The organism is Aeromonas sp. Lyrl_2, assembly GCF_051948815.1.
GTDB classification, from domain to species: domain Bacteria; phylum Pseudomonadota; class Gammaproteobacteria; order Enterobacterales; family Aeromonadaceae; genus Aeromonas; species Aeromonas veronii.
The window spans coordinates 57672-115342 of record NZ_JAYJLJ010000013.1 but is presented as its reverse complement, the minus strand read 5'-3'; the positions used below and the strand labels follow the sequence as shown (position 1 = coordinate 115342).

Genomic DNA, 57671 nt, shown 5'->3' with positions numbered 1-57671 from the left:
ATTGAGCCCAGAAAGAGGAGCAATCCAGCCTCTGATCTGTTTATAGAGGCGGTGATCCCGCGTCACACTGCCGGCCACAAACATCACCTGCAACAGGGTATTGCCATGCATCAGGGTAAAGGGCGCTTTTTTCCCCAACGCAAGCTGGGTCTGGAGACCCGCAAGGGCGGGGAGCGAAAGCAAGGACTCCTTCTGCTCTTCGGCGATCAGCAGCAGTTGCAACGGCAGCCCTTGGGCAAGGGCTTCGGCCACCGTGGCATCCCGGCTTTCAATAGCAGGAGGAAGATAGGTGAAGGGAGTGATCACAGGCGCGTGCCTCATCCATGAAGAGATACCTGATGATACCCAACAAATGGTTGATACGACCAGTTTTGGTCTTGAAAAAGCGTCAGAAATAGCAGCAATCACCAGATGGTGACGAGCATCAAGACGGATTGTTCAATGGTTGGCAATACAGGAAGGGAACTTTCAGAAAGTTGGTTGCGGGGGCCGGATTTGAACCGACGACCTTCGGGTTATGAGCCCGACGAGCTACCGAGCTGCTCCACCCCGCGTCCGAATTGTCACCCTCAAGCCGAGCAGTAGCTTGGTGGCGTTTGTCTGCTTTCGACTGTTTACACAATCGCAGGCTGACGAAAAGTTGGTTGCGGGGGCCGGATTTGAACCGACGACCTTCGGGTTATGAGCCCGACGAGCTACCGAGCTGCTCCACCCCGCGTCCGAATTGTCACCCCCGAGCCGAGCAGTAGCTTGGTGGCGTTTGTCTGCCTTCGACTGTTTACACAATCGCAGGCTGACGAAAATTTGGTTGCGGGGGCCGGATTTGAACCGACGACCTTCGGGTTATGAGCCCGACGAGCTACCGAGCTGCTCCACCCCGCGTCCGAATTGTCTCGAAGTGGCTGAGCAGTAGCCAGTTCGATTTATCCTTTACCATCAACCGGTTACACCGGTTTGACTGGTCAGGATATCAGATGGTTGCGGGGGCCAGATTTGAACTGACGACCTTCGGGTTATGAGCCCGACGAGCTACCGGGCTGCTCCACCCCGCGTCTGAGGTCGCCAATAATAGGCGCCAGCGCACAGATTGCAAGTAAATATCTCAAAAAAAGTTTATTCGTAGATTAATCGGACAAATAGTGCGGTCATTAGCAGCATCATGCTGTTTTTTCAGGCAATCGAGTCCTTGCCAGGCATCCGGCACTACACTCAATAAGGTGAACACTCCTCATTTTGGGTAGGTAGAATATGCGCATCTCCGCCGGTCACTGCCGTCAGTTGGGGGCCACACCCGACAGTAACGGCGTCAACTTCGCGATCTGGGCACGCCTCGCCAGCCGGGTCGAACTACTGCTCTTCGCAAGCGCAGACGATGCGACCCCCGAGGTGATCCCCCTCTCCCCGCGCCTAAACCGCACCGCCTACTACTGGCATATCCATGTGGAGGGGATCTCGGTCGGGCAGCGTTACGCCTATCGCATTCAGGGCCCATGGCGCCCATATGGCGGCACCCGCTTCGATGCCGAGAAGGTGTTGCTCGACCCTTACGGCCGCAGCATCGAGCTTGGCGCCAATTACGATCGATGGGCGGCGGCCCGTCCAGGCAGCAATCTGGCTTGTTGCGCCAAGAACAAGGTGGTCGATACTCGCCACTACGACTGGGAAGGAGACAAACTGCCCGCTCACTCCCTCTCCCGCTCGGTGATCTACGAATTGCATCTGGGGGGCTTTACCAAGTCCCCGAGCTCCGGAGTCGATCCGGCGCTGCGTGGCACCTATCTCGGATTGATTGAGAAGATCCCCTACCTGCAATCTCTCGGTGTCACCGCCGTCGAGCTGCTGCCGGTGTTCCAGTTCGATCCTCAGGATGCGCCCAAAGGACTCTCCAACTACTGGGGTTATAGCCCCATGTCCTTTTTCGCCCCCCACGCCCAATACGCCTGCGGCGATGATCCGCTGACCGAATTTCGCGACATGGTCAAGGCGTTGCACAAGGCCAATATCGAGGTGATCCTGGACGTGGTTTACAACCACACCGCCGAAGGGGGTGATGATGGCCCCACCTTCTCGTTTCGCGGCATCGACAACGAGGCCTACTACATCCTCGACAACAACCAGAAGGACACCAACTATTCGGGCTGCGGCAACACCTTCAACGGCGCTCATCCGGTGGTGCTGCGGATGATCATGGACAGCCTCCACTTCTGGCGTCAGGAGATGCACGTCGATGGCTTCCGCTTCGATTTGGCCGCCATTCTGTCGCGGGATGAATCGGGTCAGCCGCAGGCCAATGCCCCCACTCTACGCACCATAGATACCGACCCCAACATCGCCGACATCAAGCTGATTGCCGAAGCCTGGGACGCGGGGGGGCTCTATCAGGTGGGGTCACTGGCCGGCGCCCGCTGGCGTGAGTGGAACGGCCAGTTCCGGGATGATGTGCGCCGCTTTCTGCGCGGGGATGACAACAGCGTCACCGCCTTTGTCGAGCGGCTCTGCGGCAGTCCCGACATCTACCACTATCACCACGCCGATCCCGAGAAAAGCATCAACTTCGTTACCTGCCACGACGGTTTTACCCTGTGGGACTGGGCCAGTTACAACAGCAAGCACAACGAGGCCAACGGGGAGGAGAATCGTGATGGCTGCGATCACAACTTCAGCTGGAACCACGGCCATGAAGGGGTAACGGAAGATCCCCAGATCAACGCCCTGCGGATGCGTCAGGCCAAAAACATGATGGTGGCGACCCTGCTCTCGGTGGGCTCCCCCATGCTGCTGATGGGGGATGAGCTGCTGCGCACCCAGCGGGGTAACAACAACGGCTACTGTCAGGACAATGCCACCTGCTGGATGAACTGGCTGCCCAATGCCCGAAGTCAGGAGATGTTCCGCTTTATGAAGGAGCTGATCCAGTACCGCAAACACCTGTTCCAGCGCCCGGAGCAGGAGAGCATGCCGCTGTCGCTCACCGAGATCCTGCGCCACAGCGAGATCTGCTGGCACGGAGTCAACGCCGGGCAACCGGATTTCAGCCCCCACTCCCACGCCATCGCCATGTCGGCGCTGTCGAGCGAGACCAAGCTGGCGCTCTATGTGCTGTTCAACGCCTACTGGGAGCCCCTCACCTTCAACCTGCCGAGCCCGCCCAAGGGGGTCGGCGGCTACTGGCGGCGGATCCTCGATACCGCCCTCCCCTCGCCGCAAGATATCTGCACCTTCGGCATGCCGCTGGAGGGATTGACCCGCGAATATCTGGCCCAGCCGCGCAGCAGTTGCCTCTTTATCTGCGGGGCCGACGATTTCTATTGATCGATTGCTGTGAATTGATAGCAGCGATACCTGCAAGCCAGATATGCAAAAGCCCCGAGTGTTGGCTCGGGGCTTTCTCTTTTCAGCGTCAGATCAGCTGGTGCAACACACTGGTAGCGGCGATCTGGGCGATCAGCAGGCCACACAGGGAGGTGGAGACCACCACTGGCGCGGTATCACGCTGCAAGTAGAGCGGGCTGAACCAGAGCAGCAGAGAGGCCACCAGCAGCGCTGCCTGGGTCACCACCGCCGGGATCAGGGCATCGAGATTGGCCTCCCCCCCTTGCCAGCCCACCAGCACTGCCAGCCAGACAAGGCTGGCCATCGCCCCCACCAGACCGGCCAGTGGCAACAGGGTGTTGAATGCCTTGAGACGATGACGGGCCCGCAGCAGCATCAGGTGGGCAAAGGCCGCCCCCAGCATCGCCATCTGCAGCAGACCGCTCACCCAGCCCTGCAGTTGCAGCAGCCCGATGCCATAGAGAGCGAGCGGCAACGCCGGTAGCCAGAGCAGTGTCGAGGGGACTGAACGCTTGCCCTCCAGCCGTGACTGGGCCAACGACAAGCCGACTCCGAGCACCAGTGCTACACCACCACTCCAGATGAGCCAACTGGCCGCCTTGGCCTCGACCGCCAGCATCAGGGAGAGCGCGGTAATAACCCAGATGGAGAAGAGCTGCTGACTGATGCGCGAGCGCTGGCCAGGGCAGATATCACCGCGCCACAGCACGATACCGAGGGCGATCAGGGCGCCAAGCGCCATCAATCCGGTGAGGGGAAAGAGCCAAAAAGGGAGTTGGACGAACACGACGCCTCCAGCAGTAAAGATTCGAGGTGCGCCACCGGGGCGCCAGAGAGGGCCGAGTATACCCAAACCGGCGGATATCCCCAATCGCGACAAACAATCGTGGGCAAACAATCCGGGGCAATTTGCTGCCAGCAGAGCCCACCTTGAGGGGCGCCCTGCTGGCAGCCATGCCCATAGTGACGGGATGTAGCGCTGGCTTTAGCCCTGACCGCGGGCCAGCGCCACCACCCGGGCAAACATCTGGCGGATCACCGGCGGAATATGTTCGGCGCCGAGCCGCTCCGCCTCTTCCACCACCGCCAGCGCCATTCCCGGCTTGCTGCGGTGATGAATAGCCTTGTTGATGATGTGACTGGCGCTCCACATGGCGCGCCCGCCCACCCCAGCCTCGCGACGAAACACAGCTTCGAAACCGTTGTGATAGAGGTAGTGCTCGATGTCGGCGGCAGGGAGCTGGGTCAGTCGGTCCCGCTCCCGCTCTCCCTTGAGCTGGCCACGGGCCGAGGTGGCATACTTGAGCCCCGCCTCGTCACCATCGGTCAGCAGGTGCCACTCGATGCCAAAATCCCGCGCCACCTTGATGAGCGGCGACTGGCCGCACTGGGCAAACTCGATGATCCGCACCCCCTCGGCCCGCAGACTGTAACCGCAGATCTGCGCCAGCTCGGAGAGCAGCCAGATCTCGGTCTCCCCCTCCACCAGCAGCCAGCAACGGGCAAACAGCGACATGGGGCGGTTGATCCGCACATGGAAGGCGATCTTGCGCAGATCGTCGCTGCTGTAGCGCTCGCCCCCCAGCTGGTGACAGAGGATATCCTGCTGACGGCGCACCAGCCGCCGCACCTGATTGAGCGGCAGGGAGGAAAGCAAGTCTCCCGAGTTGGTGGTGAGCAGCTTCTGGCCCGGTAGTTGTTCCAGCAGCCCCCACGCCAGCGCCAGCATGGTCGGGTGCAGCCGGCTCTCCGGGTCCTCCAGGATCATGATGGGACGGGCCCCCTCCTCCAACTCGCGGTTGCCCCGCGCCTGCAACAAGGTAGCCGCCATCCCCGCCATCGCCAGCTGCAGCGCGCGGTTATCGGCGCGGCGCAGCAGGGTATGCAGGTTGCCAGGATTGCGCAATGTCATGGGGCGATTGATGATGTCGCGCTGACTGCGCGGCTTGTTCTTGATGGGGGCCAGAGCGTTGAAGTAGTGATCCATCAGCTGGCGCACCGCCTGCAATGCCTCTTTGAGCTCCGGCTCGCCGATCCGCTGGGGTTCGTCGATCAGCTTGTCCGCCAGCTCGCTCAGGCGATGCTCGGAGAGATCTCCCCACTGCAATGTCTCCACCCCGTTGCGAGCGGTACGGGCGTCCCGCAGCCGGAACACCGGGTTCATGGTGATGAGCATGCAGACCAGCTCGTGGGTGTTGGCGATGGGCAGGCTCTTGCCTACCCCGTCGAGAAAGTCGTGAATGGTGAGCACTGAGCCATCCGCCTGCTGCTCGGCGCTGGCGCGATAGTGAATGCGGTGGAATTTGTCCTTGTGCAGCACCCAGGAGGGGCAAAGACGGGCCAGCCGACGGGAGTGCTGACACATCTGGGGTCTGTGCTCACTGAAGGTGAGCACCAGTTGCAGGTGGCGCGCCGGGGCCAATTCGGGATCTTCCGGTTGGTGAAAATCCTCGGCGGTGAACTGATAGGGCTCGGCATCCTGCCCCAGCAGACACCAGAGGGCGCGCAGCAGGCTCGATTTACCCCAGGTATTCTCACCGATCAGTACTGTGGTGTGATCCAGCCCGAGCGACAGGCGATTTATACCGCGAAAACCTTTGACTTCAATACGTTCCAGAAACATCCAGCCATGTCCACATCATTGTGATGGGGCAATAGTGGCAAAGTTACCGGAAAAATCCTATCGCAGGCGGGGCTTTTTCAACGTGAACTGTGAGGCACTGCAGGTTCGGGAGGGGTAACAACAGCGGTGCGATCTTGCGGGGCATTCCAGTGGCTGAACCAGAGATGACGGGTACGGATTTGACGTTTGCGATAATTCAATGGGCATTCCTTTCAATGGATAAGTGGTAGAGAGTACACCTCTTTTGCCCAAAGTCTCAGGGTTATCTGTGACGAGAAGATGACAATTGTGCCCGCCACTGCCCCGGCGTCAAACCAAACGCCTCGCGAAAACGATTGCTGAAATGGGCCTGGGAAGAGAAGCCACACTGACTGGCGATACTGGCCAGCGGCTCAGGGCCGGCCAACAGCTGCTTGGCCCGTTTGAGACGCAGCCCCAGCAGATAGCGGTGGGGCGGGCAGCCGAGACTCTGGCCGAACATGCGGGCAAAGTGATACTCGCTCAGCCCCGCCTGCTGGGCCAGCTCTGCCAGCGTGACCGAATCGGCCAGATGGGCCTGCAAATACTCCTGCACCCGCTTGATCACCACGGGCGCCAGCCCGCCGCGCAGAGGCGGCAGACCGGGAGCCTCCTCGGTGTGGTGGCGATAGGCGTGGAGGATCAACATCCAGGCGCCGTGGGAAAGCGCCAGCCGATCGACCCCGTGCTGCCACTGCAGTTGCATCAACTGGCGCTGCACCAGTCCGGCCGCCTGCGGATCGTCGATAAAGGTCTTGTCCACCAGTTGCAGGTGGCGCCCCTCCTTGTCACACACCTCCTCGGCGATACGGGTGAGGTGAGCCGGGGTGAAGTAGAGATGAAAGAAGCGGAACTCTTCGCGCACCAGCCACTCGGATCTGTGGTGATCCGGCATGATGCACACCTTGCCGGTGCCGCCGTGGCCACCCGGCCCATCGAGTCGCTCGGTCTGCTCGCCTCCTTGCAGATAGACGCTCAGGGTGTGGTGGCCCGGCTTGTGATAGCGGGTCTGGTCATAGCAATTGCGCCAACTGGCGACGCCAAGCCCGGGTTCGAGCCAGCAAGCGTCCTCCAGCCGGGCGCCGGTGCTGACTAGTGCATCAAATACCCCTGCTGTTTTCATTCGCCCCTGCCGCCTGTTCCGGTGTACATGTTATGCCGCTGCCATCCATCTTACCGACCGCGCCCGCAGATGACAGCGCAGGGAGATGAAAAACCGCAAGATGGTGCAATCCAGCCATCAGGGCTCGCCCCATAGTGGGTCATCTCTCCCTGACTCACCGGAACTGTGATGAACCTGATGCTCTATCTTGCCACCGTGCTTATCTGGGGCAGCACCTGGATTGCCATCGCCTGGCAACTTGGCCCCATCCCCATCGAGGTATCGGTGCTCTACCGTTTCCTGCTGGCAGCGGTGGCACTGTTTGCCCTGCTCACCGCCAGCGGCCGCTTTCCACGCCTCCCCTGGCACGGCCAGCGTTACGCCGCACTGCTCGGTGCCCTGCTCTTTTCCACCAACTTTCTCTGCTTCTACCACGCCACCCGCTATATCCCGAGCGGCATGTCGGCGGTGATCTTTGCCAGTGCCAGCATCTTCAACGGCCTCAACCTCTGGCTGTTCGAGCGCAAGCGCCCCACCCTGCGCTGGTTGCAAGGCTCCTTGCTGGGACTCTTTGGCACCCTGTTACTGTTCTGGCCGGTGCTGGCAGATGCGCAATTGGGTGCAAACGGCTGGAAGGGGCTGCTGCTCGCCTGCGGCGGCACCCTCTGCTTTTCGCTGGGCAATCTGGTCTCGGCACGGGGCCAACGCCACGGCTACCACGTACTGCAACTGGTGCCCTGGGGCATGGTTTACGGCGTGGTGCTGTTGCTGGGCTGGGTCACATTGCTCGGGCAGCAACTGATGGTGCCAACCGATGGCCACTATCTGGCGGCCATGGTCTACCTCGCCCTGTTTGGCTCGGTCATCGCCTTTACCGCATACCTGACCCTGGTGGGGCGCATCGGTGCCAGCAAGGCCTCCTACGCCACCGTGCTCTTTCCGTTGGTGGCGCTTACCCTCTCCACCTTCTATGAAGGCTTTGTCTGGCAGCCGGTCTCGGTGGTCGGGGTGGTGGTAAGCCTCATCGGCAATCTGGTGATCTTCGCGCCGCCCTTAAGCGAGTGGCGCATTCGACCGGCAAAGGCAGCAAACGACCCTTGCTCCTGAACCAGTCAGCCCCTAAGGTAGCGCTGATCAATCTGTGACGATCCTGATGGCGATAAACAAGGGGGCGAGATGTTACTGGAAGGGCTGGAGACGCTGAGCCTGCTGGCAAGTGAAGGAACCATGGCCAAGGTGGCCAGTCGCCTCTATATCAGCCAGTCGGCAGTGAGCAAGCGAATTGCCCAGCTGGAGCAGCGCCTTGGCAAGAAGCTGATTGAGCCGGAGGGGCGCCAGATCCGCCTAACCCCGCAGGCAAAGGAGCTGCTTGAGCGAGTGGCCCCGAGTCTGGCAGAGATGAAAGGAGTACTGGCCGATAGCCAGGATCTGGCGGATCAGAGTCCCCTCCCCATCGCCAGCTCCGAAACCCTGCTGGCGGGTTATCTCGCCCACTTTATGCGCGACTATCTGGAGCGCGATCCCCACCTTGCCCTCTCCACCCACCACACGCCGGTCATTCTGGCGCGGGTGCGCAGCGGTGATGCCCTGCTCGGCATCTGCGCCGGTCGGCTCCCGCCCGGCCATGGCCTCGACGCAGACCTGCTACTGGAAGAGCCCTTCTATCTGGTGGGCGAGGCGCAGCAGAGCCTGCCGCCAGCCAGCGCAGAAAGCAGGCGCAAGATCCTCACCATGGATCTGGAGAACCCCTCCAACCGCTACCTGCGCGAACCGCTGGCAGATTTGGGGCTGGAGCCCGCCATGGAGCTCGACTCCTATCTGGCGCTCATCGAACTCGCCAAGGCAGGTATTGGCCCTGTGCTGCTCCCCGCTGGCCTGCTGGGGCTGGTGGGCGAACAGGGGGAGATGGCGCGCCCACTGCCCGGACTGGGCCGCCCCCTACATCTGGTCTACCGGCCAAACAGCCTAAAGCGAGAGCGGATCGCCAGGCTGGTGAGCGCCCTGCACCAACACTTTCGCCACTGCAGCGACACGCCGCACTAGCCGTGTAAAACACCAGATATGACAACGGGGCCCAAGGGCCCCGTTAACAATTGCGATGCGGCAAGCAAGGCGCACATCAGATCCAGGCAAACAGCTCCGGATACTGGCTCCACACCAGCTTGGCAGACATCAGCAAGGAGACGGTCACCAGCAGCGGCTTGATCAGCTTCACCCCTTTTTTCAGCACCATTTTGGAGCCAAAACGGGCGCCGATAAACTGCCCCAGCGCCATGCAAAAACCAACACTCCACACCACCTTGCCACCGAGCGCAAAGAACAGCAGGGAGGCGATATTCGAGGTGAAGTTGAGCAGCTTGGTATGGGCGGTGGCGCGCGCCATGCCAAAGCCCGCCAGCGCCACGAAACCGATGGCAAAAAACGAACCTGTGCCCGGCCCGAAGAAGCCGTCATAAAAGCCGACACCGCCCCCCACCAGCAGCGCAAACAGCATGGGAGTCAGACGGCGGGAGCTCTCGGCATCGCTTACCCGCGGCGAGAAGTAGAAGTAGCAGGCAAAGGCCATCAGCAGGAAAGGGAGCAGGCGCTCGAGAATGGCGGCGTCTATGGTCTGCACCGCCAGCGTGCCGATAGCCGCACCGATAAAAGTGCAGATCACCGCAGGCCAGATCATGGCCCACTCCAGCAGCCCCTTGCGGGCATAGAACCAGGTGGCGGAGAAGGAGCCAAAACTGCTCTGCAGCTTGTTGGTGCCAAGCACCAGCGCGGGGGGCATGCCGGTGGCCAGCAGAGCAGGTACCGTCAGCAGACCGCCGCCGCCAGCGATGGCATCGATAAAGCCGGCGATGAGCGCCACACCGAACAGGGCAAACAGGGTAACCAGTTCCAATTCCATCCATAGACCTCACGAGAGTGGGTTGCCCGAAGGGGTCAGGCAACCGGAGAACACCAAAACGACGTTGTGCGGGGGGCACAGGCTGTTCGCTATCCTAGCGGGCCACTGACCATGAATCTAACGAAACAGTGGCAGCCAATTGATTCCTGATTTTCATTGATTTGAGCTGTCAGGCCCTGCCCCCTCAGAGGGCTCCGTTAGCAAGCCGGTGAAGTGACGTTCGCTTCCTTGATCGCCGCCAGCGCCTCACAGAGATGATCCTCATCGGCACCGGGGAAACGGCTGACCCGACCGGCCATGTAGCGGCTGCTGAACAAGTTGAACCAGTGCTGCAGTGCCTGCCCCGCCTTGAGCTCCCCCGCCACTTCCAGCACGCAGGCCGCCACTTCGGCGGTGCAGAGGTGCTCCTCGCTGTTGGCGACCCGCATGCCGTAAGTGGAGAGCGCATCCGGTTTGATGGCCAGCACCGGAAAACCGTCCAGGTAGGGGCTCTTGTTGAACATCTTGCGCGCCTCCGGCCAGGTGCCGTCGAGCAGGATAAATAGCGGTTTTTTACCCGGTGCCAGCGTCACCTCGCCGGTCAGGCGGGCAGGCTCCTTCTCGCAAGCGGGAAAGACCACATAGGGCTGCCAGGCGGGATCGGCCAGCAGGGCCAGCAACTCGGGATGGGGCTGGGTACGTGACCAGAGAAACGCCCAGGTGGAATCCGGCAACACATCGGCGATGAGGCGACCGGTGTTGGAGGGCTTCATCGGCTCGCTGTCATACATCAGCAGGCAGAAACCGGCCTCCGCTTTGAGCTCGGGGCGCCACTCGCAGGCACACCAATCCTCGCGCAGCTGACAGGCCGGACAGCGGGCCAGGGTGCCGCCACGGGCAAGAAACGGTCGGGTAGAGATACTCTTGCGCCAGGCCCGCAGGCGGTTGACGGCGTGATCAGGAACAGGCTTCATCTAGGTTCACAACTGGAGTCAAAACAGGAACGGCAGCGGCACCAACATGTCATGGCGCCACAGGGCGCGATAACAGGGGGACTGCCGGAAAAGCGCAAGATTGTACCGAGTTACACGCTGGCGGAACAGCAATCCCTGCCCCTTTCGCCAGACACAGTGCCAACTCCTCTTGCCTTACGACTCCTGACAGCTACGCAGCAGCTCCAGCAACAGGCTGCCATCGCGCAGTGCCTTGTGCACCTGCACCGAAGTGGGCTTGGTGGGATCTTCGTAGAAGTGGGTGGATTCAATCTGCAGCCGCACCAGATATTCGGCTGGCAACTGGCTGGCCAGCGACTGGTGCAACATGGGGAACAGCAGCCGATCGGCACGGGTGATCTCGCCCCCCAGCAGCAGCTTGCCCGGATTGAGCAGGCAGATGAGATTGGAAAGCACCTTGGATAGGCGACCCGCCGCCTGATGGAGAATATCCTGACAAAGGCCGTTGCCTGCCAGTGCCAGCTCGCACAGCTCGCGAATAGTGACGCTCTCGGGCAAGTCGTGCTCCTGCATCCGCTCGCGCAAATCCCGGTATTGCGCCTCCAACGCCTGATTGGTCACCAGGGTGCAGGCACAGCCAAAGCCGCCGCAGTAGCAGCGCTGGCCATAGGGTTCGAGCTGCAGGTGGCTGAGATCTCCGAGCAGCGCATTTTCGCTCTCGATAAGCTGGCCATTGACCACCATGCCGACCCCGATGTCGTTGTGGACAAACACCAGCACCGCATCGGCGCAATTTTTGGCGGCCCCCCACTCCCGCTCGGCCTGGATCCAGGTGCGCACATCACCGCTCACCAGCACAGGTACCGAGAACGCCTGTTGCAGAGTCGGGCCAAGGGGCCAGTTGCGCAGATCGTAGAAGGGGAAGTGCTTGACCATGCCGGAGTGACGCTCTACCTGACCCGGCAGGCAGAGGGCGATACAGGCCAGACTGAGGGACTTTCTCGGCAAAAACACCTTGATGGCGTGTACCAGACTGCCCAGCAGATCGGCGCGCTCCTCCTCGGTAAAGAGGTGGCGCTGGCGGGCCAGCGAGCGACCGGAGAAGTCAAACAGCGCCATATCCACGTAGCCACGGCCAAGACGCATGGAGAGAAACTGGAAGCGGCGCTCGTTAATGCGCAGCAAGGTCTGACGACGGCCGCGCCCCACCGAACTTTCACCACAGGTGACCACCAGCCCCCCATCGAGCAGCTCCCGGGTGATCTTGGTGATACTGGCTGGCGAGAGACCGGTCAGGCGGGAGAGATCGGTGCGCGACAGCTCCTTGTGCTCTTCCAGGCTGGCATAGACCAGGCCGTAGTTGAGCTGCCGGATCAAATCGATACTACCTTTCACGATCTCATTCATAGGGTATGGGGCAAAGGCTGAAAAAAAGAGGCTGGCAATTTTCACACATTATTGGTCAATCCCCAAATAAAGTGCGGCCTGAACCGGGGGTCAGGCCGCATCTTGTGGTTGCCGTCACGGACCATTGCAAGATCAATAACGGAATTGCGACACCAGTTTGCGCAATTTGTCGCCGGTACTGGCCAGATCGCGGGTGGTGCTGTTGGATTCCACCGCCGCGCTGGTCAGCTCGCTGACAATCTGCTGAATGGCCACCAGGTTCTTGTTGATCTCCTCGGAGACCGCGTGTTGCTCCTCTGCGGCGGTGGCGATCTGGATGTTCATGTCGTTGATGGTACTGACCGCCATCACCATGCTGTCGAGGGAGCTGGCGATATGGCTCGCCTCCTGCACCGTCTCCTGGCTGCGATCCTCGCTCGCCTGCATCACCTCCACCGCCTGCTTCACCCCGCCCTGCAGACGTTGCAGCATCTCATTGATCTCCTTGGTACTCTGTTGGGTACGACCGGCCAGCGAACGCACTTCGTCTGCTACCACCGCAAAGCCGCGTCCCTGCTCACCGGCACGGGCCGCCTCGATGGCGGCGTTCAGCGCCAGCAGGTTGGTCTGCTCGGCAATGCCGCGAATGACCTCCACCACCGAGCCAATCTTGGCGGTCTCTTGCGCCAATTGCTCGATAACGCCGGAGGCAGTATGCACCTCCCCCACCAGCCGGTTGATACTGTTGATGGCCCCGCTCACCACACCCCGGGCGGCGTCCGACTCACGGGCCGCATCGCTGGTTGCTGTCGCGGCATTGGAGGCACTGGCCGCCACCTCCTGAGCGGTGGAGCTCATTTCGGTCACCGCGGTGACCACCTGATCGGTCTCGCGACTGTGACCCTGCATCTGATGGTCATAGTGCTCGCTCAGATGGTGCAACTTGTCGACCGCGCTAAAGAGGTGGTTGCTGGTCTCGCCCACCTGACTCACCACCGACTGGATCCGCTCGACAAAGCGGTTGAAAGCGCTGGCCAGCTGGCCAATCTCGTCCTGACTCTGCACCTTGAGCCGCTGGGTCAGATCCCCGTCGCCGTTGGCGATATCGTTCAATGCCAGCACCGCATCCGCCAGCGGCTTGGTGACCCGGTTGCCCACAATGACGGTCGCCGCCAGAGTGATACCCAGGATCAACAGGATCACCAGCACACTGCTCTGCAACGAGGCATGCATGTTGCTCTCGCGCTCTGCCCGCAAGGCCGCCAGCTCGTTGTCAATATCATCGATATAAAAACCGGTGCCAATGGCCCACTGGTATTTGTCCAGCACCAGAGTAAAGGCCAGTTTGGGAGCATCGCGCCCGATGGAGGGCTTGGCCGTCCAGTATTCGGTAAAACCATCCCCCTGACGGGCCGACTTGAGGATCTCCTGGATCAGCAATTTGCCCTTTGCATCCTTGTCGTTCCAGCGGTTTTTCCCCTCCAGCTCGGTACGCACCGGCAGCAGTATGGTGTTGCCCTCGAAGTCATAGACAAAGAAGTAGCCATCACTGCTGTAACGCAGCGGCCTGAGCAACTCTTTGACCTTTTGACGATTTTCCGGAGAATCCGGCAGGGAATACACGGCATCGACGGCGGTTTTGGCCATCATGATGTAACTGCTGAGCAGCGCTTTACGCTCCTTGATGGCATTTTCCCTCGCCACCACCAGATCAGACTCCAGATCACTCTTGGAGACCATGTAGTTACTGAGATTGACCACCAGGGCCATCAACAGTACGGGGACTGCACCCAGTAACAGGATTTTCTGCTTTAGCGTCATCTTTCACATCCTTGCAGCTGTTTTTATTGGAATTCCTTGCTTACTCATCAGTATAGGTGCTGGCAGGGCGAGCCCAGCTTTCGTTACAATTCCCTTAAACAAATCGGCCAGAACGTGAAAATCATGAATCTTTGTCCTTGCGGCTCAACCCTTTCTCTCGAATTGTGCTGTGGCTCACGTCACAGTGGCGCAGTGGCTGACACCCCGGAGCAGCTGATGCGCTCGCGCTACAGCGCTTTTGTGCTCGGTCTGGGAGAGTATCTGGTTCATAGCTGGCACCCGGCCCACCTTGGCGGTCTCACCGCCGAAGAGCTTTCACGCATCGACACCCGCTGGGATGGTCTCGAGATCATCGCCAGCCAGGGCGGCCCGGAGGATGAAACCGGGATGGTGGAGTTCAAAGCCTGGTTTCTGGAGGGGTATGAGCGTCACTGCCTCCATGAGCGTTCTCGCTTCGTGCGTTATCAGGGGCGCTGGGTCTACACCGAGGGAGAGCAGGATCCAGCCCCCCTCAAGGCAGGACGCAACGATCCCTGCCCCTGTGGCAGCGGCAAAAAGCACAAGAAGTGCTGCGGCTGACCCATAACACACCCACCAGACTCGTCAAACAGTGACAAGGGGCATCCGATGCCCCTTTTTTGTGCCTGTTAATCGCCACCAGCCCACAAACCGATGCGATAACAAGCGTGACAAATGTCACATAATGCTCATTAACGCGCGAGCAAATGAGCGTTTTCGAGCGCAAATTTGGCCCATATCAAACATTTCCACTCAGAAGTAGGCCACACTGGCCTCATCTGGAAGAGATGAGACGGGCAACAATGAAAAGAATAACTACACAAGTCGTCATCATAGGCGGCGGTGCCACAGGGGCCGGCATCATGCGCGATTGCGCACTGCGCGGCATCGACTGCATCCTGCTCGAGCGCGATGATATCGCCGCTGGCACCACCGGCCGCAACCACGGCCTGCTCCACTCCGGTGCCCGCTACGCGGTGACGGATCAGGAGTCCGCCCGCGAATGCATCCAGGAAAACCGCATCCTCAAGCGGATTGCCAGCCACTGTGTCGAGGACACGGGCGGCCTCTTCCTCACTCTGCCGGAAGATGACATCAATTTCCAAACCACCTTTATGGATGCCTGCGCCCTGGCCGGTATCGAAACCCGCCAGCTCGATCCAGGTGAAGCCCTGCGCATGGAGCCCAACGCCAACCCGGCGATGATCGGCGCCATCCATGTGCCGGACGGCACGGTCGACCCGTTCCGCCTCGCCGCCGCCAACGTGCTGGACGCCAAAGAGCATGGCGCGCGCATCTTCACCCACAGCAAGGTGCTGGGACTCTTGCGCACTCAGGATCGGGTACACGGCGTCAAGGCGATCAACACTCGCACCGGCGAAGCGTTCGAGGTGGAGTGTCAGGAGGTGATCAACGCCGCAGGCATCTGGGGCCAGCAAATTTGCGAATACGCCGATCTCGGCATCCGCATGTTCCCGGCCAAAGGCTCCCTGCTCATCATGGATTACCGCATCAACCAGTTGGTGCTCAACCGCGCCCGCAAACCGGCGGATGCGGACATTCTGGTGCCGGGCGATACCATCTCCCTCATCGGCACCACCTCCAGTCGCATCGATTACAACAAGATTGACCAGCTCACCGTCGAACCGGAAGAGGTGGAGGTGCTACTGCGCGAAGGGATCAAGCTCGCCCCCATCATGGCCCGCACCCGTCTGCTGCGCGCCTACGCCGGGGTACGCCCGCTGGTGGCGGTGGACGGTGACGACACCGGCCGCAACATCAGCCGCGGTATCGTGCTGCTGGATCACGCCGAGCGTGACGGCCTCAAGGGGTTCAACACCATCACCGGCGGCAAGCTGATGACCTACCGCCTGATGGCGGAGTGGGCCACCGATCTGCTGGCCAAGAAGCTCGGTAACAGCAAACCCTGCCAGACCGCCGAGCTGAGCCTGCCCGGCTCGCGGGATCCGGAAAAGGTCTCCGCCCCCGGTCTCTCGGTGCCGGTCGAAGGCTCAGCCCAATACCGCCACGGCGAGCGGGTCATCGCCTTCTTCCGTGACAATCCCAAGGCCAACGCCCTGATCTGCGAGTGCGAAATGGTCACCGCGGGCGAAATCGAATACGCCTTGCGCGAGCTGGATGTGGACAACCTCATCGACCTGCGCCGTCGTACCCGCCTTGGCATGGGCCCCTGTCAGGGCGAGCTCTGCGCCTACCGCGCCGCCGGCCTGATGCAGGAGTACGGCAAAGCGGACGGCCGTCAGGCCTGCGTCATGCTGCGCCAGTTCCTCGAGGAGCGTTACAAGGGCACCCGCCCGGTGCTGTGGGGCGATGCCCTGCGCGAGGCCGAGTTCACCTACTGGATCTACGAAGGGCTGTTTGGCCTGGGGGAATGGACGGCGCCGCAGCTGGTTGCCGATACGCCTCGCAGCCCAACCAGCGAGACCACTCACAAGGAGAGCCGTCATGAAGTTTGACAATATCGTTATCGGCGGTGGCATGGCGGGACTCTCGGCCGCCCTGCGGCTAGTAGAGGCGGGCCAGAAGACCCTGCTGATGGCCTCCGGCCAGAGTGCGCTGCACTTCTCCTCCGGCTCGGTCGATCTGCTGGAGAGCGAGGGGGATCCCCGCGCCGCCCTGCCCGCCTTTATGGCTGCCCATCCGGATCACCCCTACAGCAAAGTAGGAATGCAAAATATCGAAGCGAGTCTGGCCGATCTGCAGCGCCACTGCGCCGAGCAGGGATTGCCGCTGGTTCGCCACGACACCAATCACCAGCGCCTGACTCCCATCGGTACCCTCAAGCGCACCTGGCTCTCCCCCGATACCTGTGCCTGCGTCACCGATGCGCCGATCCCGGACGTACTGCTGCTGGCCACCCTCGAGGGCTTTCGCGACTTTCATCCGGCACTGGCGGCCGCCAATCTGGCGACCCATCCGCGTTTTGCCCACTGCCGCATTCTGACCGGCGAAATCCGCCTGCCCCAGCTGGCCGAATTCAGCCGCAATCCCCACGAGTTTCGCTCAGCCGACATCGCGCGCCTGTGTGACAAACACCATCTGGTAGCGGACCTGGCCCGCGAGATCAGCCGCATGGTGCAGGAGAGCGGCGTACCCGGCTGCCGCCATATCGTGCTGCCCGCCTGCCTGTCGCTCGGGCTGGTTGGCCCGCGTCTGGCGGAGCTGGAGCAGCGTACCGGCTGCACCATCAAGGAGGTGGCCACCATGCCGCCATCACTGATCGGGATGCGGATGCAGGAAGCCCTCAAACGCCGCTTCATCGCCCTTGGCGGCACCTTCCTCACCAGCGAGCGGGTGCTGGGCGCCCGCTACGAAGGTGACCGGGTGGTCGGCGTACATACCCAGAATGGCGATGATCAGCTGTTCGAGGCGGACAACTTCGTGCTCGCCTCCGGCAGCTTCTTCAGCCGTGGGCTGGAATCCCGTCTGCGTGGCATTCGCGAGCCCATCTTCGATGCCGATGTACTGAGTCTGGAGGAGCGTGACGCCTGGGCCGGTCGCCGCCTGTTCGATCACCACCCTTTCATGGGCTTCGGGGTCAAGACCGACGACAAACTCAGAGTGCTGCGCGGCGGCAAACCGCTGGTCAACCTCTATGGCGCGGGCAGTGTCTTGGCCCATTACGACCCAATTCGTGAAGGTTCCGGCTCCGGCGTTGCCGTTGCCACCGGCTGGCAGGCTGCCGGCCATATTCTGGGCGCGGCCCAATGATTACTACGTCCCATATCCCGTGTCTTCATCATCGCCGGGAGGAGAACTGACATGCTACTGGATCACGCCAACCAAACTTTCGATCAGTGCATCAAATGCACCGTCTGTACCGCCTACTGTCCGGTGGCCAAGGCCAACCCTGCCTACCCCGGCCCGAAACAGGCGGGCCCGGATGGGGAGCGGCTTCGCATCAAGAGCCCCGAGCTGTTCGATAGCGCTCTCAAGCACTGCACCAACTGCAAACGCTGCGAAGTAGCCTGCCCGAGCGGAGTGCGCATCGGCGACATCATCGCCAAGGCCAAGCATCAGTACAGCGGTTTCAAACCGGGGATCCGCGAGTTCGTGCTCTCTCACACCGATCTGATGGGCAGCATGTCTACCCTGATGGCCCCGGTGGTCAACTTCACCACCGGTCTCAAGCCGATGAAACTGGTGCTGGACAAGGCGCTGGGGGTCTCATCTCACCGCGATCTGCCCAAATACTCCCAGGGCACCTTCCGCGGCTGGTACAAGAAGCAAAAAGAATCTCAGGCCCGCTTTGCGCGGCAGATCGCCTACTTCCACGGCTGCTACGTCAACTACAACCACCCGCAGCTTGGCAAGGAGCTGGTACAGGTGCTCAACGCCATGAACATCGGTGTGCAGTTGCTGGAGCGGGAGAAGTGCTGCGGCGTGCCGCTGATTGCCAACGGCTTCATGGACAAGGCCAAGCAACAGGCGGCCTTCAATATCAAGCAGATGGAGAACTCCCTGCTGGGCAACGAGATGCCGCTGCTGGCCACCTCCTCCACCTGTGGCTTTACCCTGCGCGATGAATATCCCCACCTGCTGGAGCAGGACAACCACAAGGTGCGGGATCGCATCTCGCTGGTGACCCGCTTCCTGTGGAACGAGTTCTACAAGGGCAACAAACCGGCGATGAAACCGCTCAATCTGCACATCGCCTACCACACCCCCTGCCACATGGAGAAGATGGGGGGCGTCATCTACACCCTCGAATTGCTGCGCGCCATTCCCGGGGTCACGGTGACGGTACTGGAGTCCCAGTGCTGCGGCATCGCCGGCACCTACGGCTTCAAGTCGGAGAACTACCAGACCAGCCAGACCATCGGCGAGGGGCTGTTTGATCAAATCAACCGCCTGGCCCCCGATCTGGTGATCACCGATTGCGAAACCTGCAAATGGCAGATCGAGATGAGCACCAGCTTCCGCTGTGAACATCCGATCCACCTGCTGGCCCAGGCGCTGGCCTGAATCCCCCCGGCCCTTGCGGTCGCATAAAAACAATCCACGCAGAGATAAACAAAGAGCCGGCAATTGCCGGCTCTTCTTTTTTACGCTTCACGCACGCTATCAGGGGTGCTGGATGATCAGGCTATGTTGATCTTCCAGCATGCTCTGCAGGATATCGTGGGACGAGGTGCTGGTGAGATTCCAACTGGTCAGGTCCACATCCTTCAGGGTGATCTGTTGGGTTATCTGACCATCACCCGCGGGGGAAACCGAGAGATTCACATCGCTCAGGCCATTGCTCCCTGTGGTCACCGAGGCGGAGAGATGCTTGAGCAGATCATCGACACCATTGCCAGTGACCCCTTGCAGCATATCAGCCAGATCGATCTTGTCCCCCTGTTCCGGATGGAAGTCGGTGATGGTATCGATGGCGGGCTGTCCCTGACTCCCCTCGTCCCCGTGCTGCCAGACGAAGAGATCGCTGCCAGCCCCGCCGGTGAGGATGTCATTGCCATGCCCCCCCAATAGACGGTCATCGCCGGAGGAACCAAACAGCCAATCCCCCTGATCGGAACCGACCAGCTCATGACCACTCTGGCCGTGCACCGTAATGGTCTCAAGGGGCGTGCTGACGGTTGAGCCGCCGACACTCGACTCGGCACTGATCCCCAGCACATGGTCACCGTCGCCAAAACCGCTGAAGTAGAGCGGAACCGAGTGATCGGCCGGGATCAGCCAGTCGCCATTGCCATCGGCATGACCGACGCTCTGACCATGCTCATCCTGCACCTGCGCCCCATTCAGGCCGCTGATGCGGATAGAGAGTTCACCGGTTGCCGGGTTGACCACGCTGGCGTTGATGCCAAAAGGGATAACGGCCCCCTGCAAGGCATGGAACGCATGCTGATCCACCGTCAGACCCGGCATATCCGGCTCGGGAGTGACCGTGATGGTCACCTGATCGGTGTCGCTCAGCGGGCCACCCGCACCGCTGTTGCCCTGATCGGAGGTAGTGACGGTAAGGGTATCCTCTCCCCAGAAATCTTTGGCCGGTTCATAGTGCAGGCTGCTTGCCAGCAACTGGTTGAGATCGGCCAGCGACCCCACCAGAGTGATCTCGCTGGTACCCGCCCCCTGCACCATCACGGCGCCGGTTGCGCCCAACAGAGTCAGCACACCATGCTCGACCCGCAGCACCATGGAGACAGGTGCGCTGCCGGCATCCACATCCTTCACGCTGATACCGGATAGCGACAGAGAGCCATCCTCTTTGACCGTCATGCTGCCCGGCAGCTGATTGACCGGCGCATCATTGACCGGCAGAACCTCGATGGGTACCACATCGGTGTCGCTGAGGGCCCCACCGCTACCGGTATTGCCAAGATCATTGGTCACCATGGTGAGCTGATCCTGGCCATTGAAGTCCTGTGCCCCCTGATAGGTCACCCCGCCCGCCAGCAGCGCATTGATGGCGGCAAGCGAGCCGCTCAGCACCAGCGAGCCCGTGCCACTGCCGGTCACGGTTACGCCGCTGCCGGCCGCCAGAGTCAAGGTGCCGTGGCCAACCGAGAGGCGCACCTCGATGGGACTGTTGCCCGCATCCACATCTTTGACCTGCAGGCCATCAATGCGGTAAGGCATATCCTCTTCGGCTACCAGCGGCGCTGTAGGCAGCTGATTGATCGGCGCATCGTTGACCGCCTCTATGGTGACATCGATGCTGCCCTTCACCTCGGGCCCCAACGCGCCGTTGTCCAGACTCTGGGCGATCACCTCCAGTTTCAGGGTACCGTTAACGTCGTTGGTCACCAGCACCAGATCCGCCAGGTTGCCACCCACAGTGGTCACCTGCCAATCACCGTTTGGCAATCTGACTACTTGACCGGCCACTCCGTCCGGCAGCTCAATGGATGCGCCATCCGGTACGTTGCGGATAGTTACCCGCACCTGCTCGGCGCCATTTTCATGCACGTTGCTAGCGCTCCCGCCGGTGGCGTGGGTATCGCGGGTCTCCAGCCCCAGATTGAGCAGGATCCTGTCGCCCTCTACCCCGCTGGCATTGGGCACCAGATCGCTGATGAGGGCATCCCCCACCGGATTGACGGTCACGGTGAAGCTGCCGCTGGTTTCAAGGGGAATGGTGAGCCCCTTGTCGAGGGTAAAGGCACTGAGTGACAGATCCACGCTGCCGCTGAAATCGGCCGGCGGGATCAGGGTCAGCTTGGCAAAATCGGTACCTACGGGTACTTGCCAGATACCACCACCGTTATTCACGGCAGGGGCCGAGAGGGTGAAACCATCCGGTACCCCCTTGATCTGCAACGCCACTATCTTCTCTGAACCGTCGTTATCGATGAGGGCGGCACCAAAACCAGCCAGGCTGATGGCACCATCTTCGTTGCCCGATACATCGTGCAGCGTCAGCGCTGCCGGATCGTTGACCGGTCTCACCTCAAAGCCGACCTGCCCGCTCCAGCTGCCGCTGTCGGTCACCAGCTGGCCGCCGACCAGTGCGGTATCGACGATATCGACCTTGATGCCGAGCGGTACCTGACCGCTGAAGTGCTCTTTGGGCACAAACACCAAGTCCTTGAGGGCAGCCACATCGCTGACCACCAGGGTGTTGACCGGCTTGCCACTGCCATCGAGGAAGTAGCCATATTTTGCATCCACCGTGATGGTGACCCGTTCCACGGTTTCAAGGCCACCATTGGCGATGGAGGGGTTGATATCGGCCAGTTTCACCGAGAGATCGAGGTGGATCTCGCTATCTTCCAGATTGTCCGGCTGTCCGTCATGGTTGGTATCCAGCACGCTCAAAGTCAGTTCCGGATGCTCGCCACGGCCACCATTCACATCGACCACGGGGGCCACATCGACCCGTACCGTGCTGCTGTCGACCTTGATATCGCCACTGGCGGTATCCGTGTTGACCACCTTAACCTCGATATTGAGCGAGCCGGCAAAGTCTTGCGGCAAGCCGAGGGTCAACCCTTCCAGGCCAGCCAGTGACGGCGGCACCTTGATGACATACTCACCGGTCGAGATGTTGTATTCGGCGCCGCTGATAGTGACGCCCGCCGGCAACCCCTTGAGGACTATGGTCACCTCATCGCTGGCCTGATCGCCTTTACCGATATGGATCACGCCTTTGAGCTGCTGACCAAAATCAACCCGAATATCCTCCTTGCCCAGCAGCACCGCGTTGTCGTCGATATCGACGGTCGCTGCAGCTTCCTTGTTGGTCGTCGGCGTCGCCTCGAAGGTCGCTTCCGTGGTGAGGCTCACCTTGACATGGGCACTGGCATCGCCATCGTCACCCCGGTCGATCACCATGGCATCGATGCGGATCGGTTGAACCTTGCCGACAAACCCATCCGGCGCATGCAGCTTGAAGCTGCCGAGGTTGCCCGCCGGCACGATCCAGCTGCCGTTACCGTTGTTGATACCGCCAACCACCACGAACTGATCCCCTGCACCACCGTTCAACACCGGCAGGTTGATCACCAGATAGTCGATCTCCTCCACGCTCGAGGGATCGAGGTCGGTAAAGACAAAGCGTCCAGTCAGGTCTATATCAGCACCACTCTGCCCCACGAGAGCTCCACCGCTCTGGGTCAGCACGCCATCGGGCTCCACCACGGCCTGGATATCGACATGCAGATTGCCATCGATCACCTTCTCGGCCACCGCGCCCGAATCCACATCATGCTGGGTCACGGTAACATGGCTCTGGATAGTGGTATCCCGATCGCTATCCTCCGGCGCCTTCACCAGCAGTTGCCCCCCGTTGAGCAGGCTGTCGAGCTGGGCAGCTGTCAGGGTGACCTTGCCACTGACCACGGTCAGCTGGCTCTCGACACCGCCGACTCGCAGCCAGATCTGGTAGCCATCCTCCACCCCGGAGAGACTCAGCGCCGTGACTTTCTCGGCGCCGTCAGTAAGGGTCGGATGCCAGTCCAGCACGGTGAACTGATCTTCCAGGCCATGACTGGTCTTGCTGTAGTCGGTGGCGTCAATCTCCGGTTCCACCTTGATATGCAGCGGCACATCGAAGCTCTTGTGATCGCCATCGTTCTCGGTCACCACCACCTTGGCGATCAGGTTCAAATCCGCCGTGCTGTTATGGGGCGGCTGAATAAGCAGGTTGCCAAGATCCGATACATTGACCTGATAGGTCGGTTTGCCGCTGGCATCGAGCCCGGCAAAGGTAAGGGTCAGCTCCTTGCCATTGGCATCAAAGACCCGAGCCCCTTCCGGTAGCCCTTGCAGCACCACGTTGAGGCTCTCGGAAGTATCGTGCGGGGTATCGACCCACTCGCCCGAGGTGAGGGTAAAGTTCAGCGGCGCCCGCCCATCCTCGCCCACTGTGGTGGCATAGCCTGTCCCTTCGGCCTCCCAGCCGGTATTGCCAAGCTCGAAATGGGGCTGATCCACCACCCCCACCAGATCCACATGAAGGGTCTGGGAGCCCGTCTCTTTTTCGTTCACCACGGTATGGGTCTGGCCGTTGGCATCGGTCAAGGTCGCCGTGTCTTTCACCACCCCCTTGATGGTCAGGTCGAAATCGACGTTGCTGTTTTTCGGCGGTTGCAGCTTGAGTTCGCCAATCCGATCAAAAGGAACCTCATAGTAACCGGCTATGTTCTGTGCAACGGCGGAACCACCCAGCAACAAGGTTGCACCGTCAGGCAAGCCACTGATGCGGACAAACATCTGCTCGGAGCCATCGAGTTTGTCACCCAGATGAGCAAGGGCAATCTTGCTGCCCAGATCGAGCAGGGTGTCTTCCTTGCCCTGAATGTCACGCACGGTGAGCTTGGCGTCATCGGCCACCGGATTGACGTTGATCACCAGATCAATCTTGTCTCCCTGCGCCGTACCCTGACCCTGAGCGATCGGGTTCTTCTCAGTGCTGATCGGCGTCACCGACAGCTTGATGTCACCACTGAAATCCTTGCCCGGAACAACAGTCACCTTGTTGATGTCGCCGGCCAAAACGGTGTAGATGCCACTGTTATTTGGCTTGAGCTCAGCACCGTCGAGCATCAGGGTTCCCTTGCCCGCTTCCAGCTTGATCTGATAGGTCAACGTCTCGGATCTGTCGGTATCAGTCAGGCTCGCCTTGACGTCCAGCTTGATACCTGTGCTGTCTTCATCGGTGTCATAGTGGCGAGTGGTGTTGGCTGTGTCCCACATCGGCTTGTCGGCCACGCCGCGCACCGTCACAGCCAGATCGCCCGTTACAGCCGCAGGTGCCGCCCCTTCGGTGACACCGACCTGCAGTTGCACCTGGAAGTGCAGCGGCTGACCGCCATTGCTCCAGCTCGACCAGTTGCTTGAAGGCATAAAGGTCACCCCCTGAGTGGTGTAGTGAACATTATCACTGGTCACCATGGCCGCTGGCGGCACGATAAACCACTTGCCATCAGCCGTGGTGGTGAGGGCAACGCCGTTGTAATAGAAGGTGCCATGGGCATTGGCAGGCGCCTGGATAAGCAACTGATCCACATGCTCACCGCGATCGAAATCGCCAATATCGAGCTGCATGTTGATAGGGATACCCAGCCTCGGGTCTTGCGACCCCTGATCTTCGTTACCAATGGCTGCGCTAACGGTAAAGCGCACTGCTTCATCCTGCAGATTGAGGGTCAGTGTGCTGTCCGCACGATCGTCATCGCCATCGACCAGATGGGCTGTCACCACCTGACTGAGCTGACTTGCGTCGTGATTGAAACCGGCCGCAGGCTTGAAGGAGTAGGAGCCATCGGCAGAGATGGTCAGGGTTCCCATCACCTGCTTGCCATCGGGGCTCATCACATCTTGTATCAAAGAGCCATTGATGGCGTACGTCTGGCCATTGATGGTGATCGACTCGACACGGGCACCATCCGCACCTTCATTGGCGGTAGGCAGCAGATCGCCGGTCACGGTACTGCTCCCCTCGCTCAGGGTATGAGCAAGCACAGTGCCGATAGGCATGTCATCCTGCACCGTCACGGTCACGCTGACGTTCGGACTGCGATCGCCATCATGATCGGTGACAAACAGCGGCACTTCGATGGTCAACTCATCCTTGCCCTGTGCACCGTGATCAAGCTGGCCTACCAGATGGACGCTGTAACTGCCGTTAACATCGAGGTGGACCCAGAAAACGGGTTTGCCCCCCTCGGCCGTAGCCAGATACCAGCCGGTGCTGTGTGCCGCCAGCGTAACCGCTTTGCCACCCGACGTGAGATGATTGGCCTGATTGAATGCAGCCACATCCAGCTCAAGGGAGGCAACCCGATCCGAACCGGCAGTGATGGTCACCTTGCCACTATCGGTTTCTCCACTCTCTGCTGGTGTGGTCCCCGGATGCTGACCGTTCACTGCATCGAGATCAGACTCCTCGACCCGAACCGGTTCAATGGCGGATATGATCGGGTTGATGCCATCAGTCACCGTGACAGTGGCGGTGCCCTGATTTTTGCTGCCGTCGCTGTCGGTGACTTCGACCGGCAGATTCAGCTCCAGCTTGTTGTCTGCCCCGTGATCCAGGTTGGTATGCACCGTTACCTGATAACCTATCTCTGCGCTGGTGTGAGCGGCGATGGTGGCGGGCACTGTGGGGATGGAGACCGTCATCACTACCAGACCACCACTGGTCACCGCCTGGAAGGTGTGACCATCCGTGCCAACCGCTTTCCAGGTCAGGGTTTCGCCGTTATGGGTGATGGGCTTGCCGCTGGCATCCATAACCTGACCGGAGAGGGTCAGTCGCACATCGGTCACCGGATCCGAGTCAGCCTTGATGGTGATCTTGCCGCTCGCCTGCTGGTCATCCACCGCCGAGTTGGCGCCATCGAAGCGCCCTTCGCTGAGGGTTACACCTGTCAGAGTGAGGGTCGGTTTATCTCCTTCCCCAATCTGGATATTGAGGGTGCCACTGGTGCTGTCGTTGTTGCCGCCCGCCTTGTCGTAGTCGTTGACGATCACCTTGATGGGCAGCTCGGTCACGGCGTTGGCGCCCTGATGGATCCCCTGATAGAGGGTCACCTGATAGTCAAACCCGTTCTTGCCCGCCTGCTCGAGGCTGCCAATCAGCTTGACGTCGAACACCTCGACCCGCTGGCCATCCACCATCACATACCCCTTGAGCAGCTGGCTGCCCGGGATCAGCGGGTCACCATCAACCAGCTCGTACTGCACCGGTTTACCCAAGGCGGTCAGCGCAGGTTGTTCGCTGGCATCGGCAAAGGCCACCTCCACCACCCGATCCGACCCGGCTTGCACATCGAAGTGACCGGTTTGGCTCAGGCTGTTGCTGCCGGTGAGGTCCCCCTCATCCAGGGACACGCCTTTGCCCGGGATAAAGCTCGGCGCCTTGCCATCCGCAATGGTGAGCGGCAACGTGGTACCGATGCGATCGCCATCCTTGTCGGCCAGGGTGATGGCCAGCGGCAGGTTGAGGGATTCACTTCCCTTGTGATCCAGCTCGCCGCTCAGGGTGACCTTGGCGGTGACGCTCCAGTTGCCGTTGTTATCGACCAGGCTCAACTCGGCGCGCAGCACCACCAGCCCACCGGCGGTTCCGACCAGCTGGCCGGTTGCGGGATCGACGGTGAAAGTAACCGGGTTGCCGTGGCTGGTGAGTCCGTTCAGGGTGCTCTGGATAGCGGCGATATCAAAACCAAGAGAGTTGGGGTCAAGGGCATCGCTGCCGTGCGCGACCGAGAAACTCATGGTGCTGACGGCAGCCGTCTCCCCTTGCGCCATCTCGGTGATGGTGGTGCCGGTCACGGCGGAGATGGTCGGATTGGCACCATCCTCCACCGCCACAGTAATGGTGGAGAAGACCTTGTCACCATCGCTGTCGAGCAGGGTAAAGCCCGCCTTGAGCAGGCTGTCAGCACTGCCCTGATCCAGCGGTTGATGGAGGGTGAAACTGTATTTGCCATCGTTACCGAGGGTCAGCTCAAACACCAGCTTGCCATCTGGGGTACGTCCCTCGATACGATGATCGGCCACCGCGATCGTCACGGCCTGCTTGCCCGAGGTGAACCCTTGCAGCCCCGGCTGATTGGCATCGAAAGTGATGCTGGCCAGCGGATCACTGCCCGCAGTGATAGTCAGATCGCCGTTAAGGGTCTGGCCCTGCTGCCAGTTGCTATCTTCGGTGAGCGTGAGGGAGACAGGATTAACCTGCGGCAAGGCGCCATCGGTAATGGTGATATTGAGGGTGCCGAGGTTGCTCTTGTCGCCGTCAAAATCTGAGCCCTGTACCTTCAGGCCAAGGTTGAGGCTATTGGTCGCTTCCGGCTCGTCAAACACCCCGGTCAGGGAGACATTGTATTTGCCATCCAGACCAATGGTAACGGTGAGGATTGCCTTGCCCTGCCAATCCTTGACGAGCAGCTGGTTGTCCTTAACCTCGTAACTCGTCGCCTTGCCCTGGCTGGTGAGCCCAGCCAGCGCCGGTTGGCTCGCCTCAAAGTTGAGGGAGACCAGACGATCGCTCCCCACCGTCACCGGCAGCTGACCATCGATGCTCTGGTTGCCACCTTCTTGCAGGGCGACCCCCTTGTCGATGCCCAATGCGGGATCACTGCCATCATTGACAGTCAACGTCAGGTTGGCGCTGGTTCTGTCCCCATCTATCTCGTTGGCGCTCACCTGCAAATCGAGGGAAAGCGTGTCGCTCCCCTGATGATCGAGCGGGCCGGTGAGGGTGACCACCACCCGCCCAGCCAGATCGCTGCCCTGCTGCTGCGCATTCAATTCGGCACGCAGCACCTCCACCCGTTGACCACTGCCATCCAGGTAGTAACCCACCAAGGTGCGATCATCGGCAAATTCAAAGGTCAGCGGATGACCATCGCTGGCAAGACCCGATCCGTTGAGGGTAGTCAGGGTGTTGCTCTGATTGCTGAACACCAACGAATCCACCAGCAGAGGATCGGCGGTGTGTTTGACCACAAAGCTGCTCTCGCCCACCACGGCGGCGCCGTTGGTAAAGGCATCTTCGGTCAGGGGAATGGCCGGGATCTCGAAACTGGGCGGATTGCTGTCCACCAGATTGATCACCAGCGGCGCCTTCACCAGATCGCCGTCACTGTCGCGATATTCGAGGTTGAATGGCAGGCGCAACGCGTCCTGACCGTGATCCAGGCTTTGACTCCAGACGATGCGGTAACTGCCGTCATTGTTGAGGGTCAGGGTGAAGACAGTCGCCCCACCAGCACTGGCGGTCAGGGTCTGACCGTTGATGGTGTAGCCAAGAGGCGCGCCATGGCTGACGAGCCCCAACCCTTCCAAGGCACTCTGATCAGCGGCAAACTGGACTTGCAGATTGCCATCTTGGCCGGCACCGGTATTTAGACTACCGGTCGCGGTGATCGGGCCACCGGCCAATCCGGCTTCGGAGAGCGTCAGGGTCTCGCTCTGACCGATCAGCGGCGCCCCATCGCTGGCGCTGTTGCCCGCCAGATCGGTGACACTGGCACGTACTTCAAAGGATTGATTGATACCGGAGAGATCAAGACCTGATACCTGCCAGCGGCCATCGGCCCCGACCTGTGCCGAGGTGGTCAACAGCAGTTGGCCATTGCTGTCGACCAGAGTGATGATGACACTCTGACCCGCCTCCACATTGCTGGTGGAGCCGCTCAGGGTGGCGCTGCTGTTGCCAAACAGGGCAGTGGTATCGAGATTATCGATATCGATGAAGGCCCGGGTATCGACATTGATAACGAGGGTATCGCTGGCGCGGTTGCCGGCAATATCCACGGAATTGACCTGAAACTGGTACTGGCCATCGGCCAGGGTCTGCGGCAGCTGATATTGCCAGTTACCGGCGGCATCCACCGTCAGGACGGTGAGCACGCTACCGCCAAGGCTCAGGGTCACGGTAGCACCGGGCTCACCCTTGCCCTGCAGCAGCGGGGTATTGTCGCGGGTCAGATCATCGGTCTGGCTGGCGCCGGTGTCGCTCTCATCGGCGAGATCGAGGGTAATGGTGGTGATGGTATCGAGCAGAGTCTGTCCGGTATCGCTGGCGTTGTTGCCCGCCTGATCCTGGGTATTGGCCACAATCTGCAACGGGCCATCCACCAGCTTGCCGGTCACATCTCCAAAATTGGCTTCCCACACCAGGCCGGGCAGTACCACAGTCGTCACCGTCAGTGAATTGCCCGCCTGATCGATAAGGGTGACGGTGACTGGCTGGCCTACCTCCACATCATCCACCACACCACGAATGATGACGCCAGCCGCTTCATCGGCGTTGATAATGTTGTCGCTGGTTTGGGGTTCGGTGATGGTGATGGCGGCAAAGAAATCGCGCTCTTCGGAAAACAGCAGCTCATCGCCAACAGGTTGCACCGCATGGTCGGTATCAAAACCGGCCTCGGCCAGGGTGGCATCGTTGGTACGATCGACCACCACAAATCCACCCGAGCTGGAACCTGCTACACCACCGATATTACCGGCGGCGGCTGCGTTACCGGCGGCGGTCTCCTGGAACAATTCGGTCGGGTCAATACCCTGACGGATCGCCTCTTGCAACGAGGCCAGTTCCGGATCGGCCGGTTGCCCATCAGCAGCAGGTGTGGCGGGCTCAGGTTTGGCGGCCATATCTTGCTCACCAGCAGGATCACTGCCCGGCTTGGCTAGTTGAAAGTGGCCACCTTGGGCAGCTTGCAGGCGATCCCCCGGCTGCAATGCCATCCCCACTTTTGCTCGTATGACAGATCCATCTGCACTGATGACAAACACGGAGCCCTCGAGTTGGGAGATCACCGTGGACTTTTCAATTTGCAACTCAGCCATACAACCTCCAGCAAAACCTTAACCACCAACATCAGTACCTACAGGGTACTTGTCTGTTCAATAATCATACCGCACCAGACTAAGTGGGTCTTTTCGCTATTTTCGACAATGATTGCCATAAAATGGCCATAACTTACAAGATTGTGCATCTAACAGGCCCTTTTTAATAAAATGAGATTTGGATGAACCCAATTCCATCACCTTTATTAATAGGTCTATCAGACTTCATGTGACCATTTCTGTCGTTTGACGATAAATCCACTGCAGCCTCAATAAATGGATCATAATCCGAAGGTCAAAAGCTCACACCACAACACCGCAAATTTGCATATTCAGTCAATTGTTAGCATAAGACATTGCCAGAATATGTGAACAATACGGCAGCAATCAGGATCAGCAGCAAAAAGTGCCAGTACGTAGCTGTACCGTTCAAACTCCTGCCATCGAATGCTCGGCAGTTAACAAGAAGTTGAGTTTCCATAAAATTTAATCCAGATCTCATTTCAGCGATCAATCCTGTGCACCAATTGATCTGGCACAACTCTCCCTCCGATAAATCATCATTAAATTTACCTATTTGTTAGGGTAACCCTCGAGCAATCATATATTGCGCGGTTTTATTCACCCGCAAGCGAATGTCTGCCCACCCCGCCCGACGGGGGGAAGATCCACACCAAGATGGAACGGGTCAGACGAGACCAAAACATTTATCTGGGAGTGATAAACGTGGGTTCACAACACAGGCATATCAAACTGGGCCTCGCCACCCTGCTGCTGACTACCAGCCTTGGCACCAGCGGCTGGGCACTGGCTGATGACGCAACCACCAATGGCAAGATAGAGGCGCGCAGCGAGCTGTTCGCCAAGGATCACGCCGATCAGTTCACCAGCTGGCAAGCCACCAGCGAAAGCAAGGAGCGCACCGACGCGCTGGCGGAAGATCCCAACATGGTGGTGCTGTGGGGCGGTTACCCCTTCGCCAAGGATTACAACAAGCCCCGCGGTCACTTCTATGCGCTGACCGACGTGCGGGAAACCCTGCGTACTGGCGCCCCCAAGACCGCCGAAGATGGCCCCCTGCCGATGGCCTGCTGGAGCTGCAAAGGCCCGGATGTGGCCCGCATCATCGACGAGAAGGGTGAGGATGGCTACTTCAAGGGGATGTGGGCAAAAGGCGGGCCGGAAGTAGTCAACACCATCGGCTGCGCCGACTGCCACGACACCGTCTCGAAGGAGTTCAAGGAGGGTAAACCTGCCCTACACCTCTCCCGTCCCTATGCCGATCGGGCCATGACCGCCATCGGCAAGCCGTTCAAGGATCAGGGGCGCTTTGATCAGCAGTCCCAGGTGTGCGGTCAGTGCCACGTGGAGTACTACTTCAGCGGTCCCACCAAGGCGGTCAAATTCCCCTGGGACAAGGGCACCACTGTGGAGCAGATGGAGGCCTATTACGATGAAATCGGCTTTGCCGACTGGACGCACGCCCTCTCCAAAACCCCCATGCTGAAAGCCCAGCACCCCGAGTACGAAACCTGGCGCGCCGGCATTCACGGCCAGAACAACGTCGCCTGTGTCGATTGCCACATGCCCAAGGTGCAGAACGAGCAGGGCAAGGTCTACACGGATCACAAGGTGGGCAACCCCTTCGATCGTTTCGAGCAGACCTGCCGCAACTGCCACACCCAGAGCAAGGAGATGCTGCAAGGGATTGTCAAGCAGCGCAAAGAGGCGGTGATCGAGACCAAGCTGAAGGTCGAGAAGCAGCTGGTACACGCCCACTTTGAAGCCAAGGCGGCCTGGGATGCCGGCGCCACCGAGGCAGAGATGAAGGATATTCTGCAGGACATCCGTCACGCCCAGTGGCGCTGGGACTACGCCATCGCCTCCCACGGGGTGCAGATGCACGCCCCCGAAGTGGCCCTCAAGGTACTTGGCAGCGCGCTGGATAAAGCCGCTGACGCCCGCACCAAGCTGGCGCGCCTGTTGGCCAGCAAGGGGATCAGCCACGAAATCGCCATCCCCGACATCTCCACCAAGGAGAAAGCGCAGGCCGCCCTTGGCATGGATATGAAGCAGTTCAACAGCGACAAGGCCCAGTTCCTCAAGACCACGGTCCCCGCTTGGGATGCCGAGGCCAAAGCGGCCGGACGGCTGGCACAGTAACGGCGCCTGCGGGCCCGGCCAGACCAGGCCCGCAATGGATGGAGGCTTCCTATGGGTGATTTAACGATGGATTTCTTACGACTGATGCTGATGGCAGCCATGTTGCTCACCAGCCTGCAGGGTCAGGCGGCCGAGCCGGCAGCAGCCCCTGTACCAGCTACACATGAGGTGGAATTTTTACGCAATCCCGACAAGGCCTGTACCGACTGTCACAAAGAGCAGAGCGAGGGGATGCACGGCAAGCATGGTCAGGCGACCAATCCCAACAACCTCAAACCGGTGACCTGCACCAACTGCCACGGCCAGCCCTCCCCCCAGCACCGGGAAGGGGTCAAGGATGTGATGCGCTTCAGCCACAGCCTGAAGGATAAAGAGAGCATCAAGCTTTATCCCATCAGCGAGCAGAATGGAGTCTGCATGAGCTGCCACGAGCCCAAACCACTGCGCGAGGCGCTCTGGGCCCACGACGTGCACGCCACCAAGCTCACCTGCACCAGCTGTCACCAGTTGCATCCGGCCAAGGAGCCCATGGTGGGGATCCCGGAAAAATCCCGCATCAAGCTCTGCGTCGACTGCCACAGCAAGCAGCATGAGGCCAGCAAGGCCCGGCAGGAGCAGTCCAAACCGGCTACCGGCAAGGAGGCATCATGAGCTGCTCTCGCCGTGACTTTATGGCGGGCATGGGCGCGGGGGCCCTTATCATGATGACGGGGCCGACTCGCTCCCTTGCTACCCCCCTTGCCCACAGCCAGACCATCGACGGGATACGCTATGGCATGATCCACGATGAGACGGCCTGCATCGGCTGCACCGCCTGCATGGATGCCTGCCGGGAGGTGAATCAGGTGCCACAAGGGGTCTCGCGCCTCGAGATCATCCGCTCAGGCCCGGTCGGTGAATTTCCCGACGCCGAGTACCGCTTCTTTCGCAAGTCCTGCCAGCACTGCGACAACGCCCCCTGCGTACACGTCTGCCCGACCGGTGCCTCCCATATCCGCAAGGAGGATGGCATCGTCGATGTCGACGCGGATCTCTGCGTCGGTTGCATGTATTGCCTGGCCGCCTGCCCCTATCAGGTGCGCTTTATCAACCCGGTCACCCGAGTGGCGGACAAGTGCGACTTTTGCCGCAAGACCAACCTGGCGGCGGGCAAGGAGCCGGCCTGCGTGGAATCCTGCCCCACCAAGGCGCTGGTGTTCGGCAATCTGGATGATCCGGACAGCCCCATCGCCCAACGGCTGGTGAAGGAGACCACCTATCGCTACAAGCAGGCGCTCGGCACCTCGCCCAAGATGTACCGCGTGCCCAAAGGGGAGATAACGTCATGACCATGCAAGCGGCATTTTATTTTCCCTCCCTTGTCTGGGGATTTGTCCGATCGCCATCTACCGCAGTAACAGAGGGAGGAATGGATCATGTTGCATGACGCATTTCACTTCCCTTCCCTTGTCTGGGACTGGCCCATCGCTATCTATCTGTTCCTGCTCGGCATCTCCGCCGGGGCCACCACCCTCTCGGTGCTGCTGCGCCGCAATGGGGCAGGCAGCGAGAGCGGCATCATCAAGGCGACTGCCATTCTGGCGCCAGCGAGCGTGATATTGGGGCTGCTGATCCTTATCTTCCATCTGGCCCGCCCCTGGACCTTCTGGAAGCTGATGTTCCACTACCAGTTCGACTCCGTGATGTCGATGGGGGTCATGCTGTTTCAGCTCTATATGGCGGTGCTGTTCGCCTGGCTGGCGGTGGTGTTTCGCACCGAGATCGAGACCATGCGCCACCGGTTGCTGAAAGAGAAGTTCGCTTTTGTGGATGGGCTGATTGGCTGGCTCGCCCGCATCGAGCGGCTGCTGGCACCGCTGTTGCTGCTACTCGCCGTGCTGCTGGGGGCCTACACCGGCTTTCTGCTGTCGGCGCTCAAGACCTATCCGCTGTTGAACAACCCGGTGCTGCCGGTGCTGTTCCTCATCTCCGGCGTCAGCTCCGGCATCGCCTCCACCATCTTGCTGGCGGTCACCCTGTTCAAGGAGAACCATCACAGCCAGGGGGTGAGCTTTGTCCACCGCTTCGAGCGGCCGGTGCTGGCGGTGGAGGTGCTGCTGCTGGTCTGCTTCTTTACCGGCCTCTACTTCGGTGGCGGCCAGAAGGAGGCTGCCATGTGGGCCGCCATCGGCAGCGGCTTCTGGGCTCAGGTGTTCTGGCTCGGGGTGGTGGGCATCGGCATGCTGCTGCCCCAGTTGCTGGCCCTGCTGGCCCCCGCACCGCTGCGGGCCAGAAACAGCTATCTGGTGCTGGTCTGCAGCCTGACCCTGGTGGGGATCCTGCTGCTGCGCTACTTTGTGCTCTATGCCGGCCAGATGACAGTCGTATAACGGTATGATCACCAGCGCCAGCCACCCTCGGGTGACTGGCGCTTATTTGTTGCGATGAGTTGTTGCCAAGAATGTGGATGTTATCCCCCAGCGCCGGTACGGTGCAGACGCTGCGGCATAACATAGACGAATGATTGACTGGAGGTTGTGTGCTGGCGGAGCTTGGCTATCTCTCACTGCTACTGGCGGCGGCACTCTCCTTGCTGCAGGGCACCCTGCCCTGGCTGGGATTGCGGCACGCCGCCCCGGCCCTGCTGCGCTGCGCCAAGCCGCTGGCGCTGATCAATGCCGTCCTGCTATTGGCCTCCCTGCTGCTGCTCGCCAGCTGCTTTGGCCAGGATGATTTCACCGTCAGCTATGTGGCCCAGCACGCCAACAGTGCCCTGCCGCTGGGCTTCAAGCTGGCGGCGGTGTGGGGCGGCCATGAAGGCTCCATGCTCTTTTTCGTCTTTGCGCTGGGGCTGTGGGGCGCTCTGGTGACCCTTTGCTCCAGGCGGGTCGATCAGCTGATCACAGCCCGGGTGCTGGCCATCATGGGGCTGATTGTCGGGCTGTTCGGCCTCTATACCCTGATATTCTCCAGCCCGTTTGACCGCCAATTCCCGGGGCCGCTGGAGGGGCGCGATCTCAACCCCATGCTGCAGGATATCGGTCTTATCATCCACCCGCCCCTGCTCTACCTCGGTTACGTCGGCTTTGCGGTCAACTTCGCCTTCGCCATGGCAGCGCTCCATTCGGGCAGACTGGATGGCGCCGTGGCTCACTGGAGTCGCCCCTGGGCGCTCGGCTCCTGGGTCTTTCTCACCGCTGGCATCGTGCTGGGCTCCTGGTGGGCCTACTACGAACTGGGCTGGGGCGGCTGGTGGTTCTGGGATCCGGTAGAAAATGCCTCCCTCTTACCCTGGCTGCTCGGCACCGCTCTGCTGCACGCCCTGATTGTCTGCGAGAAGCGCGGCGCCTATGGTCATGCCGTGCTGCTGCTCTCCATCTTTACCTTTGCCTTGAGCCTGCTCGGCACCTTTGTGGTGCGCTCCGGGGTGCTCACCTCGGTGCACGCCTTTGCGGTGGACCCCAGCCGCGGCCTCACCCTGTTGCTGCTGCTCGGGCTGCTGTTAACCTGCGCCCTCACCCTGTTTGCCCTGCGGGCGGACATTCGCGCCCCCTACGCCCGCTTTGGCTTGCTGTCAAAGGAGGGGCTGCTCGGCGCCGCCATCCTGCTGCTCTGCGTGGCCTGCGCCAGCGTGCTGCTCGGCACCTTCTACCCCATGGTGTTCCAGTCGCTCCATCTGGGCTCGCTCTCGGTGGGTGCCCCCTATTTCAATACCATCTTCGTGCCGCTGGCCCTCTGCCTGATGACGCTGATGACCCAACTGCCGCGCCTGCGCTGGCAGCAGCTTGCGCCACATTCCCGACTCAACGCTCTGTTGCCGCCGCTGTTTGGGCTGCTTGGCGGCGGACTGCTTAGCCTTGCCTATCTGGAACAGGGATCGTTTTCCGGTAGCTGGATTGGCCTTCTCGCCAATATGGTGAGCCTCTGGCTGATGGCCAGTCTGTTGCTCCCGCTCTTGCAACCGACGTCGCTGCGCGAGTTCATCCTCAATCGGTTCGGCAGCCTGCTGGCCCACCTCGGGGTGGCGGTGTGTGCCCTCGGCATCGCGCAGGTGAGTCACCACAGTCAGGAGGGAGGCACTGTGCTAAGTGCCAACCAGCCCTACCCGCTCGGTGCCTTCGAGTTTCGTTATGCGGGGCGCGAGCCGGTGATCGGCCCCAACTATACCGCCGAGCGCATCACGCTTAGCGTGCATAAGCACGGTAAAGAGGTGGCGCGGCTGACGCCGGAGCGGCGCCACTACAGCGTGCGCACCATGAACATGAATGAACCCGGCATCGCGTGGGGACTGTTTGGCGATCTCTACGTGGTGCTGGGTGAGAAGATGGGACCAGATGCCTATGCCATGCGGCTGCACTACAAGCCGCTGGTGCGCTGGATCTGGCTCGGCGGCCTGTTGATGATGGCGGGCGGCACCCTGCGTCTGCTCGCCCGTCGCCCCTTGCTAGCCTCTCGTTTCGTTGCGGGTGGCACCTCCCATCCCCGGCTCGAACAGGAGGCGTTATGAGATCCCGCCTGCGCCTCTTTCTTCCACTGCTGCTGACCCTGAGCCTCGGCATCCTGCTCTGGCTCGGCCTTGGCAACAATCCCTACAGCCAGGATGAGGCAACGCTCGGACGTACCCTGCCTACGTGGCAGAGCGACAATCTGCTGGATGGGAGTCGGATCCAGACCGCCAGCCTCAAAGGTGAGCCCTTTGTGCTTAACGTCTGGGCCAGCTGGTGCGTCAACTGCCGCGCCGAGCATCCGTTGCTCAGCGAGCTCGCGGCAACAGTGCCCCTCTACGGTCTCAACTACCGGGACATGGGGGATGCGGCCCGCGCTTGGCTTATCCAGGCGGGCAACCCCTATCGCGCGATACTGGCCGACCCCGACGGCAAACTGGCCCTTGAGCTCGGCGTCTACGGCACGCCGGAAACCTATCTCTTTGATGCCGATGGTGCCCTGCTCGCCCGCCATACCGGCGAGCTTACCAAAGGGATCTGGCAACGTCAGTTTGCCCCCCTGCTCGACCAGGCGCGAACGGACGCACAGATAAAGGCCGCCACTACTGCACCAGCTATTGCAATATCAGCTCGGGAGACACAGCCATGATGCGCCGTTCTCTTGCCTGCACCCTGCTGGCCCTCGGCATGCTGCTGAGTACAACTGCATATTCCAGCGGGGTCGATACCTATCAGTTTCGCCACCCCGAGCTGCAAAATCGGGCGCAAGAGCTGGCCCGCGCCCTGCGCTGCCCCCAGTGCCAGAACCAGAATCTGGTGGAGTCCAATTCCCCCATCGCCCGGGATCTGCGGCTAGAGGTCTACCGCTGGGTGGACGAGGGGCAGTCTGATGAGCAGGTGATCGCCCGCATGACGGAGCGCTTCGGCGATTTCGTCCGCTACGATCCCCCCTTAAAGGCCAGCACGGTGCTGCTGTGGGGCGGTCCCCTGCTGCTGTTGGGGCTGGCGCTGTTGACCCTGTTTCGCCGCCTCACACGCACAAAGGCGCAACCCATCCCTGTCGTTAAGGCTTTCGTTGAGGCCACCCCTCAACCCGCCGCCGACCCGCGCAGCGAATTGAATTTGCTGATCATGCACGGGGAGCAGGCAGGCCTCTCCCCCGACCAACCACTCTACAGGGAGCTGAGCGCCACCCGCCTGGCCAGCGCTATCCCGGCGGCTGAGCTGGCCCTGCGCGTGCAACTGGCCAACCAGCATAACAATCGCGGTCGCAATAACCGGCACGGGCGGGCCTTGTTGCTGCTTGGCCTCTTGGTCATCGCGGCTGTTGCCGCTGTGTATTTCAGCAGCGGCCGCTATCAGGCATGGCAGGATTATGCATCCCGTCCCGATCCGCTGGCGGGGTTGAGCCCGCGGGATCTGCAGGACAAGGAGCTGGGGAGTCTGCATCAGAAACTTCAGCGCAACCCCGCCGATCTCGACAGCTGGGCGGCGCTCGGCCAGCTCTATCTCTATCGGGGCGAATATGACAACGCCCTGCTCGCTTATCAGCGCCTCGCGCTGCTGGAGGGGCGCGCCAGCGCAGCGACCCAGGCCGCGCAGGCCACCGTGCTCTACTATCAGGCGGGCCAGCAGCTGACTCCTGAGGCAACCCGTCTGCTGGAGAGCGCCCTCAAGCAGGACGCGGGGGAAGTGAGTGCCCTGATGCTGCTCGCCTCCGATCACTTTCTGCATGGCCGCTACAGTCAGGCCATTGCGCTGTGGCAGCAACTGCTCGATGGCGAGCGCCCTCGCATCAACCGGGCCGCGCTGATCGAGGCGATCCAGACGGCAAGCATAATGGGCGGGTAACCCCTTGATTGAAGGAGGGTAATCGTGGTGATATGGCGCCGCGACCACGCAAGTGGCTCAGCACTCTCTTTCAATAGACAAGGATGTCTGGATGCAACTCACCCTGTTAAACGACTCGGGCAAATTCGATGGGCTCGATGACACCATTAGGCATGTCTTTGCCGAGACGGCGCACAAATTGAATGCCTTGTTCGATCTCTCCCAACTGGATGTCACCTTCAGCCCTTTTGCCGAGGGGGATGCGCCCGACTCGGGTATCGGTGGCTGGGCCATCAACATGTATCGGATAGAACTCCAGCTTGATCTGGAACGGCCTGATATCAAAGAGGTGATCATCACCGAATTGCCTGCCGTGCTGGCCCACGAAGTCCACCATATTGTGCAAAAGAAGAACAAGGTGGAAGCAGAAACACTGGCCGAAAACCTGATTTTTGAAGGGCTGGCCTGCTACTTTGAGCAGAGGTTCAATGGCGGCACACTCCCCTCGCTGTTCAAGGAGTCTTATCATCATGACTGGCAATCGCTCCTGGCAGAGATGACGCCCCATCTATCCAGCAAGCAGTTCAACTTTTTAGACTTTTTCTACTGCCGTGATAACCGGCCATTTCCCAAATATGCCGGTTACTGGGTGGGGTTCAATCTGGTGGCCAACTATCTGGCCAAAAGCGGCCTCAATGAAATAGAGGTCATGGGCCTGCCCGCCGAGGCATATTTCAATTAACACGCCTTCACACTGTTCGTGGCGATTACAGAGCCCAAATCTGGAGAGAAGATCATGATCCCCATTCGCTGCAAGGCCGTCTCTGGCGTTGCCCTTACCACTGTCGATGGCGAAACCAGATTGCTGGTGATGAAACGGGTCAAGGGGGGCTTCTGGTGTCATGTGGCGGGTACGGTGGAGGCGGGTGAAACCGGGTGGCAGACCATTATTCGGGAGTTTGGCGAAGAGACAGGTATCCGGGTCACCGAGCTCTACAACGGCCAGTATCTGGAGCAGTTTTACGATGCCGCCTTGAATACGGTGGAGGTGGTGCCGGTCTTTGTGGTCTATTGCCCGCCCAATCAGGCGGTGACCCTCAACAATGAGCACACAGACTATCGCTGGTGTTCCCTGGCCGAGGCCAAGGCGCTGGTGAGTTTCCCGGGCCAGAAGGCGCTCTACGACCATATCTGGCACCACTTTGTCGACAACGCCCCCTCTCCCCTGATGCGGATCGATATCCGCTGACCGCGCACGGCTTCCCCCTGTAGATGCAACACGCCCCCGGATGGGGGCGTGTTATATCTAAAGCCAGCCAAGCGCTTTTGTTAGACCAAGCAGATGGCCTACGGCCGCTCGCCAGCGGCCAGACGGCGGTTGATATCAGCGATAACCGGGGCGATGTCGGCCAGGGTATCAATCACATAGTGCGCCCCCGCCGCCCGCAGTTTGGCCTCGGCCGGTGCACGCCGGGCGGCGATCTCCGCCTCGCTCATGGCGGCAAACTCTTCCCAGGTGGCACCAAACTCGTTGCCGGAGACAGACAGCCCCACCGTCCACATGCCCGCGTTCAGCCCTTCGCTGATGCCGGGTACGGCGTCATCCACCTTGATACAGCGATGCACCGCGCTCACCCCGAGCTCAATCACGTTGGCCAGCGCCATCCAGGGGCCGGGGCGACCACCAGCTTTGAGGTCATCGGTAGCGACCCAGTGATCCGGGCGATAGCCGTGATCGGCCGCCGCAGGCACCAGCGCCTCCATCACAGGACGGGGATAACCGGAGCAGGAGCCGATTTTCATCCCCTGCACCCGCAGAGCGTCCAACACCGGCAGCACACCGGGGATGGGGGTGGCAAAGCGGGTCACGGCGGCAATCTGCAGCGGCATAAAGGTGTGATAAATGTGGTCCACCTCGGCATGGCTCATGGGGTGGCCGAAGCGAGCCAGCCAACGCGCATCCACCGAGGGCAGACGGCCCAGCGCGGCGATATGATCCCACTTGCCAAGGCCCATGGGCTGGCGTGCTTCGTCCAGGGTCACGGTGAAGTCATAGGCGCGGGCTAAGGCCTCGACGAAGATGGAGGTGGGGGCGAAGGAGCCGAAATCGACGACGGTGCCGGCCCAGTCGAGGATCAGCGCCTCCACGTCGGTGGTCGGGTCGATGGCAGTCTGCAAGTCAGTCATGGTGATGTTCCTGTTTCGGTGAAAGTGCGATCTCGCCCAATGCGCGATCGAGAGTGGAAATGGCGCGCACCAGATCGGCGCGGGCGATATTGAGCGGTGGCGAGAGCTGGATAACGTTGCCCTGGGAGACCTTGAAGCTGAGCCCCAGCTCCAGACAGCGGTAGAGCAGCCGTTCGGCAGCCTGGCTATTGCGGGCACGACTCTGGTGATCGACCACCAGATCGAGCGCCCAAAGCATACCGATACCGCGCACCTGCCCGATCAGCGGGTGACGTTCGGCCAACTTGCCGAGCTCGGCCGCCATAAAACGGCCATCCTCCTGCGCTTTTGCCAGCAACCCCTCTTCGCGGATGGTACTGATGGTAGCGAGCGCAGCCGCGCAGCCGATAGGGCTCTTCTCGTGGGTGTAGTGACCGAGTGAAATAGCTGCTGCCTGATTGAACCGGTCGCGGGTGATGAGAGCTGCAAACGGCACTACCCCGCCCCCCAGCCCCTTGCCCAGACAGATGATGTCGGGCTCGATGCCGAACTCTTCAAAGCTGAACCAGTGGCCGGTGCGCCCCAGGGCATTGGGGATCTCGTCGACGATCAGCAGCACCTTGTGGCGATCGCAGATCTCCCGCACCCGCTGCCAGTAGGCCTTCGAGGGCACCTGCACATCGGTGTTGCGGATAGGTTCGGCGATAAAGGCGCCTATTCCTCCCTCCTTCTCGATGACGTACTCCAGATAATCGGCATAGTGCACATCATCCCCCTCCCCGCGATACCAGACGCCGCGATAACGGGTGGGCGGCGGGATGCGCTCCACTCCGGCCATCAGCGGGCCCATACCGGCGCGAAAACAGGCCTCGCCGCCGACCGAGATGGCATCGAGGGAGGCGCCGTGAAAGGCATCCCACAGGGACACCACCTTGCTGTTGCCGGTGATGAAACGGGCAAGCTTCAGGGCAATCCCCACCACCTCGCTGCCGCCGGGGGCGAACAGTACCCGGTTAAGATCGCCGGGGGCCAGCTCGGCCAGGGAGCGGGCGCAGTCGATGGCAACCTGATGGGTGTAGCGGCGGGGCGCGAACGGCAGATCGGCGAGTTGCTGCTGCACCGCAGCCACCACCCTGGGGTGACCGTGACCCAGCTGATGAACGTTGTTGCCGTGAAAATCGAGGTAGCGCTTGCCCGATACACTGGTCAACCAGCTCCCCTGCGCCCCCTCAAGCAGATCCAGACAGGGGGTGGAGAGGGCCTGATGGAGGAAGTAGCGGCTATCCTCCGCCAATCCGGCCCGTACATCTTCGCTCTGGCCCGCCCACCAACGCGCCCGCCCCTCGCCGAGGTTGATATCCCCTTCGCTGTCGGCACGGCCGCTGCCGTGTAGCTTATGGTCATGCAAATCGCGGCCACGCAGATCACGACCCTGAGCCAGCATGCTGGTCATCGCGCGCCCCCTTGCCAGTAGCAGGCGCTGGCCATGGCGGCGAGCAAGCTGCGCACCCGCTCAGGGGTCACGTCGCCGATATTGCCGATACGGAAGCAATCGGCCTGGGAGACCTTGCCCGGATAGATGACAAAGCCCTGCGCCTTGAGCCGCTGGTAGAAATCGGCGAAGCGGTAGTCAGGGTGGGCCGGAGAGTAGAAGGCGGTGATGATGGGAGATTGCCACTGTTCTGGCAGCAGTGGCGCAAATCCGAGGGCAGCCATCCCCGCCACCAGCGTGCGCTGATTCTCGCTGTAGCGCTGATGGCGGGCTTCAATGCCCCCCTCTTCGTCCAGCTCGCGCAGGGCCTGGGCAAAGGCAAGCACGGTATGGGTGGGCGAGGTAAAGCGCCACTTGCCCCCCTGCTGCTCCATGGTCTGCCACTGGGCATGCAGGTCGAGGGAGACAGAGCGGGCGCGCCCGGCACAGGCCGCCAACGCGGCACGGCGAGCGATAACAAAACCAAAACCCGGTACCCCCTGAATGCACTTGTTGGCCGAACTGATAAGAAACTCGATGCCAAGGCGCTCCATGTCGATGGGGATACCGCCAAAGCTGCTCATGGCATCGACGATCAGGCGAATGCCGCGGCGCTGGCAGAGCTCAGCTACCTCCTCAAGGGGGTTGAGCATGCCGGTGGTGGTCTCGCAGTGCACCATGGCCAGATGGGTGATCTCGGGGTGGCGCGCCAGCATCGCCTCGATGGCGGCGGGCTCCGGGCGGGTCGTCTCGCCGCAATCCAGCTCGTGGTGCCGCAGGCCAAGGCAGCGGGCCATCTCCCCCATGCGGGCACCGTAGGCGCCGTTGTTGATGATCAGCAGACACTCATCGACGCCTATCGCCGAGCCCAGTACGCTCTCCACCACATAGCTGCCGCTCCCCTGCAGCAAGACGGCGCTGTAGTCACTTTCATATTCAGGGCCGGTGGCGAGGCGCACCAGCTCGCGGCGGATGGGCTCCACCACGCCCTGGTTGTAGTCCGCATCCCAGGTGCAGCTGTCTTGCAGCATGGCGGCACGCACCGTGGCGGTGGTCGAGAGGGGGCCCGGGGTCAGCAGCAGGTAATCAACGGCGGCGGGAGCCGCAGGGATATGGGTCATGACTTCGCTCCTTTTGGTATATACCAGAATGAGCGCATTGTGGGTAACTGCCCAGCCAAGGTCAAAGGGGTGGCGCTACGTGCAACAAAAAATTCATTTTCAGCGCCGGGATCGCGATAATCTAGGAAGCCTGAACAACAGGGGCGATGCTGGTATCTACCAACGCATGTTGATGTTGCCCTTTAACGACCGGGCAGATGACCTGCCCTGTGCCCAGCCCATTGCCCAACTCATTGCACAACTTATTGCAAAACCAGGGATTTTCATGAGCAAACCGCAATATCTGCAGATCAAGGATGCCCTCGCAAACCAGATCCTGGCGGGGGGGCTGGCTTCCAATGACAAGCTCCCCTCCGAGCGACTGCTGGGGGAACTCTATGGCACCACCCGGGTTACCATCCGCGAGGCACTGGTGCAGCTGGAGGCGAACGGCCTTATCTATCGGGAGGATCGCCGCGGCTGGTTCGTCACCCCGCCGCGCTTTCGCTTGAACCCCAGACGCACCTCCAACTTTCACCAGATAGTGCGGGAGCAAGGGGGTGAGCCGCGCACCGAGCTGCTGGAGAAAAGCCGCCAGGCAGTGCCGCCCGCGTTGATGGCGCAGTTGCAGCTCAAGCCGTTCGACAGCCTGTTTCTGCTCAAACGGCTGCGCTACGCCAACGGGCGTGCCATCTGCTACTGCGAGAACCACTGCCTGCCTGAGCGGGTGCCCGGCCTGCTGGAGCTGGATCTCAACGGCAGCCTGACCGAGATCTACCAGGCCCATTACGATCTTCACTACGCCCGCATGCAGGTGCGCTTCTTCCCCACCGCCCTGCCGGATGAGGTGGCCAAGGCGCTGGGGGCCACCGCCGGTCTGCCCGCCCTGCGCCTCGAGCGACTCAACTTCGATCAGCACGGTCGGGTGCTCGACTTCGATCTGGAGTACTGGCGCCACGACAGTCTGGAGATCGAGGTGGATACCCAGGATTAATCGCGGACACATCAGGAACAGCAAAACGTCACGGGGCCGTCACGGTCACGTCATAAAGATCCCCTAGCCTCTCTCTCAACCAATCTGGTTTATACCAAGCCAACTTATATGGAGAAGAGGATGAAACAGGGAACCCATCTGCTGGCCGCCACCGTGCTGGCTACCATGACAGCCCCGGCACTGGCCGCAACCGACCTCACCGTCTATACCGCCTTCGAACCGGAGCAGCTCAGCGAGCTGAAAACCGCGTTCGAGCGCCAGCATCCGGACATCAATATCAAGTGGGTGCGTGACTCCACCGGCGTGGTCACCGCCCGCTTGCTGGCAGAAAAAGCCCAGCCCAAAGCGGATGTGGTATGGGGACTGGCGGCGACCAGCCTGATGCAGCTCGATCAGCAGCAGATGCTCAATGCCTATGCACCGAAAGGGCTGGATAAGCTCGACAGCCGCTTTCGCGACAGCAAGGCCGAGCCGCACTGGATCGGTCTGGATGCCTTCTTCAGCGCCATCTGCTTCAACAAGGTAGAGGCGGAGAAACAGGGGATCCCGGCGCCCACCAGCTGGGCCGACCTCACCAAGCCCATCTACAAGGGCAAGGTGATCATGCCCAACCCCAGCTCATCCGGCACCGGTTACCTGAGCGTTGCGGGCTGGCTGCAGACCATGGGCGAGCAGCAGGGCTGGCAATTTATGAACGGCCTGCACCAGAACATCGACCGTTACACCCACTCGGGCTCCGCCCCCTGCAAGCTGGCCGCCAGCGGCGAGACGGTGATCGGGATCTCCTTCGACTTCCCGGCCACCAGCCTCAAGGCCAAGGGTGCCCCCATCGAGGTGGTATTCCCGAAAGAGGGTTCGGGCTGGGACATGGAAGCTGCCGCCATCATCAAGGGCACCCCCAAGCTGGATGCCGCCAAACAGCTGCTCGACTTTGCCGCCACCGAGCAGGCCAACGCCCTCTACAACAAGTCGTTCGCAGTGGTCGCCATTCCGGATGTGGCCAAGCCCAGAGCCGGCTATCCTGCCAACATCAAGGGCCAGATGATCGACAACGACTTTGGCTGGGCAGCCCGCGAGCGCAACACCATCCTCGCCCAGTGGAGCGCCAGCTTCGACGGCAAGACCGAAGCCAAGCAGTAAGCGTGAAGGGCAGCGGTTTGTTCACGCCAGACACACCCCTGCCAATAAACTGCCAGTCGAAGGCCAACAGCTGTTGGCCTTCGCTTTTTGGTTTTAACTTCCCGAGTGTGTATTGCCTTCAATTAGCGACGCTTCGCCCATCCACACAGGGCCCAACCACTTGCTGGCGACCCGATCTCATTTGACTGTCATTAAGCTGTCATCCCCCGATCACCTGACCGTCACACTTCACCCGCAAACTGGTATATACCAAATCAGTAGCGAGTCGAACCATGACCCAGCCCTATCTGGATATTCAACATCTCAACAAGCAGTTCGGTGCTTTTCAGGCCCTCAAGGGGATCTCTCTGACCATTGAGCCGGGGGAGTTTATCTGCTTTCTCGGCCCCTCCGGCTGCGGCAAAACCACCCTGCTCAGAGCCATCGCCGGGCTGGATCTACCGGACAACGGCGAGATCTGGCAAGGGGGGCGCAATATCTCCCGCCTGCCGCCCCAGGAGCGCGATTTTGGCATCGTGTTTCAGTCCTATGCCCTCTTCCCCAACTTGACGGTGGCCCAGAACATCGCCTTCGGCCTTGAGAATCAGGGGCTGGCGCGGGATCTCATCAAGGAGCGGGTCGATCACTGGCTGGGGCTGGTGGATCTCACTGCCCAGTCCCACAAATACCCGAGCCAGATCTCAGGCGGCCAGCAGCAGCGGGTGGCGCTGGCTCGGGCCTTGGCCCTCTCCCCCGGCCTGCTGCTGCTGGACGAACCGCTCAGCGCGCTGGATGCGCTGGTGCGCACCCATCTTCGCAGCGAGATCCGTGCTCTGCAGCAGCGCCTTGGCATCACCACCATCATGGTGACCCACGATCAGGAAGAGGCGCTGACCATGGCCGATCGCATCGTGGTGATGGAGGGCGGCCGCATCGTACAGGTGGGCACCCCGCAGGAGATCTACCACCAGCCTGCCAGCCGCTTCGTGGCAAGCTTCGTCGGCACCATGAACTTCCTCGAGACCCTGGTGCTGAGCCCCACTCAGGTGCGCCTCAACGAACAACCGCTGCAACTCGCCAATCAGGCCGCAGCCGGCAGCAAATTGCAGGTGGCGATCCGCCCCGAGGCAATCACCCTGAGTGCGCCGAGCGAGCCGTATCTTGGCCAACATGGCGTTGAAGCAACCATCGATCAGGTGGAGTTTCTCGGCGCCGCCCAGCGTCTTATCTGCACCGCCGACACCTATCTGGGCCCACAGCAAATTCTGGTGGAGCGCCCGACCCACGAGCTACCCCGCCACGAACAGGGTGGCTGGCGCAGCGGCATGCGCTGCTCGCTGCACTGGCCCGCCGGAGCGATGCAGCTGTTTGAAGGAGAGCGCCCATGACAGCCCCCCTTGCGACCTCCTCCCTGTTGCCGCCAGCGACAGCCCGCCAAGACTCTCGCTGGCAGCGGCTCTGTCGCGGCTGGAGCCGGGATCATCTGCTGCAACTGATCCTGCTGGTGCTCGGCATTGCCCTGCTCACCGGCGGTCTGCTGCTGCCGCTGCTCACCATGCTGCAAAAGAGCCTGCAGGATGAGAACGGCCTCTGGGTGGGCCTTGCCAACTTCAGCGCCTACTTCGACTCCCCTCATCTGGGGCGCACCATCGGCAACACCCTCTGGCTCGGGGTGCTGATCACCGCGCTGGTGGTGACCATCGCCTTTGGCTACGCCTACGCCCTCACCCGTACCTGTATGCCGGGCAAGCCCCTGTTTCGCCTCATCGGTTTGATCCCGCTGTTGATGCCCTCCCTGTTGCCCGCCATCAGTCTGGTCTACTGGTTTGGCAATCAGGGGATCGCCAAGGGGCTGCTCGGCGGCGAGAGCATCTACGGCCCCATCGGCATCGTCATTGGCCTTGGCTTCTGGTGCTTCCCCCACGCCCTGATGATCCTTATCACGGCGTTCGGTCAGAGCGATGCCCGCCTCTATGAAGCCTCCCGGGTGCTGGGCAGCAGCGGCTGGCGCACCTTTGTCACCGTCACCCTGCCTACCGCCCGTTATGGCCTGCTCAGCGCCGCCATCGCCGTCTTCACCCTCACCATCTGCGACTTCGGGGTTGCCAAGGTGATTGGCGGCCAGTACAGCGTGCTGGCTACCGATATCTACCGGCAGGTGATCGGGATGCAGAACTTCTCCCTCGGCGCCGTTGCCAGCGTCACCCTGCTGCTGCCGGCACTGTTGAGCTTTGCCCTGGAGCACAGGGTACGCAGCAAGATGCAGGAGCAGAGCAGCACCAAGGCGGTGCCCTATCAGCCCAAACCCCATCGGCTGCGTGACCTGCTGGCGCTCGGCTGGTGCACGCTCTGGGCCCTGCTGTTTCTGGCGCTGGTGGGGATGGCCGTTTACGGCTCCCTGGTGCAGTTCTGGCCCTACAACCTCGAGCTGACGCTGGATCACTACGCCTTTGACAGCAACAGCGTCTACGGTTGGCAGCCCTTTACCAACACCTTGCAACTTGGCCTCTATACCGCGCTTATCGGTACCGTGCTGGTGATGGTGCTGGCCTGGGCGCAGGAGAAGGGGCGCCACTTTGCGCCGCTTCGCCAGCTGTTGCATCTGCTTGCCATGCTGTCGCTGGCGGTGCCCGGCATGGTGCTGGGGCTGGGTTACATCTTCTTTTTCAACGGCAATCCGCTCTTTGGCGGCCTATACGGCACCCTGCCGTTGATGGTGCTCTCCTGCGTCATCCACTACTACACCGTGGGTCATATGACGGCGCTGACCAGCCTGAAACAACTGCCCAAGGAGCTGGAGCTGGTGGCCATTTCTCTGCGCATTCCGCTCTGGAAGGCGTTCTGGCGAGTCACCCTGCCCGCCTCCCTGCCCGCACTGCTGGAGATCTTCATCTATCTGTTCGTCAACGCCATGACCACCACCTCGGCGGTGATCTTCCTCTATTCGAGCGACAGCGTGCTCGCCTCCATCGCCGTGCTCAATATGGAGGATTCCGGCGATACCGCCGCGGCCGCCGCCATGGCCACCCTGATCCTGCTGGCCGCCGCCACCGTCAAGCTGCTCCAGCTCTTTTTAAGTCGCGCCCTGCTGGATAGCACCCAGCGCTGGCGCCACCAATAACCTTATCGAGGAGTCATCATGTCCACTCTCCCCTTCTGGCTGGCCGAAGCGCTCGCCGCCGAACAACCCGCACCGCCCACGCCCCTAGTCGGCAACCACGAGGCCGATGTCTGCATCGTCGGTGGCGGCTTTACCGGGCTGTGGAGCGCCATCGCCCTTAAACAGACCGAGCCCCACCTGCACGTCATAGTGCTGGAAAAAGATCGCTGCGGCAGCGGCGCCTCCGGACGCAACGGCGGCTGTTTGCTCACCTGGTCGGCCAAATACCTGACCTTAAAACGCCTCTTTGGCGAGCAGCAGGCTGCCTGGCTGGTACAAAAATCCGAGCAGGCGGTACACGAGATCGCCCGCTTCTGCGAAACGCACAACATAGAGGCAGAGCTGAGGGTCGAGGGCACCTGCTACACTGCCACCAGCGAGGCACAGCGCGGCCTGATGGAGCCGGTATTGCGGGAACTCAAGCGCGCCGACCTTAACCAGTGGCAGGCGATTGAAGAGGGTGAACTGGCGAGCCAGAGCGGCTCCCACGTTCATCTGGAGGGGCTCTACAGCCCCCACGCGGGCTCGGTGCAACCGGCGCTCTTGGTGCGCGGCCTGCTGCGGGTAGCTCGGGAACTGGGGGTCGAGGTCTATGAGCACTCCCCCATGCAGCGCCTTGAGGCGGGCCAGCCTGCACGGGTACAGACACCGCAGGGTGAGGTGCGTGCCCGCAAGGTGGTGCTGGCCCTCAACAGCGCCATGGTGCAGCACTTTCGCGAGTTTCGCCGCAGCATAGTGCTGGTCTCCTCCGATATGGTGATAACCGACCCCGCGCCGGATGCACTGGCTGCCCAGCAGCTTGCGCACGGCCGCTCCGTGGTGGATGGCCGCACCTTTGTCCACTACTACCGCTCGACCCCGCAAGGGCGGCTGATGCTGGGCAAGGGGGGCAACACCTTCGCCTTTGCCAACCGCCATCTGGCCGAGTTCGATGCGCCGAGCCGTTATCTTGCCCCTCTCACCCGCACCCTGCGCCGCTTCTTTCCGGCGCTCAAAGAGGTGCCCATCGCCGCCAGCTGGTGCGGCGCCTCCGACCGCTCGGTAGATGGCCTCCCCTTCTTCGGCCACTGGCGAGGGCAGCCCAATATCGTCTATGGCCTCGGCTATTCCGGCAACGGGGTGGCGCAGAGCTGGATCGGCGGCCAGATCCTGGCAGCCTTGGTGCGCGATGAAGTGCGGGAATCAGACAAGCCGTGGCGCGACTGCGCCCTGGTCAGCGGCCCGCGCGGCTATTTTCCGCCCGAGCCGTTTCGCTGGCTGGGCGCCATGGCGGTGCGCAACGCCATCAGGCGCAAGGAGCGTGCGGAAGATGAGAACCGTCCGGTGGCCTGGTATGACAAACAGCTGGCCAAACTTGCCGATGCCGCTGGCAAGGCAGACAAGTAAGCGCGGTAATGCCAGTCCCGCACGCTTCTACCCCGTCTGACTGCAACAAGCAAAGCGCCGACCCAAGGGTTGGCGCTTTGCTATTTGCGCCGTCGGCCATCAGCGCACCTGCTGATCCCGAGCGGCGCAAACCTGCGATCAGCTCCGCATTGCCCGGATCGGAGGGCATCGGACGGCATAGACAAGGCGCGGCACACACGGTGCCCAACCAGCCGCCAATAGCACTGTTTCACCAGCGAAACATCATCAAAAACATAATCTCACTTGCGCAACAATCAGGCTGACACGGCGCCGCCTTGCTGGGGTATCGCGCCAGAGAGAACCACGCCGAAGAGCCCCGCCGATCAGGGCAAAGAGTGCCAACCCGTTACGCTTGCACGCGGTTTATCGCCGCCACTTGTCGGCCGCCGGAACTTCCGTGCCCAGCAACAGCGCCGGCCTTGCCTGCCACACCCGCTCGGGGTCGGGCTCGGCAATGGCGGCGGCGATCAGCTGCTCGCTCCAGTGGCGGTGCAGCAGCCACATCTGCTGGCCGTGATCCCCATCACTCCGGGTGCACTGCTTGGTGACATCGGCGGTGCGATAGAAGTAGCGCACCAGCGTCGTGAGCTCAGGCTCCGGCCAGCGGCAGCCAAAGTCACGCAGCAGGGATGACCAGAAGTCAATCTGGCCCCGCTCGTGCTGCTGCTCCAGCGCATGCAGCTCGGGGATGAGATCCATCGCATGCCAGAGGGCGCCATAGCCGACAAAGCGGCGCTCCAGCGCCTCCAGTGCCTCGTCAAGCAGCACCAGCGCCTGCGGCCAGCTGGTCGCCTGAATGCGGATCTGCTCCTGCGCCTCGCAGACCGCCGCCAGCCACCCCATGGCGAGGCGACCGATGATCGCCTCCTTGTTGGGATAGAGGTGGTAGAGCGACTTGATCCCCACCCCCGCCCGATCGGCGATGGCATTGGTGTTGAGGGCCGCAAAACCCTGCTCCTGCAACAGGCTCAGGGTCGCCTCCTCGATGCGGCTGGCCACCGCCTGACTGCGCTGCTGTTTGGGTTGGCGGCGCATGGCAACCCCTTGGGGTAACGGTCCCTCGGTCACTGACTCCTCTGACATCACTCCTCCCTGTTGTTGGCCCATCGGCAGGCGCTCTGGTGGTAGATCTTGCTACCTCAGCCAAGCGGGGACTGCGCCCCGCTCGCCACCGATCGATGTGACATGGTAAACAAAACGTTAAATATTTGCAGCAATTGCTGGCATTTTTTGACCAAGCAGCCATAAAGAGATCTCGAAATATGCAGTAAACACTGCACAAAACCCGACCCTCAAGGAGATCACCGCATGGATTGCAAGGCACCACACCCCGCCCGTTCCCGCACTTTTTTGCTGCTCGCCCCGCTGCTGGCCGCCACGCTGGCGGGTTGCCAGCAGGGGCAACCGCCCACCGCCGCGCGCACCCTTTATCTCAACGGCAAGATCCACACTCAGGATGGTCAGCGCCAGGTGGCAGAAGCCATGGTGGTGAGCGGCGGCCAGTTTCTCTATGTGGGCAACCGGCAGGGGGCCGAGGCGCTCAGCACCCCCGACACCCAGGTGGTCGACTTGCAGGGCAAGATGGTGCTGCCGGGGCTGCACGACAACCATATCCACCTGCTGGGCACAGTGGCGCTCGATATGTGCGATCTCGACGGCAAGCCGGTCGATCTCGGCGAGCTGGCGGCCAAGGTGAAAAGCTGCCTGCCCCGCTACGCCCCCAAGGCTGGCGACTGGCTGGTGATCAACCAGTGGTCTCCCTACGAGGGCAACGCCCCCACCGCCACCTATAAAACCGTGCTGGCGGCCCTTGATGCCGCCGCTCCCGACAACCCGGTGGTGCTGGCCGGGGTCGATGGCCACGCCAGCGCCTACAACTCGCGGGCACTGGCGCTGGCGACCGATAAAAGCGGCAAACAGGTTGGCTTCAGCGCCGCCACCCTGGCGCCGGGCGGCCTCTTTGCCCCCTTCAAACCCTATGTGGATCTCGATAGTGGCGTCATTCGCGAAGGGGCCCGCAGCGCCATCCCCTCCCCCGACAGCGGCCTGCTGAGCGCCCATGACGAGCAGGCGGCGAACCAGTATCGCCAGATCCTGCCCGCCGTCTCGACCCTGATGGCCTCGCGCGGCATCACCAGCATTCAGGATGCCTGCGCCACCGACTTTATCCGCGATCGCCTGCGGGAGATGGAAGAGAAGGGGCTGCTCAATATGCGGGTCACCGCCGCCACCTGTTTTCACGAGGATGACTACAGCGGCAAGCTCGATATCGGCGGCCATCTGGCCAAAGCCAACCGGGTGCGCGACCAGTTCGCCGGCGATCCGCTGATCAAGGCAGATGCGGTCAAGATCTTCCTCGACGGGGTACTGGAGGGTGATCCCTTCAGCACGCCCCCCTTCCTGCCCAACGCCGGCATGCTGACCAACTACCAGACCCCCCACCTCGCCGCAGATCAGGGTGGCGAGCAGGTCACCATCACCGCCAACAGCGAGGATGCCGGCAGCAAGGGGCTGGTCAACTACCGCGCCGCCGATCTGAACCGCTACGTGGGGGCGCTCGACAAGGAGGGCTTTAGCATCCATATGCACAGCATCGGCGATCGCACCACCCGCATGGCCCTCGATGCGCTGGAGGCGGCTCGCGCCAGCAAAGGCGATCACGGCATTCCCCACACCCTCGCCCATCTGCAGGTGGTTCATCCGGACGATCAGCAGCGGCTCGGCCAGCTTGGCCTCTACCTCACCTTCACCTACGCCTGGACCAACCCCCAGCCCGAATATGACATGCTGGTCACCCCCTTTATCCAGCCGACCCGCAAGGGGCAATCCCTGCACGAGGCGATGTACGATCCCAAGGGGTATCTCAAGCAGGCGCTCTATCCGGTAGCCAGCTCGCGCAAGGCGGGGGCCATTCTGGTCGCCGGCAGCGATGCACCGGTCGACAGCCGCGATCCGCGCCCCTTCGCCAATATGGCTGCCGGGGTCAACCATGCTCCCCAGAGCGGCGATGACTTTCGGGCGAGCCAGCGCATCACCCTCGACCAGATGCTGGATGCCTACACCATCAACGGCGCCCGCGCGGTGCGCCAGCAGGCTATCAGCGGCTCCATCGAAGCGGGCAAATCGGCCGACTTTATCGTGCTGGATCGGGATCTCTACCAGCTGGTCGCCGCCGGCAAACCGGAGCAGATCGCCGATACCAAAGTCACCCGCACCGTCTTTCGCGGGCAGACGGTCTTTAGCCAGTAAGTTCAGCCGAAATGGCGAGGGTGAGCATCTGATCAGCGGCGATCTGAGCATATGCAGCCAGACCAGCCCCCCTTAAAAGCAACATGCCGACCTTTGGGTCGGCATTTTTAGTTCGGGGAGTGATAGCAAGCCCTGATGGCAAGGCGCGCGGTGCAAGGGTCAATCAACGGGAGCTAACCCGAGTTCGGCTTGGCCCTTTGCCTCAAATCGGAGGGGCATTGGCAACCAGCATGGCCAGCGGGCTGCCCCAAGCGGAGGCAAGATTGATTCACCAGCGAAACAGCATCAGCCAACTTGGTTGCAACAGCGTAACAGTCTTGGCCTGTTGGATTCTGGCCGCAGGCGAAGGCTGTGGCATACTAACCCCCCGATCGTCTGCATACGCCTCGTTATTCGAAATCGAGGAGTGGCGTTCAATAACAATGTGGCTGGATGGGTTGAGTGATGAAAACAGTGTTGATAACCGGAGCGAGCAGAGGATTGGGGTTAGCGCTGGTTCAGACATTTTACGAGCGCGGATATCAGGTTTACGCCGTGGTCAGAACCACCAGCGCTTGTGACATGCTCACTACTCTCTACCCTGCCGTCTCTGTGCTGATAACCGATGTCACCCATGAAAATTATGAAGAACAGCTATTTTGTTTTATCCAAGACAGAGCTGTAGATATCGTCATAAATAATGCAGGCTCTGCTGGCACTCCGGGAATCGACACAAGGCATAGCACCGGCGACCAGCTGGTTTATGAATTTAAGACCCACTGTGTCGGTGCGCTATCAACCGTTAATGCCGTATTGAGTAATGAAAATGTATTACCCCCATCCTTGATCGTAAATATCAGTTCAAGGAGAGGCTCATTAAATATGCAAGCGGCAGGCGCAGCCAAAGGAGTAAAATGCTCTTTCTCCTATCGCATAGCAAAGGCAGCTCAAAACATGCTGTCACTGTGTATGGCTGATGATCTGGAGAGCATGGGCATAAAAGTTATCTCTGTTCACCCAGGAGCATTACTTACCAAAATGGCTCCTGCTGATGCAACACTGACACCAGAGCAGTCAGCAAATAAGTTGGTTGAAATGATAGAAGGCAATGATTTTAATACACGGGATTTTATCTGCTTGGAGAGAGGGAGACTTTCTTGGTAAATTCTAGATCTTTTGTCGTAAAACAATAGATTATAAAAATAACTAAACACTTTTATATAAAGACACCACTCGAGAGTGGTGTCTTTATTTCGGAGACAATATGTCTAATCATTTTATCGACACTAAACCAAATGAGCGCTACCAACTCGATTGATTGCTTGCCAAAAAGCGAATGCTCGACCAGTGCACGACAATTGAATACGCTCATTCAATCCAGTATCACTAGAAAAATGAATCTCTTCGTAGAGAACAACTGGAATCTGTTTATTGTCTTTGAAGCGCTTATCTGGCCCACCTTTTTATTTACGTATTTCCACGTGTGATCGATAACTGTTGTATCAGAAGGGACCCCATTATCCTCTATAAATTTAGCTTCTTGAATTTGGATGTTAAGATTCTCATAGGAAACCGCCCCGACACAATCTTTCTCAAAAACAAGAACTTTATCTGGAAAGAAATATAGTGTTTGCTTACCCACAGGAATACTGGGAGTTTGGATGTTAGTTCTTACGTATGGCGGATTACTGACTGATAGACCAATTTTATTTCGCCTTACCAAATGACTAGCACCTGCATGATATTTATTATCTATGACTTGTCCTTGCGCCTCTAAGTGCCAAGCTGAGTTACATCCTTTCATAGAATCAAAAGCTGAATGCAGTTCTTCTACTACATTCTCAAAATCAGACTCAATATCGTACATTACCACCACAGTCTTTCCAAGAAGGTCCCTGTAATATGCTATAGCAATCAAAAACACACTAATTGTGGCAATACAATAAATACCCTCAGCTTGGACATCTTGGGAAAAAGCCATAGCTAATACAATAACACTTAAAATAGTTACGAGTGGCCAAAGACGTACTTTTTGCTTCTTTTTATTTAGCTCATCCACTAATTCTTTAGATGAAGAGTCAACCATGAGTTCAATAGCTGAACTTTCAATTTCTTTCAATGGTTCATGTGTGCCTGAATAAGAGTCAACTGATGGTTTTATATCAAGATCAGGGCTCAGCTGATTAATCCCGCCCGTATTATTATTTGATAATGACTTACGGTAATAAAGCCCTCCCATCCCAATATGAACATAGTTTCCTCTTGGGCCTGCGCCTATTCGCAATCCCTTTACTCCCGCGGAAACACCGACTCCTGACTTAGACAAGTTGAATCTAAATGGCCCCACACTAACTGACTTTCGTAAATATAATCCCATCCCGAAAACCCTTACGAACAATGATTTACTATAACAGTATCCCCTATCAACTAATGACTAACTTACTACATCGAACGGCGTAGAAAAACCATTGCTGACAAATAAGTTATCACGCAATCCTAATTAAGAGATATACCGCGCATTTTTCTAGCAAACCATCGAACATAAATTGCATATAAAAACCACCATTTGGCTGTCTACCACCAATGCTCAACCATAAAAAAGCCGCCCATCGGGCGGCTTTTTATTAGAGATAACGGGCTAAGCAGAATTACCAGCCGGTCACTTCGCGCAGGGCCTTGCCGATATCGGCCAGGGAGCGGACGGTTTTCACGCCAGCATCTTCCAGCGCGGCAAACTTCTCGGCAGCGGTACCCTTGCCACCGGAGATGATGGCGCCAGCGTGGCCCATCCGCTTGCCGGGAGGGGCGGTAACACCGGCGATATAGGAGACCACCGGCTTGGTGACGTGGGCCTTGATATAGGCGGCAGCGTCTTCCTCGGCGTTGCCGCCGATCTCGCCGATCATCACGATCGCTTCGGTCTGCGGGTCGTTCTGGAACATCTCCAGAATGTCGATAAAGTTGGAGCCCGGGATGGGGTCGCCACCGATACCGACACAGGTGGACTGGCCAAAGCCCTCGTCAGTGGTCTGCTTGACCGCTTCGTAGGTCAGGGTGCCGGAGCGGGAGACAATGCCCACCTTGCCCGGCTTGTGAATGTGACCCGGCATGATGCCGATCTTGCACTCACCCGGGGTGATCACACCCGGGCAGTTGGGGCCGATCATCCGCACGCCGGTCTCTTGCAGCTTCACTTTCACATCCAGCATATCCAGCGTCGGGATGCCTTCGGTGATGGTGACGATGAGCTTGATGCCCGCGTCGATCGCTTCCAGGATCGCGTCCTTGCAGAACGGTGCCGGCACATAGATGACGGTGGCGGTGGCGCCGGTCGCTTCGACTGCGTCACGGACGGTGTTGAACACCGGCAGGCCCAGATGGGTGGTGCCACCCTTGCCCGGGGAGACGCCGCCGACCAGCTGGGTACCGTAGGAGAGCGCCTGCTCGGAGTGGAAAGTACCCTGACCGCCGGTAAAGCCCTGGCAGATGACTCGGGTGTCCTTGTTGATCAGTACGCTCATCAGTTGGCCTCCGCTGCTTTGACGACTTGCTGCGCGGCATCGGTCAGACTCTTGGCCGCAATGATGTTGAGGCCGCTCTCGGCCAGCTTGATACCACCCAGCTCGGCGTTGTTGCCTTCCAGACGGACCACGACGGGCACCTTGACCCCCACTTCCTTGACCGCACCGATAATGCCTTCCGCGATCATGTCGCAGCGCACGATGCCGCCGAAGATGTTGACCAGCACTGCTTTGACGTTGCTGTCGGAGAGGATGATCTTGAACGCCTCGGTTACGCGCTCCTTGGTGGCTCCGCCGCCGACGTCAAGGAAGTTGGCCGGCTTGCCGCCGTGCAGGTTGACGATGTCCATGGTGCCCATGGCCAGACCCGCGCCGTTGACCATGCAGCCGATGTTGCCATCGAGGGCCACATAGTTGAGCTCCCACTGGGCGGCGTGCGCTTCGCGGGGGTCATCCTGTGACGGGTCGTGCATTTCGCGCAGCTTGGGCTGACGATAGAGGGCGTTGGCGTCGATGTTGATCTTGCCATCCAGGCAGTGCAGGTTGCCCTGCGCGGTGATCACCAGCGGGTTGATCTCCAGCAGCGCGAAGTCGCAGTCGAGGAACATCTGGCCCAGACCCATGAAGATCTTGGTGAACTGTTTGATCTGATCGCCGACCAGACCCAGCTTGAAGGCCAGCTCGCGGGCCTGATAGGGCTGCGGGCCAACCAGCGGATCCAGGGTGGCCTTGTGGATCAGATGGGGGGTTTCGTGGGCGATCTTCTCGATGTCCACGCCACCTTCGGTAGAGGCCATGAAGACCACGCGACGGGAGCCACGGTCAACTACGGCGCCCAGGTAGAGCTCTTTGGCGATGTCGGTGCAGGATTCAACCAGGATCTTGGTGACCGGCTGGCCGTTGGCGTCAGTCTGGTAGGTCACCAGATTCTTGCCCAGCCAGTTCTGGGCGAAGGCACGGATCTCATCCTTGCTCTTGGCCACTTTCACGCCGCCCGCTTTACCGCGGCCACCGGCGTGTACCTGGCATTTGACGACCCAGATATTGCCGCCAATCTTGTCGGCCGCTTCGGCCGCTTCCTGCGGGGTAGCACAGGCATAACCTTCGGAGACCGGCAGGCCATACTCGGCAAACAGCTGTTTTGCCTGATATTCATGCAGATTCATAGATGCTCTATCCGTGTTG

At 60.5% G+C, this 57671-nt stretch carries 39 protein-coding genes and 4 tRNA genes (1 of these 43 only partly in view); 23 read left to right on the top strand and 20 right to left on the bottom strand.

All coding sequences use genetic code 11. The features are described from left to right. The 5 genes from VF684_RS13180 to VF684_RS13160 form a co-directional block, all read right to left on the bottom strand. On the bottom strand, window positions 1-306 hold the start of the coding sequence (locus VF684_RS13180) for a M17 family metallopeptidase (RefSeq protein WP_279460544.1). Its footprint begins 1194 nt before the window's first position; the window shows 306 of its 1500 coding nt (coding positions 1-306); the start codon lies at window positions 304-306; the stop codon falls past the left edge of the window. A 171-nt stretch (window positions 307-477) separates the two neighbouring features. Next, window positions 478-554, bottom strand: a tRNA-Met gene (locus VF684_RS13175). An 87-nt stretch (window positions 555-641) separates the two neighbouring features. Next, a tRNA-Met gene (locus VF684_RS13170) sits at window positions 642-718 on the bottom strand. 87 nt (window positions 719-805) lie between these two features. Next, window positions 806-882: transfer RNA gene (locus VF684_RS13165), tRNA-Met, on the bottom strand. A gap of 93 nt (window positions 883-975) precedes the next feature. After that, a tRNA-Met gene (locus tag VF684_RS13160) sits at window positions 976-1052 on the bottom strand. Window positions 1053-1248: 196 nt separating this feature from the next. Between VF684_RS13160 and glgX the strand changes: the two genes are divergently transcribed. After that, window positions 1249-3312: a glycogen debranching protein GlgX gene (glgX, locus tag VF684_RS13155; protein WP_058058466.1), complete on the top strand. Its 2064-nt coding sequence runs from the start codon at window positions 1249-1251 to the stop codon at window positions 3310-3312. 88 nt (window positions 3313-3400) lie between these two features. On the opposite strand, the gene VF684_RS13150 is transcribed toward glgX, so the two are convergent. The 3 genes from VF684_RS13150 to VF684_RS13140 all read right to left on the bottom strand — a co-directional run bounded on the left by VF684_RS13150 (window position 3401) and on the right by VF684_RS13140 (window position 7097). Further along, complete coding sequence (locus VF684_RS13150; RefSeq protein ID WP_139732229.1) at window positions 3401-4120, bottom strand: hypothetical protein; 720 nt, start codon at window positions 4118-4120, stop codon at window positions 3401-3403. Between the two features lie 198 nt (window positions 4121-4318). After that, window positions 4319-5956, bottom strand: coding sequence for an ATP-dependent endonuclease (locus VF684_RS13145; RefSeq protein ID WP_279459055.1), 1638 nt, complete (start codon window positions 5954-5956; stop codon window positions 4319-4321). A 262-nt stretch (window positions 5957-6218) separates the two neighbouring features. Next, window positions 6219-7097, bottom strand: coding sequence for a helix-turn-helix domain-containing protein (locus VF684_RS13140; protein ID WP_127006530.1), 879 nt, complete (start codon window positions 7095-7097; stop codon window positions 6219-6221). Window positions 7098-7265: 168 nt separating this feature from the next. On the opposite strand from VF684_RS13140, the gene VF684_RS13135 reads away from it, so the two are divergent. After that, on the top strand, window positions 7266-8183 hold the full coding sequence (locus VF684_RS13135; RefSeq protein WP_201913617.1) for a DMT family transporter: 918 nt from the start codon (window positions 7266-7268) through the stop codon (window positions 8181-8183). Window positions 8184-8252: 69 nt separating this feature from the next. Continuing rightward, window positions 8253-9119: a LysR family transcriptional regulator gene (locus VF684_RS13130; protein ID WP_118853757.1), complete on the top strand. Its 867-nt coding sequence runs from the start codon at window positions 8253-8255 to the stop codon at window positions 9117-9119. A gap of 76 nt (window positions 9120-9195) precedes the next feature. Here the strand turns inward: VF684_RS13130 and VF684_RS13125 are convergent, their stop codons facing one another. The 4 genes from VF684_RS13125 to VF684_RS13110 all read right to left on the bottom strand — a co-directional run bounded on the left by VF684_RS13125 (window position 9196) and on the right by VF684_RS13110 (window position 14111). Then, window positions 9196-9972 (bottom strand): TSUP family transporter, encoded by a 777-nt coding sequence (locus VF684_RS13125; RefSeq protein WP_101530293.1) that lies wholly within the window; start codon window positions 9970-9972, stop codon window positions 9196-9198. A gap of 197 nt (window positions 9973-10169) precedes the next feature. Further along, the gene (locus tag VF684_RS13120; RefSeq protein ID WP_118853756.1) at window positions 10170-10925 is read right to left on the bottom strand and encodes a tRNA-uridine aminocarboxypropyltransferase; all 756 of its coding nucleotides are present in this window, start codon (window positions 10923-10925) and stop codon (window positions 10170-10172) included. A 174-nt stretch (window positions 10926-11099) separates the two neighbouring features. After that, a complete protein-coding gene (locus VF684_RS13115; protein ID WP_042055876.1) occupies window positions 11100-12311 on the bottom strand; it encodes an ROK family protein in 1212 nt (403 codons plus the stop codon). Window positions 12312-12443: 132 nt separating this feature from the next. Further along, window positions 12444-14111, bottom strand: coding sequence for a methyl-accepting chemotaxis protein (locus VF684_RS13110; protein ID WP_139406894.1), 1668 nt, complete (start codon window positions 14109-14111; stop codon window positions 12444-12446). A gap of 123 nt (window positions 14112-14234) precedes the next feature. Here VF684_RS13110 and VF684_RS13105 point away from each other — a divergent pair, with 123 nt between their 5' ends. From VF684_RS13105 to glpC, 4 genes are all read left to right on the top strand, one after another. Next, the gene (locus VF684_RS13105; RefSeq protein WP_139406891.1) at window positions 14235-14690 is read left to right on the top strand and encodes a YchJ family protein; all 456 of its coding nucleotides are present in this window, start codon (window positions 14235-14237) and stop codon (window positions 14688-14690) included. Window positions 14691-14932: 242 nt separating this feature from the next. After that, complete coding sequence (gene glpA, locus VF684_RS13100; RefSeq protein WP_139406889.1) at window positions 14933-16606, top strand: anaerobic glycerol-3-phosphate dehydrogenase subunit A; 1674 nt, start codon at window positions 14933-14935, stop codon at window positions 16604-16606. Beyond that, complete coding sequence (gene glpB / locus VF684_RS13095; protein ID WP_279459056.1) at window positions 16596-17861, top strand: glycerol-3-phosphate dehydrogenase subunit GlpB; 1266 nt, start codon at window positions 16596-16598, stop codon at window positions 17859-17861. The genes glpA and glpB overlap by 11 nt, the downstream gene beginning before the upstream one ends. A 51-nt stretch (window positions 17862-17912) precedes the next feature. Next, complete coding sequence (gene glpC / locus VF684_RS13090; protein ID WP_279459058.1) at window positions 17913-19115, top strand: anaerobic glycerol-3-phosphate dehydrogenase subunit GlpC; 1203 nt, start codon at window positions 17913-17915, stop codon at window positions 19113-19115. A gap of 99 nt (window positions 19116-19214) precedes the next feature. On the opposite strand, the gene VF684_RS13085 is transcribed toward glpC, so the two are convergent. Further along, window positions 19215-29903, bottom strand: coding sequence for a retention module-containing protein (locus tag VF684_RS13085; RefSeq protein ID WP_440174308.1), 10689 nt, complete (start codon window positions 29901-29903; stop codon window positions 19215-19217). A 726-nt stretch (window positions 29904-30629) separates the two neighbouring features. Between VF684_RS13085 and nrfA the strand changes: the two genes are divergently transcribed. From nrfA to VF684_RS13040, 9 genes are all read left to right on the top strand, one after another. Next, window positions 30630-32066, top strand: a complete 1437-nt coding sequence (nrfA, locus tag VF684_RS13080) for an ammonia-forming nitrite reductase cytochrome c552 subunit (RefSeq protein WP_376900223.1) — start codon at window positions 30630-30632, stop codon at window positions 32064-32066. A 51-nt stretch (window positions 32067-32117) separates the two neighbouring features. After that, complete coding sequence (gene nrfB, locus VF684_RS13075) at window positions 32118-32717, top strand: cytochrome c nitrite reductase pentaheme subunit (protein ID WP_106843831.1); 600 nt, start codon at window positions 32118-32120, stop codon at window positions 32715-32717. Next, complete coding sequence (gene nrfC, locus VF684_RS13070; RefSeq protein WP_139440609.1) at window positions 32714-33394, top strand: cytochrome c nitrite reductase Fe-S protein; 681 nt, start codon at window positions 32714-32716, stop codon at window positions 33392-33394. Before nrfB ends, nrfC begins: the two co-directional genes overlap by 4 nt. An 87-nt stretch (window positions 33395-33481) precedes the next feature. Then, window positions 33482-34435, top strand: coding sequence for a cytochrome c nitrite reductase subunit NrfD (gene nrfD, locus VF684_RS13065; RefSeq protein WP_139440608.1), 954 nt, complete (start codon window positions 33482-33484; stop codon window positions 34433-34435). Between the two features lie 149 nt (window positions 34436-34584). Next, entirely contained in the window at window positions 34585-36552 is a 1968-nt protein-coding gene (gene nrfE / locus VF684_RS13060) for a heme lyase NrfEFG subunit NrfE (protein ID WP_279459060.1), read from the top strand. Then, a complete protein-coding gene (locus VF684_RS13055; RefSeq protein WP_279459062.1) occupies window positions 36549-37139 on the top strand; it encodes a DsbE family thiol:disulfide interchange protein in 591 nt (196 codons plus the stop codon). The genes nrfE and VF684_RS13055 overlap by 4 nt, the downstream gene beginning before the upstream one ends. After that, complete coding sequence (nrfF, locus tag VF684_RS13050; protein WP_139440605.1) at window positions 37136-38341, top strand: heme lyase NrfEFG subunit NrfF; 1206 nt, start codon at window positions 37136-37138, stop codon at window positions 38339-38341. Before VF684_RS13055 ends, nrfF begins: the two co-directional genes overlap by 4 nt. 91 nt (window positions 38342-38432) lie before the next feature. Beyond that, window positions 38433-39062 (top strand): DUF2268 domain-containing putative Zn-dependent protease, encoded by a 630-nt coding sequence (locus VF684_RS13045; protein ID WP_139440604.1) that lies wholly within the window; start codon window positions 38433-38435, stop codon window positions 39060-39062. A 54-nt stretch (window positions 39063-39116) separates the two neighbouring features. Further along, a complete protein-coding gene (locus VF684_RS13040; RefSeq protein ID WP_107684889.1) occupies window positions 39117-39569 on the top strand; it encodes an NUDIX hydrolase in 453 nt (150 codons plus the stop codon). 98 nt (window positions 39570-39667) lie between these two features. Here VF684_RS13040 and phnX read toward each other — a convergent pair whose 3' ends face one another. The 3 genes from phnX to phnW are packed head-to-tail and all read right to left on the bottom strand — an operon-like array spanning window position 39668 to window position 43078. Continuing rightward, the gene (gene phnX / locus VF684_RS13035) at window positions 39668-40507 is read right to left on the bottom strand and encodes a phosphonoacetaldehyde hydrolase (protein WP_139440603.1); all 840 of its coding nucleotides are present in this window, start codon (window positions 40505-40507) and stop codon (window positions 39668-39670) included. Then, complete coding sequence (locus tag VF684_RS13030) at window positions 40500-41939, bottom strand: aspartate aminotransferase family protein (RefSeq protein WP_139440602.1); 1440 nt, start codon at window positions 41937-41939, stop codon at window positions 40500-40502. Before VF684_RS13030 ends, phnX begins: the two co-directional genes overlap by 8 nt. After that, the gene (gene phnW, locus VF684_RS13025; RefSeq protein ID WP_139440601.1) at window positions 41936-43078 is read right to left on the bottom strand and encodes a 2-aminoethylphosphonate--pyruvate transaminase; all 1143 of its coding nucleotides are present in this window, start codon (window positions 43076-43078) and stop codon (window positions 41936-41938) included. The genes VF684_RS13030 and phnW overlap by 4 nt, the downstream gene beginning before the upstream one ends. Window positions 43079-43343: 265 nt before the next feature. Here phnW and phnR point away from each other — a divergent pair, with 265 nt between their 5' ends. From phnR to VF684_RS13000, 5 genes are all read left to right on the top strand, one after another. Beyond that, on the top strand, window positions 43344-44051 hold the full coding sequence (phnR, locus tag VF684_RS13020) for a phosphonate utilization transcriptional regulator PhnR (protein WP_181364079.1): 708 nt from the start codon (window positions 43344-43346) through the stop codon (window positions 44049-44051). A gap of 120 nt (window positions 44052-44171) precedes the next feature. Beyond that, window positions 44172-45191 (top strand): putative 2-aminoethylphosphonate ABC transporter substrate-binding protein, encoded by a 1020-nt coding sequence (locus tag VF684_RS13015; protein WP_279459068.1) that lies wholly within the window; start codon window positions 44172-44174, stop codon window positions 45189-45191. 272 nt (window positions 45192-45463) lie between these two features. Beyond that, window positions 45464-46558 carry a putative 2-aminoethylphosphonate ABC transporter ATP-binding protein gene (locus VF684_RS13010; protein WP_201913649.1) on the top strand — a complete coding sequence of 365 codons (1095 nt, stop codon included), beginning with the start codon at window positions 45464-45466 and terminating at the stop codon, window positions 46556-46558. After that, window positions 46555-48291 (top strand): putative 2-aminoethylphosphonate ABC transporter permease subunit, encoded by a 1737-nt coding sequence (locus tag VF684_RS13005; protein ID WP_279459069.1) that lies wholly within the window; start codon window positions 46555-46557, stop codon window positions 48289-48291. Before VF684_RS13010 ends, VF684_RS13005 begins: the two co-directional genes overlap by 4 nt. An 18-nt stretch (window positions 48292-48309) precedes the next feature. Beyond that, window positions 48310-49716: an FAD-dependent oxidoreductase gene (locus VF684_RS13000; protein WP_139440596.1), complete on the top strand. Its 1407-nt coding sequence runs from the start codon at window positions 48310-48312 to the stop codon at window positions 49714-49716. A gap of 384 nt (window positions 49717-50100) precedes the next feature. Here the strand turns inward: VF684_RS13000 and VF684_RS12995 are convergent, their stop codons facing one another. Further along, complete coding sequence (locus VF684_RS12995; protein ID WP_193556838.1) at window positions 50101-50820, bottom strand: TetR/AcrR family transcriptional regulator; 720 nt, start codon at window positions 50818-50820, stop codon at window positions 50101-50103. A gap of 225 nt (window positions 50821-51045) precedes the next feature. Here VF684_RS12995 and VF684_RS12990 point away from each other — a divergent pair, with 225 nt between their 5' ends. Together VF684_RS12990 and VF684_RS12985 are read left to right on the top strand one after the other, a co-directional pair. Then, entirely contained in the window at window positions 51046-52986 is a 1941-nt protein-coding gene (locus VF684_RS12990) for an amidohydrolase (protein ID WP_139440595.1), read from the top strand. A 444-nt stretch (window positions 52987-53430) separates the two neighbouring features. Then, complete coding sequence (locus tag VF684_RS12985) at window positions 53431-54129, top strand: SDR family NAD(P)-dependent oxidoreductase (protein WP_139440594.1); 699 nt, start codon at window positions 53431-53433, stop codon at window positions 54127-54129. Window positions 54130-54337: 208 nt separating this feature from the next. Here VF684_RS12985 and VF684_RS12980 read toward each other — a convergent pair whose 3' ends face one another. From VF684_RS12980 to sucC, 3 genes are all read right to left on the bottom strand, one after another. Beyond that, window positions 54338-55342: a DUF4236 domain-containing protein gene (locus VF684_RS12980; RefSeq protein ID WP_279459072.1), complete on the bottom strand. Its 1005-nt coding sequence runs from the start codon at window positions 55340-55342 to the stop codon at window positions 54338-54340. A gap of 271 nt (window positions 55343-55613) precedes the next feature. Next, window positions 55614-56486 (bottom strand): succinate--CoA ligase subunit alpha, encoded by an 873-nt coding sequence (gene sucD, locus VF684_RS12975; protein WP_005346088.1) that lies wholly within the window; start codon window positions 56484-56486, stop codon window positions 55614-55616. Then, window positions 56486-57652 (bottom strand): ADP-forming succinate--CoA ligase subunit beta, encoded by a 1167-nt coding sequence (gene sucC / locus VF684_RS12970; protein WP_204381237.1) that lies wholly within the window; start codon window positions 57650-57652, stop codon window positions 56486-56488. Before sucC ends, sucD begins: the two co-directional genes overlap by 1 nt. Window positions 57653-57671: the final 19 nt, after the last annotated feature.

What these genes read in the sequence shown, in the direction of transcription:
- VF684_RS13115 (WP_042055876.1), bottom strand. Translation starts at nt 12,311, where the DNA reads ATGAATGAGATCGTGAAAGGTAGTATCGATTTGATCCGGCAGCTCAAC.
- VF684_RS13010 (WP_201913649.1), top strand. Translation starts at nt 45,464, where the DNA reads ATGACCCAGCCCTATCTGGATATTCAACATCTCAACAAGCAGTTCGGT.
- phnX (WP_139440603.1), bottom strand. Translation starts at nt 40,507, where the DNA reads ATGACTGACTTGCAGACTGCCATCGACCCGACCACCGACGTGGAGGCG.
- phnR (WP_181364079.1), top strand. Translation starts at nt 43,344, where the DNA reads ATGAGCAAACCGCAATATCTGCAGATCAAGGATGCCCTCGCAAACCAG.
- glpA (WP_139406889.1), top strand. Translation starts at nt 14,933, where the DNA reads ATGAAAAGAATAACTACACAAGTCGTCATCATAGGCGGCGGTGCCACA.
- VF684_RS13120 (WP_118853756.1), bottom strand. Translation starts at nt 10,925, where the DNA reads ATGAAGCCTGTTCCTGATCACGCCGTCAACCGCCTGCGGGCCTGGCGC.
- VF684_RS13030 (WP_139440602.1), bottom strand. Translation starts at nt 41,939, where the DNA reads ATGACCAGCATGCTGGCTCAGGGTCGTGATCTGCGTGGCCGCGATTTG.
- glpC (WP_279459058.1), top strand. Translation starts at nt 17,913, where the DNA reads ATGCTACTGGATCACGCCAACCAAACTTTCGATCAGTGCATCAAATGC.
- VF684_RS13145 (WP_279459055.1), bottom strand. Translation starts at nt 5,956, where the DNA reads ATGTTTCTGGAACGTATTGAAGTCAAAGGTTTTCGCGGTATAAATCGC.
- VF684_RS12980 (WP_279459072.1), bottom strand. Translation starts at nt 55,342, where the DNA reads ATGGGATTATATTTACGAAAGTCAGTTAGTGTGGGGCCATTTAGATTC.
- VF684_RS13085 (WP_440174308.1), bottom strand. Translation starts at nt 29,903, where the DNA reads ATGGCTGAGTTGCAAATTGAAAAGTCCACGGTGATCTCCCAACTCGAG.
- VF684_RS13140 (WP_127006530.1), bottom strand. Translation starts at nt 7,097, where the DNA reads ATGAAAACAGCAGGGGTATTTGATGCACTAGTCAGCACCGGCGCCCGG.
- VF684_RS13040 (WP_107684889.1), top strand. Translation starts at nt 39,117, where the DNA reads ATGATCCCCATTCGCTGCAAGGCCGTCTCTGGCGTTGCCCTTACCACT.
- VF684_RS13055 (WP_279459062.1), top strand. Translation starts at nt 36,549, where the DNA reads ATGAGATCCCGCCTGCGCCTCTTTCTTCCACTGCTGCTGACCCTGAGC.
- sucC (WP_204381237.1), bottom strand. Translation starts at nt 57,652, where the DNA reads ATGAATCTGCATGAATATCAGGCAAAACAGCTGTTTGCCGAGTATGGC.
- sucD (WP_005346088.1), bottom strand. Translation starts at nt 56,486, where the DNA reads ATGAGCGTACTGATCAACAAGGACACCCGAGTCATCTGCCAGGGCTTT.
- VF684_RS13105 (WP_139406891.1), top strand. Translation starts at nt 14,235, where the DNA reads ATGAATCTTTGTCCTTGCGGCTCAACCCTTTCTCTCGAATTGTGCTGT.
- VF684_RS13005 (WP_279459069.1), top strand. Translation starts at nt 46,555, where the DNA reads ATGACAGCCCCCCTTGCGACCTCCTCCCTGTTGCCGCCAGCGACAGCC.
- nrfF (WP_139440605.1), top strand. Translation starts at nt 37,136, where the DNA reads ATGATGCGCCGTTCTCTTGCCTGCACCCTGCTGGCCCTCGGCATGCTG.
- VF684_RS12985 (WP_139440594.1), top strand. Translation starts at nt 53,431, where the DNA reads ATGAAAACAGTGTTGATAACCGGAGCGAGCAGAGGATTGGGGTTAGCG.
- VF684_RS13015 (WP_279459068.1), top strand. Translation starts at nt 44,172, where the DNA reads ATGAAACAGGGAACCCATCTGCTGGCCGCCACCGTGCTGGCTACCATG.
- glgX (WP_058058466.1), top strand. Translation starts at nt 1,249, where the DNA reads ATGCGCATCTCCGCCGGTCACTGCCGTCAGTTGGGGGCCACACCCGAC.
- VF684_RS12990 (WP_139440595.1), top strand. Translation starts at nt 51,046, where the DNA reads ATGGATTGCAAGGCACCACACCCCGCCCGTTCCCGCACTTTTTTGCTG.
- phnW (WP_139440601.1), bottom strand. Translation starts at nt 43,078, where the DNA reads ATGACCCATATCCCTGCGGCTCCCGCCGCCGTTGATTACCTGCTGCTG.
- VF684_RS13110 (WP_139406894.1), bottom strand. Translation starts at nt 14,111, where the DNA reads ATGACGCTAAAGCAGAAAATCCTGTTACTGGGTGCAGTCCCCGTACTG.
- VF684_RS12995 (WP_193556838.1), bottom strand. Translation starts at nt 50,820, where the DNA reads ATGTCAGAGGAGTCAGTGACCGAGGGACCGTTACCCCAAGGGGTTGCC.
- nrfD (WP_139440608.1), top strand. Translation starts at nt 33,482, where the DNA reads ATGTTGCATGACGCATTTCACTTCCCTTCCCTTGTCTGGGACTGGCCC.
- VF684_RS13135 (WP_201913617.1), top strand. Translation starts at nt 7,266, where the DNA reads ATGAACCTGATGCTCTATCTTGCCACCGTGCTTATCTGGGGCAGCACC.
- VF684_RS13125 (WP_101530293.1), bottom strand. Translation starts at nt 9,972, where the DNA reads ATGGAATTGGAACTGGTTACCCTGTTTGCCCTGTTCGGTGTGGCGCTC.
- nrfC (WP_139440609.1), top strand. Translation starts at nt 32,714, where the DNA reads ATGAGCTGCTCTCGCCGTGACTTTATGGCGGGCATGGGCGCGGGGGCC.
- nrfB (WP_106843831.1), top strand. Translation starts at nt 32,118, where the DNA reads ATGGGTGATTTAACGATGGATTTCTTACGACTGATGCTGATGGCAGCC.
- VF684_RS13130 (WP_118853757.1), top strand. Translation starts at nt 8,253, where the DNA reads ATGTTACTGGAAGGGCTGGAGACGCTGAGCCTGCTGGCAAGTGAAGGA.
- glpB (WP_279459056.1), top strand. Translation starts at nt 16,596, where the DNA reads ATGAAGTTTGACAATATCGTTATCGGCGGTGGCATGGCGGGACTCTCG.
- VF684_RS13000 (WP_139440596.1), top strand. Translation starts at nt 48,310, where the DNA reads ATGTCCACTCTCCCCTTCTGGCTGGCCGAAGCGCTCGCCGCCGAACAA.
- VF684_RS13045 (WP_139440604.1), top strand. Translation starts at nt 38,433, where the DNA reads ATGCAACTCACCCTGTTAAACGACTCGGGCAAATTCGATGGGCTCGAT.